Here is a 57,671-nt window from a genome sequence, read left to right as displayed (position 1 = left end):
CCTCGCGATGCCAGGGCTTGCCCCGAGACATTCTGACCAGCCGAGTCGAACATCCACTCCCCATTCCGCATCCGATGATTGACGTTCATGGTGGCATGCGCGCACCACTTGGTCCCACATTCGGCGAACGTGAAGGGAATGTTCGATTCTCGGCTACAACCAAAGGACTAGTTCGGGGTGAAAGGCCTAGTACTTATGTCCAGTACTTATGTCTCAGCTGAACTGCTCGACCAACCGGTTCACCATGTTGGTTGCGCTGTAGTAGTCGAGACGGAAGGTATCGAGCCCCACGGCATAGACATGGTGATCACGAATTGCCGGATGCTGCGCCAGCAGGGGAAGTGCCTCGACCGCTTTCACCGCACCGTCGTCGGCGCTGACCAAGATCAGGGTGTTGCCCGCGATACCGTCGTAGAGGTTCTCGGCCGAGACCTGAATGATGTCCTTGCGCTTACCCATGGATTCACTGCTCTTCGCAGACTCGGGAATGTCGGCGACCGTGAAACCCATCGCCGTGAGCAACTTCGCCTGCCCGGACTCGTGCGTCCAGATATTGGCGCCGCTGCCGTCCTCGTAGTAGACGAGCGCGGTGGTCGGCTGCGGGGGAAGTGTGACCTTGGCCTTCGCTGCCTCTACTGCGCTGTCGAATTTCGCGACCGTGGCCGCTGCGTTGTCTTCGAGACCTGTCGCTTCACCCAGCACGGCGGCCACTTCCTGCCAACTACTTCCGCCGTAGTCCACCACGATTGTCGGAGCGATGGCCGTGAACTGTTCGTACAGATCGACGACGGAGTCACCTCCGGTCGCCGAGACGACGATGAGGTCCGGGTTCTGGGCCAGAACGGATTCTGCGTTCGCTCCGCCCATCGGCAGCACTGCGAGTCCACGTTCTCGAGCTATGTCGCCCCACTGTGTGAACAACCCCTGCGCATCCGATACGTCGGTGTTCGGTCCCGTCGATGCGGTAGCCACCACCGGAGCGTCGATCGACAACAGCGTGCCCGTCAGCGTCACACTGGTCGAGACGATCCTCTCCGGCTTCGACGTGATCTCCACCGGCCCCTTCGGCGTTTCCACCGTGCGGGGCCAATTACCCTGCGATGCAGCCGAATCAGCACCGGAATCGGCATCCGCAGAACTACATCCGGCGAGAGCGAACCCTGCCACCAAGACTGCGGAGAGCACCTTCAAGGCGCGCGATTTTTTCATTGTGACGCCCACTGGCGGACCACTCCTCGAATTCAAAAGCCCATGAAATTAGGTTAGGCTGTGCTCATGCTAACTCAGGCGGTGACAGAATTGTCCGCTTCCCTCGCGGCCTCGCCCGACATCGACACCTTCTGGAACCGGATAGTGCAACAAGGCACGCCGATCATCGAAAGTGTTGATACACATACAGTTCGAGTAACTTTCCTCTGGCGACAGCCCGAGGAGACGGAAGTCGAGCGCGTCTACCTCGACGCAAACTCGTTGACCGACCATCACACGGAACAACTCAGCGTGATGCAACGGATCGGTGAGAGTCCGGTGTGGTTCTACGCCGCCGAAGTCTCGAACACCTGGCGCAGCAGTTACAGCATCATCCCGGCGCCGAAGTCCGTAGTCGACGAATTCGACTATCCGGGAGCAGGCAAGGAAGACACGACCCGCCGCACCCGCTGGTTGGGGTTGCTCGAACACCGAATTGCCGACCCACTCAATCCGCTTTCCGCAGGCGTGGACACAAGGCGTTCCGTCGCTGAGATGCCCTCGGCGCCGGTCCAGTTCGGTTGGGATGCTCCAGTTTTCAGGAAGTCGATACAGCTCACCTGGGCCAGTTCGACGTTGGACGTCGAGCGGCCGGTGTGGATCTACGAGACCGTGGACGACGGATTGACACCGCTCGAAGAACGGCCGCTCGTGATACTTCTCGACGGGCGCCACTGGGCCGAGGTCATGCCAGCAGGTGCCGCCTTCGATCGTGCAGTCCAGACCGGCAAACTGAAGTCCTGCGTTCTGCTGGCCATTGATTCCGTTGACAATCAACGTCGTTCGAAGGAATTGCCGTGCAACCGCGACTACTGGAGTGCAGTCGTCGACGAACTACTTCCGCAGGTGCGCGCCGTCGCACCCTTCTCGTCTGATCGAACGCGAACGGTGGTGTCAGGGCAGAGTTTCGGCGGCCTGGCCTCGATGTTCGCAGCACTCGAATTCCCCGAACACTTCGCGCTGGTCGCCAGCGGGTCCGGTTCATTCTGGTGGCCGACAGGCTTGAAGCGCGGCGAGGACGGTCCGCCGGGTGGAGACATCGCCGCACGCATCGAGCGCGATGGCGTGCCGGACGGTTTACGCGTTGTCCTCGAAGTAGGTAGGCACGAGTCCGACATGGTCGGGCACAGCGCAGCGGTCGCACAGGCGTTGGAAGCTGCCGGAGCGCAAGTGTCGTATCGGATCTTCGACGGCGGCCACGACTGGTTGTGCTGGCGCAGTGTCCTTCTGGACTCCGTTGTCGAACTGATCGGCAGTCCCTGAAACTGGCCGGTACCGCTAGTTCAGTGCACCGCGAATGACGGCAGCCGTGCTGTCGAGAACTGCCCGATTGGGCGTGCGAGGTAGTGCACGCAGGCCGAAGCCGTCGCCGCGATTTCGCGGAATGACGTGCAGATGAACATGGAAGACTTCCTGCCCCGCAACAGCTCCGTCGGAGAGATGCAGATTCACTCCGTCGACCGGGAGAGGTCCGGTACGCATCGCTGCGGCGATCTTCTGTGCGACGGCAAAGATCCTGGCACCGTCGTCGGAATCGAGCGTGGACAATCCACTGGCGTGGCGCTTCGGCACGACCAGGAGATGGCCGGATGTGAACGGCCGAATATCCATGAAGGCAAGGACATTCGCGTCGTCGTAGACGACGCTGGCCTCGGCCTCACCGGCGATGATGGAACAGAAGATGCAGTTCATGCTCTTCGACCCTGTGCGCCTTTTCGGTAGTGGTGACTACCGAAAAGGCGCACGGGGGCGTAGCCCTTACAGAATCGGCGACGGCGCATACGCCGCAGCTTCGGGGTTGGCGTCGACAAGCTTCTGCACCTCGGCGACAACGGCGTCGACCTGAGCAGACGCGGCGCCGACAAAGGCCGCCTTGTCGGCAAGAGCCTCGTCGAGTGCGGCGCGGTCGAGCGGCAAACGGTCGTCGGCGGCAAGGCGATCGAGCAGGTCGGGCTCCTTGCCTTCCTCACGCATCGCCAGCGCAACTGCGACGGCGTTCTCCTTGATCGCCTCGTGGGCGGTCTCGCGTCCGACGCCCGCGCGCACCGCTGCCATGAGAACGCGGGTCGTGGCGAGGAACGGCAGGTAGCGCGTCAGTTCCTTCTCGATGACGGCCGGGTACGCGCCCATCTCGATCAGCACGGTCAGGAAGGTCTCGAACATGCCGTCGATCGCGAAGAACGCATCCGGGAGAGCGACGCGGCGCACGACGGAGCAGAAGACGTCGCCTTCGTTCCACTGTGCACCCGCGAGCTCGGCTGCCATGGAGCCGTAGCCGCGCAGGATCACCTGAAGTCCGTTGACTCGCTCGCACGAGCGGGTGTTCATCTTGTGCGGCATCGCCGAGCTGCCGACCTGGCCGGGCTGGAAGCCTTCGGTGACCAGCTCATGGCCGGCCATCAGGCGGATCGTGTGTGCAAACGACGACGGGCCCGCGCCGACCTGGACGAGCGCGGAGATGACGTCGTGGTCGAGCGAACGCGGGTACACCTGGCCGACGCTGGTCAGTACGTGGGCGAATCCGAGGTGCTCCGCGACCTTCGCTTCGAGCTGCTCGAGCTTGGCCGCATCGCCGTCGAGGAGGTCGAGCATGTCCTGAGCGGTACCCATCGGGCCCTTGATCCCACGCAGCGGGTAGCGGTCGATCAGCTGACGCAGACGTGTCAGTGCAACGAGAAGCTCGTCGGCCGCGGAAGCGAAACGCTTGCCCAAGGTGGTGGCCTGAGCTGCGACGTTGTGCGAGCGGCCGGCCATCACGATGGACGAGTACTCGGCAGCGCGCTCACCCAGACGGGCGGCGACGGCGATGCCGTGGTTGTAGACGTGTTCGAGAGAACGCACGATCTGCAGCTGCTCGACGTTCTCGGTGAGGTCACGGCTGGTCATGCCCTTGTGGACCTGCTCGTGTCCGGCGAGTGCATTGAATTCCTCGATGCGTGCCTTCACGTCGTGGCGGGTGACCCGCTCGCGGTCCGCGATGGACGCCAGGTCGACGTTGTCGATGACGCGCTCGTAGTCGTCGATGGCGTCGGCCGGAATGTCGATGCCCAGCTCTGCCTGCGCACGCAACACCGCCACCCACAATTGACGCTCGAGCACGATCTTGTACTCGGGAGACCACAGAGCAACAAGCTCCGGGCTGGCGTATCGGTTGGCAAGGACATTCGGGATGCGGCTCACGAGGCCTCAGTCTAACGGTGGCCGAGCAGTGCTGTTACCCCCGAGCTAGAGCAGCTGTCGCCCCCGAGCTAGACCGGCGGCGCCATCACGTCGATCGATTCCAAGAGCATTCCTCTGGCCAACCCGCGTGGATCCGGGTCGTACTCCCCGAGCGCCGTGATCATCGCGCCGTCGACCATCGCGACAAGACGGCGCAATTGCCCCTCGGGAGCCGTTCGGCCCGAGCGTCGAAGCGCATCGGTCAACAGGTCGTCGAGCTGGGCGCGTAGGCGCAACTGCACGTCACGAAGCGCGGGATGACGGGCACACGCCACAAATCGTTCGTAGCGCGAGATCAATCGTTCGCGGCTCTCCGGCCGCTTCTCTTCGTCTCCGAGCAGCAGCTCGACCAAAAGTTCGACGGTTGATTCCGCGCCCCGCCGACGTTGGGTCACCGCAGCCACTCTGGCGCGCATCGCTTCCATGTCGGCGTTGCCGTTGAGCTCGACGGCACACGCGATCAGATCGTCGAGTGAGTCGAAGTAATAGGTCGTCGAAGCCAGAGGAAGGTCGGCCCTGGTTGCCACCGCTCGGTGACGAACGGCGTCGAACCCGCCCTCCAGCAAAAGTTCAGCAGCGGACGCCACCAGAGCTTGGCGACGTCGTTCACCCTTGGGCGTAGCTGCAGAAGACACCACGACATCGTGCCAGCAGAGGGCACCTCCGCATGGCGAAACAGCTCGAAGACCCTGCTGTTTGTTACCCGAGCCACTTCTCGAGGCGGGTCAGCGCCTCCTGAATGTCGGCTGTCGCGCCCGCGAACGAAAGTCTGACCATCCGGTTTCCGTGGACGGTGTCGAAATCGATTCCGGGTGCCAACGCGACCCCGGTATCTGTCAGCAACCGGGCACACCACGCGGTAGCGCCCTCGTCGCCACACAGATGGCCGATATCCGCGTAGACGTAGAACGCACCGTCGGCGGGAGCCAGCTCGGTGATGCCCAGTTTCGGCAACCCGGTCAACAGCAGTTCACGATTGACGGCGTACCGCTGAACGTGCCCGTCCAACTCGACCTTCGCCTCGTCCGAGAACGCCTCGATGGCGGCGTACTGAGAGATCGCGGGCGGACACACCGTCATGTTCGACGCGAGTCGCTGCAGCGGGCGCCGCAAGTACGTCGGCACCAACATCCACCCGAGCCGCCAACCCGTCATCGAGAAGTACTTGGACACCGAGCCGATCACAACGGATTCGCGTGAGGTCTCCCAGGCGCTCGACGTGTGCTGATCGCCGTATCCGATGCCGTGGTAGATCTCGTCCGAGATCAGGAGGGTGCCGTGCTGCTCGCACCACGTCGCCAACGCAGCGAGCTCCTCGGGCGAGATCACCGTGCCCGTCGGATTTGCCGGGCTGGCGACGATCAGACCGGCAGGCGGCGACGGCAAGGCCTCGAGCATGTCCACCGTCGGCTGGTATCGGGTTGCCGGCCCGCAGTCGAGTTCGACGACGTTGCAGCCGAGAGCGGCAAGGGTGTTGCGGTAGGCGGGATATCCGGGGCGAGCGACCACCACGGTGTCGCCCTCGTCGAACGCGGCCAGGAAAAGCAAGGTGAACGCCCCGGACGAACCTGTCGTCACCACCACGTCTTCGGCGTCGACGGCTATTCCCGATCGCTCGCTGTGGTAGCGCGCAATAGCTTCGCGTAGCGGCAGGATCCCGAAAGTCTCGGTATACCCGAGTAGTTCGGTGCCGAGGATCTCGCGCGTCGCACGTAGCACCGGTGCCGGCGCGGGGGTCGACGGTTGACCGGCAGCCAACGTCAGAACGTCACCGTGCGTCCGCTGACGTTCGGTCGCGGCCTTCCATACATCCATGACATGGAAGGTCTGGATATCTGATCGACGAGATTCTGAGCGCACACCCCGACGGTAGCCGAACCACACTTCCGTGAGAAACGACGACCATCCTTTGTGACGATCCGACAGATTCAGGTGCTCAGCATGAGTCGATTCAACGAGACCTGGGCCACGTCCCTCGCGCAGCATTGATCAACGACATCCTTCGATCAAAAGGTGCATCAGATGAAAGCTCGCTCAGTGCCCACCGCGGCTCTGGTCACGATCGGCGTTCTCACGGTTGCCTCGTGCGGAAGCACCTCTGATCCTGGCGGCGGGACCTCCGGGGACTACGCCAAGGACGGGAGTTTCACGACGATCGTGAACACCGACCCCGGCAACCTTCATCCCCTGATCACCAACCTGACTGCCACGCAGGCAATCAACAGCTATACCAACGACTCGTTGTTGGCCATCGACCCCAAAACCCGTGCAGCGGGCTCGTATCTGGCCGAAAAATGGAGCGAGAACGGAACTTCGCTGAACTTCACCCTCAAAAAAGGGATCACGTGTGAAGACGGCACGACGTTCACTGCCCAGACAGCCGCGAACAACATCAACTGGGTCGTCGACAAGACGAACGGCTCGCCGTGGCTGGGAGCGTCGGTACCCGAAACTGCAGTAGCAACCGCCGATGGCGACGAGCTCACGATCAAGACGGCGGAACCTGCGCCCTTCCTGCTCGAGCGCATCGGTGCTCTCAAACTGGCATGCCAGGCAGCACTCGACGACCCCGCCAGTGTTCGCAGCAGCAGCAACGGAACCGGCCTGTTCAAGATCACCGAAGTAGTGGCAAACGATCACGTGACGCTCGAACGCCGCGACGGATACAACTGGGGACCGAACGGCGAAACCACATCGGACACCCTCGGAGTACCCAAGGCCGTCACGATCAAGATCGTGACCGACGCGGCGACGACGGCGAACCTGGTCCTCACCGGAACGGTGAACGCAGCACCGGTGGCCGGTGCGGATATCGAACGTGTGGAAGCGTCCGGCCTGGAATCGATGACGTCGAACACCTTGAGCGGGCAGTTCATCTTCAACCACAATGCTGCTCTTCCCACCAAGGACGAAGCGGTGCGCAGCGCGCTCGTGCAGGCAATCGATCTCGACGACTACACGGACATCAACACCGGTGGCAAGGGTTCGCGCGCTACGGCATTGGCCGTTGTCGATCCGCGGGCATGTGACTACGACAGTGTCACCGGTGTAGTTCCGAAGTTCGACATGGCTGCGGCGAAGAAGACCCTCGCCGACGCCGGCTGGAAGCCCGGATCCGACGGCGTTCTGACCAAGGACGGTCAATCGCTGCAATTGACGGTCATCTTTGCCAACTACCGCGATACCACTTCTGCAGCAGCAGAATACGCGATGAAGCAGTGGCAGGAACTCGGCGCGAAGGTAGAGCTTCGCGGTGGTGACAACAATTTCATCATCTCCAATACGTTCGCGGCAAAGGACCTGACATCCTGGTCGATCTCGATCGGTCTGACCGTCCAGAGTGACACTCCCAGCATCTTCGTTCCGTACTTCTCCGGCCCGACCCCTCCGGCGGGCGTCAACTTCGCATCGATCGACAATCCCGAGTACACCGAACTGGCTGCGAAGGCATCTGTTCTGCCCGGCCAGGAATCCTGCTCGGTGTGGAAGGAAGCGGAACAGGCGCTGTTCACCTCTTCTGACGTCGTTCCGGTATCCACATCGCCGAACTTCATGTTCTTCAACGGTGCGACGTCCCTGTACGCGCCGATTGGTGGAACCCTGGCGGGCCCAGGCATCCGAGTTCTGAAATAAGCCGGAAGACAAAGCTTTACGTCTGCATCTATTTCTCCGATTCGAAGGATCTACATGACTGACCGTCCATTTGTTCTCGACGACCTCCACCGCGTGGTCACACCCACTGAAACCGCAATCTCGCCCGACGGCACCGTGGTCGTCTTCGTTCGCTCGGAAATTGTTGCCGGAAAGGCAACTACATCGCTCTGGGCAGTGTCCCGCGATTCCCAGGCTCGCCGCCTCACTGCGGGGCCCGCCGATTCGGCACCTCGGTTCTCTCCGGACGGAACCTCGATTGCCTTCCTCCGCAAGGTCGGCGACTCCGCGCAGCTGCACCTGATCCCGCTCGCCGGCGGCGAGGCCGAAACCCTCACCACAGCAGCATCACTCCCCCTCGGTGCCGGCGCACCGGTCTGGAGCCCGGACGGAAATGCCATTGCATTCGCCGCTGTGATCTCACGTTCGGACTCCACCGATCCGAATGCGCCCATCGTCACCGACCGACTCGGATACAAGGTGGACGGCGCCGGTTGGCTCGGCACCTTCCGTCGCCACCTGCACACCGTCGATCTGGAGACGAAGGCAGTACGACGCCTCACCGACGGTGATTGGAATGCGGACGTACCGTCCTGGTCGCCCGACGGCACGGCTCTTGCCTTCACCGCGAATCTCGAACCGGACAGCGATCTGAACCTCACGTTCAGCGCTTACCGAATCCTCGTCGACGATCTGTCAGTTCCGCCGCAGCGACTCGGTCACGCCACCGGGGTGCAGGGCTCCACACTGTGGCACCCGCAAGGAGATTCGGTCGTCGCCATCGGCACCCCCGAGGTCCGTGTCGGAACTGCCGACCTGATCCGTCTGTCCGTCCCCGGCCCAACTGAGACACCGGTCGACGTCACCCTCACAGCTCATCTCGATCGCAACGTGATGCCCGGCGCGCCCGGTTACCCCGGTGGCACACCGGCACTGTCGAATACTCGCGACGAAATCGTGTTCTGCCTCCGCGATCGCGGATGGACGCATCTGTATGCAGCCGACATCGAAACCGGAACCTCTCGCTCCCTCGTCGCCAATCCCAACGAGGTCGTCTCGGCGCTCTCCGTTGCCCGTGACGCCCGCGTCGCCTCCGTCATCGTCACCACACAGCAGTCCTTCGGCGAGGTCGCACTCGTCGATCTCGACAGCGGCGCTGTCACCACGCTGACAAAATTCACCGCAGAAGCACTCCCCGAGGTGACCCTGTTTGCCGCCGAGGAGCGCGAATTCACCATCTCCGACGGCCGTACCGTGCATGGCTGGTTGCTGTCCGCTCCCGAAACTGATGGCGCTGCACCCCTTCTGCTCGACATTCACGGCGGACCGCACAACGCGTGGACCGGCGTTGCCGATACCTATCACCCCGCCCACCAGGTTCTCGCAGCGCAGGGCTGGCGCATCCTGACCCTCAATCCACGTGGATCGGACGGGTACGGCGCAGACTTCATGTACGCCGTCAACGGCGCCTGGGGTACCTCGGACCAAGCCGACTTCCTCGAGCCGATCGACGCACTTGTCGCCGAGGGACTTGTCGACGGGGACCGCCTGGCGATCACCGGGTACAGCTACGGCGGATACAGCACCTGCCACCTCACCTCGCAGACCGATCGCTTTGCCGCGGCGGTGGCCGGTGGGCTGATCTGCGATTTCAACGCCATGGCCGGAGTCTGCGATTTCGGTCCGCACCTCGCGTCGCTCGCCACGGGCACCACTGTTCCCGAGAACTCCGCGGGGCTCCTGGCAGCCTCACCGCTCGCCGCCGTGAAGAACGTGGTGACTCCGACGCTGATCCTGCACGGAAAGTCGGACGAGCGGTGCCCGCTGGGTCAGGCCGAGGCCTGGTTCGCCGCACTTCGCCAGCTGCATGTACCCACCCGACTGGTGGCGTATCCCGGTGCAAGCCACGGTTTCCTCGTCAACGGCTCGATCTCGCACCGAATCGACTACAGCACACGGCTCATCGAGTGGGTCAAGCGATACACCTCCGCGAAGCTGCCCAAGACCGGCCTGGCCAACGCATCTGCCGGCGCCGACGCGTGGAAGCGCTCACTGGACGTACTGTGTGAGCGTTACGGCGTCACCGGTGCTCAATTCGGTATTCTCACACTCGATTCCAGCGGCAAGGAAATCACCCGTACGACGGTGGCTTCCGGCGTGATCAATGCAGACACCGGGGTCGAGGTATCCACCGACTCCCTGTTCCAGATCGGATCCATCACCAAGGTATGGACCGCGATGCTGGTCATGCAGCTGGTCGACGAAGGCTTGCTCGACCTGGACGCGACCGTCCGGTCGATCCTGCCCGACTTCGCACTGCAGGACGAGGAAACAGCCGCCCGCATCACGGTTCGCGCACTTCTGAACCATCGCAACGGAATCGACGGTGACCTCTTCATCGACAAGGGTCGCGGAGACGACGTCGTCGAACGCTACGTCGAGGGCCTGCGTGACTTCCGTCAGGTTCATCCACTCGAGGACGGCTTCGCGTACTCGAATTCCGCGTACGTCCTTGCAGCTCGTATCGTCGAGGTTCTTCGCGGCGGTATCTGGGACGACATCCTCAAGGAGCGGATCATCGATCCACTCGGCCTCGCGCACACACTCACGTTGACCGGAGATACTCCGAGATACTCTGTGGCAGCGGGCCATACAGGGAACTCCGTCGTGATGCCCGTCTGGCCGATCACGCGCTCGATGGGGCCGGCCGGCTGCATCACTGCCAGCATCGGAGATCTGCTCACGTTCGCGGAACTCGGCCTTCTCGAAGGTCAGAGCGTCGACGGTGTGCGGATCGTGTCGGAAAAATCAGCCGCCGCGATGCGTACACCCGAAATCGATATCAGCGAACTGTTCCCGGACAAGTCGGGCTGGGGTCTGGGTTGGTTCCACGAAACCTGGTCGGGCGAAGAAATTTTCGGCCACGACGGCAGCACCATCGGGCAGCACGCATATCTGCGCATCTTCCCCCGCCACAATGTCGCGATCGCGCTGCTGACCAGCGGCGGCAAAGCAGACGGCCTCTATCGTGATCTCTTCACCGAAGCCGCGGCCGCATTGGTCGGACTCGAACCTCCGCAAGCCCTCGCCCCGAACCCCGCGAGTGTGGAGTCGATTCCGGATTCGGTTCTGGGTAAGTACAGCTCGGGCGGAATAGCAATCGAGTTCCGTCGTGGAGAGTCCGCTGACGAGGCTGTGATCACCGTCATCGGTGACGTCATCCCGAATCCCGAGGAAGACGAAACAGCTCCGAAGAAGCCTGCAGCGGTGGCCACTCTCGTACCGTCGCAGATCCCGGGGACCTGGACCACCCGTCAACCCGGGGCTGCCGGTTGGACGACGGTACGGCCGCACCGCGACGGCGTGTACGTCGGATTCCGCTTCCTACCACGGGTTAACGCGTGACGACGACCGATACACATACGATGACGGAAACACCGAACGCCGAAACACAGAACGCCAGCGAACTCGAGGAATCAAAGATGCAAGAACAGCTTCAGGAACTCGTCGACCAGTGGAGGGTCGAGGCAAACATCCCCGGCGTCTCGGTCGGTATCGTGCACGGCGACAAGGACATCGTCGTCACCAGCGGCATCGAGAGCGTCGAAACCCAGCTCCCGGTCACCGACAAGACGATGTTCATGATCGGTTCCACCACAAAGGTTTTTGCTGCAACAGCCGCGATGGCACTCGTCGAGGACGGCCTACTCGATCTCGACACCCCACTGGTCGAGTACGTCCCCGAACTGATCCTCGCCGACGACGAAGCCACCCGCACAGTCACGATGCGTCATCTTCTGACGCACACCGGCGGATTCACCGGCGACGCCAGCCTCTCGGCAGGCTGGGGTGAAGACGCGCTGGGTCGATCGATTTCACGGCTGAAGGAACTACGACAGGAATTTCCCGTCGGAGAGGTCTTCTCCTACAGCAACTCCGGATTCGTTCTCGCCGGATACGTCGTAGCCAAGATCAGTGGACTGACCTTCGAAGAGCTGGTCAAGCAGCGCGTTCTGGACCCACTCGAGATGAAGAACTCGGCGTTCCTGCCCTGGGACGTGATGACCCACCGGTTTGCACTCGGCCACTACATCCGCGAGGGTGAGCCGTTCGTGTCCAACGAGACCGGACTGGACCGCGGTATGACGCCCTGCGGTGGAATGTGGTCCTCGGTGCGCGATCAGCTCGTCTGGGCACGCTACGCACTGTCGGGCGAACACCCGGGTGAGGGACAGCCGCTCGACGAGTCCACCCGGTTGCTGATGCAGAAGCCGCAACGTCCCGCCGCGATGATGTTCGAGGAAGTCGGCATCGGCTGGCTGCTGACTCGATACGGAACCACCCAGGTAGTGCGGCACGGCGGAAACGTCAGCAACCTCCAGGTCTCCGAGTTCTTGACCGTGCCTGAGAAGAACTTCGCCGTCACCGTGCTGACCAACGCACTCGGCGGCGGAATCGGCAAGAAGATCGTCGACTGGTGCATGGCCAACCTCGCAGAGTTGCCCGCGCCGGCATCTCTCGACGTGGTCGAGCCCGAACCCTCTGCCGTCGACGCCGTCCTGGGCAAGTACCAGGCCGGCAACCTGACCATGACCGTCGCCCCCGGTGACGAGGGAATCGGCGTCCGCATGGGCAGCGCGCAGGACCTCGGCGAATACGAGGACATCGTCTGGCCACCGGCGATCCCGATCGCCTTCGTCAACGATCTCGACTTCGCTGCTCGCGCCGACACCACGCGGACGCTGGGGCGCTTCGTCACCGATGACACCGGACGCGCCGTGATGCTCGAATTCGGCGGCCGAACCGCCAAGCGAGTGGCTTGATCCTCTAGACGGGTGACGCGGTCCGATTACGAGGCCGCGTCGCCCGTCTTTGTATACGCACAGCCGCGAAGGTACAGACTGGACGCCATGAACGTCATCGGCGAGTCGATTCTGCACCCGTCCCGGTGGAGCGTGCGCGCCCGGACGACCGTGGCATCTACCCTCGTGATCGCCTTCTGCTTGGTGATCGCCGGGCTTGCACTGGTTTTCGTACTGGCGAACTCCCTGCACCTGTCCGCACTGAACAGCTCCGAGGCCCGTGCCACACAGTTGGTCCAGCAACTCACCGGGAAGAGCCCAGCCGATCTCGACCCTTCGCTTCTGTCCACCGACAGCCAGATCGGAATCGTGCAGATCGTCGACGCCGATCACCGAATAGTCGCCCAATCGCCTGGAACTGACAGCGACCTACTGTCCGAACGCATTCTCGGCCCTGACGAATCGGACACCTATGGAAGGGTCAAGAAGTCCGACGACGAGGACTACTGGCTGATCGGACAAGGCGCTCAGACGCCGGCCGGACCGGTCACCGTCTTCGTCGGCGCCGACCGTGAACCGGTTGAAACCGTGGTGACCACCGTTGCCGTTCTGCTCGCCATCGCCGGGCCCCTGGTTCTTGGACTGGCCGCGTTTGCCACTTACCGCCTGGTGGGTTCGGCTCTCGCTCCCGTGGAACGCATCCGCGCTCGGGTTGCCTCGATTTCGAGTGGCCGTCAAGGTGAACGAGTGCCCGTCCCGTCCGGGAACGACGAGATAGCCCGACTGGCAACAACAATGAACGACATGCTGGCGCGCCTCGACGAAGGCGCACTTGCTCAACAACGATTCGTCAGCGACGCCTCCCACGAATTACGTAGTCCACTGTCCACGATCACGACGGCTCTCGAACTGGCACACCGACGCCCGGATCTCCTCGACGACGCACTGATCGAAGACGCGCTACTTCCCGAGGCGCGACGGATGCGGCAGTTGATCGAGGATCTGTTGATTCTCGCGCGCTCGGACGAAAGCGAACTCGAATCCATCGGTACCGTCGTCGACGTCGACCTCGACGACATTCTGTTCGCCGAGCAGAAGCGGATCGACGGTATCTCCGAGATCGCGGTCACCGCCACCGTTGCTCCGGTTCGCGTGTCCGGAGACCCGAGGGCGTTGGCGCGCATGGTGCGAAACCTGGTCGACAACGCAGTACGGCACGCCGAGACCCTCGTGCATCTCGAGTGTTCCGAAGCCGGCCACGAAGCCCATATCGTGATCGAGGACGACGGGCCCGGAATCCCTGCAGCAGAACGCGAACGAATCTTCGGACGCTTCGTCCGCCTAGACCAGCCGCGGTCGAGGCAGGGAGGTGGCTCCGGACTCGGACTCGCCATCGCGTCGGAAATCGTTGCGGCGCATCACGGAACCATTTCCGTCAGCGAGAGGGTAGGCGGTGGAAGTCGATTCGAGGTGACAATTCCGCTACCGACCGATTGAAGATCAGGCAGTGCCGACAAAGCGGTACCCGATGCCTCGAATGGTTTCGATGCTGTGGGTTCCGAACGGGAGGTCGACCTTCTTACGTAGGTAACCGATGTAGACCTCGACGATGTTCTCGTCACCTTCGTAGTTGGTGTCCCAGACCGAGCGAACGATCTCGGTCTTCGTGACCACAACTCCGTTGTTGCGCATCAGGAACTCGAGAACGCTGTACTCACGTGGCGTCAGCGTCAATTCGATTCCCGCTCTGATCACCTGATGTTTGGCGGGGTCGAGGGACAGGTCTCCCACGGTGAGTATCGATGGACGCTGGGGAGCGCCCCGCCGCACCAGTGCGCGAAGCCGCGCGAGGAATACTACAAACGAGAAGGGCTTGACCAGGTAGTCGTCGGCACCGAGATCGAAAGCATCAGCGAGGTCGTATTCGCCGTCCTTCGCCGAGAGCATGAGGATCGGCGTCCACACCTCCCGGGCGCGTAGGTCCCGCACGATGTCGTATCCGTGTTTGCCCGGCAACATGATGTCGAGAACGATCACGTCGAATTCGTCGCTGCAGGCAGTCGCGAATCCGTCGTCCCCGTTGAGTTCCACGGCGGTCACGAATCCCTCGGCTACCAATCCCCGCCGGATCGTCTCGGCCAGGCGTACTTCGTCTTCGACAACCAGTACTCGCACCACCGGCCCCGTTTCGTCGACACGCAGTTGTTCGGATGCACCCAGTAGAGCAGACGGTGGGCCCATGACCGAGTTACGTTCAGCGTTTCTTCAGCTTCTGATCGTCACACTGCATTCATGCCAGCAACTGTGTCGACCGTGCGAAACGTGGTCACCGAAGTCTTGACCGAGAGCACCACCGCAGAAATTGCGGTTGCCGCAATCGTGGTGGCAGCCGCGCTGTTCGCATTCGGTTCGATCTACCGGGCCTCCAGCGTTCGGTCAACAGCGCTCCGCGCGTCCGGGCTCGCCCTCGCCCTGGTGACGCTCTCGATCCAGGTATATCGAAACGGGTGGTTGACGAGCTTCGACGGGCCGGTGACCGACTGGATGGTCGATCATCGGAGCGGCGCCCTCAACCAGATCGCGGTCGCCGTCACAGATCTCGGTAGCCCGGTCGCCACCGCGCTGCTCGGGATCACCTGCGGAGTGCTCATATCGTGGCGAGCGCGTTCGGTTGTTCCGGGCTTGATCGTGATCGGAACCGTTGGCGGTGCGGCAGTCGCCAGTACGGTAATCAAAGCGCTCGTCGGTCGCGAACGTCCGCCGACCAACATCCAGGTTCTTCTCGAGACCGGCCACTCGTTCCCGTCCGGTCACGTCACCGGCACAGCAGCGCTGTTCGGCATTGCGGTTCTCGTTGTGAGCGTCGACCGAACACCGTCCGTCAAACGCCTTCTGATGCTGCTCGCCGTGACGGTCACCGTTGTCGTCGCGCTCACTCGCCTCTACTTGGGAGCTCACTGGCTCACCGACGTCGTTGCCGGAGCTGTTCTCGCAACGCTTGCCGTCACTGTGGGTGGCGCTGTCTTCCGGTTCGTCGGCACGCACAACCAGTCCGAATCAACTACTGCTGCAGTGCGCTCTGCAGAACCTTCAGCACTTCACGAGCCGCAGTCGGCCCGGTATTGAGGTAGAAGACGTCGTCGTCGACAGCAACGGCATGGTTGGCAATCACTCCACGTAACTGCGCCCACAACGGCGCGTTGGTCAACGTCGCCGGGTCCCCGCCTTGCACTCCGTAGAAGATCCAATCAGCGTCCGCCACGTTCAGCTCTTCCTCACTGATGTCTCGGGAGGTGTCGTCGAATTGCTGCGACTCCGGACGCGTCAGGCCGGCATCCTGGGCGATACTTCCGGTGAACGAAGGAATACCGAAGATGCGCAAGCGATTTCCGTTCTGGCGGGTGAACGACACTGTCGTCGGCGACGAAAGGGACGAACCCAAGGCCGCGGCGTCGGCGTTGAACGTATCCAGCAGTGCCGTCGCCTGCTGCGTCTTACCTACCCCGTCGGCAACCAGCAGGAAGTCCTGCTTCCAGTTGACGCCGGTCCCCTGCGTTGCCACGGTGGGCGCAATTGCCGAAAGCTGGTCGTACAGCGAATCAGCATCCTTCCCTGCAACATTCATCAAGATCAGGTCAGGATCGAGCTTGACGATCGCTTCGAAGTTCGGTGTGAAGCGCCCACCTGCGTCGACGACATCACCTAGCTGGGCGCGGAATTCGGGGTATGCGGCCAACAGGTACGGCGGCACCAGGTCCGCACCGTCACCACGAGTCGAAGCCGCAGGAACGACACCGAGAGATAAAAGCGCATCTGCTTGCCCGGTCGAAATGACGACAACCTTTTCGGGCTGCGATTCGATCGTGGTGTCCCCTTTGAAGTGTGAAACGGTACGAGGGAATTCGCCGTCCGACTTTCCGCTCCCCATTCCAGACGGGACTTCTCGCGGAGCGACAAACGCAGAGTCCGCCGGAGTCGACGCACTGATGTCAGTGTCTGTGGGCGAGGCGTCGCTCGAGCAGCCACTGAGAGCTGCCACCAATGTCAGTGCGCCGATCAGCATTACACTGCGTGACTTCTGTCCAAAATTCATGATCGTGTCCCGTACGTCGTGAAGCATGACAGCTTCATCTACCGTCATGGTTAGGTGACCCTACCCTTTGAAGAACTGTAAACTATATCTGTGTCAGATACAGTTTTGGGACGTGGATCACACGGGATCGATCGCTACTCTGATCGCGTGCCCACTGCGGAAGAAGCATCGAGATCACTCATCGCTGCGGCGTTCGAATTGCGTCGAGCGCTGCGTGAATACATGTATACGTCGGGTACCGACGCGACTTTGCCAGAGGCACAATCCGAGGTACTTCACGATGTCGCGCACCATCCCGGCACTCGCATCGGGGCCGTGGCCGATCGCCTCTCCAGACGCCCGAACACCGTCAGCACGCTGGTGCGCATCCTCTCCGACAAGGACCTGATCGAGCGGCGACCCGATCCCACAGACGGCCGGGTGAGCACGCTTTTCGTGAAGGACGAGCGAAGCGCGCGCCGGGACCGTCGGTCCGAACTACGCATCGGCGTCCTGGCCCAAGAACTGACAGCCCTCGACGAAGGTGACCTCGACACATTGACCACTGCCATCGGCATCCTCGACCGAGTCAATCGATCACTGCGAGTTCACGCACCGCGATGATGCCACTCAGGTGACTTTCCCACTCTTCTCGTAGACGTCGGCAAAACGCCTCATCTGCTCCGTGATGCCCGTCAGGCTGTACCCCGTACGCAGTTCTACCGAGGCAACCTGGCCCGAAACCACAGCCGGAAGCCTGGTGAACGTCGGCGAATTGAGCTCCGGCGCGTCAGACCACGTCGGCGGAATCAGGAGGAGATCGGCCGGAAAGACGCCCGGCTCTTCCCAACTCGCTGATGCCCAGAAACCGTCCTCGCTGTCCAGCTTCGCGAATTCGACGCCCATCGTTTCGAGAATACTTCCGAGCGGAGTCCATCCCGGCACCGCGTAGTCAAGGCTCGACTCCAACGGAATCGCGTATGCAACAGAGATATTCGTTCGCGATGTGGCCAATTCACGCACCCGGTCACCGAGCGCACTCAACTCTTCCCGTTTTGCCGCGTAGACCGGCGAGGTGTCGGTGCCGCCGATACCCTGAACCAACGAACTGAAGCTGTCCAACGCCGCTTGCGCCCCGTCGGTGATCTTGACACCTGCAATGGGAGCAACCTCTTCGACGCGAGCGATATCGTCGCCCCAGATGCTGCCGAAGTTTCCGCCGTTGTACGAACTCCAGATGTCGATGACCAGATCCGGGTCCACTGCCAGGAGTTTCTCGGCACTGATATCTGTGTCGGTCTCGCTGACATGGGCAATTCCACTGAAGTCGAATGCACTCAACGTTGATTCGTCCAGCCTGGAAAAGCCGATGATGCCGACCGGCACGACGCCGTATTCGAGTAGCACCGGCGCGGTGTCCGCCGTCGCCACAATGCGTTCGGGGATCTTGTCGAGCGAAATCTGCTGACCACGCGCATCGACATACGTCCACACATCACCGTCGGACTTCGCGTCGGTCGTCGAGGTGCCACATGCTGCCAGCACCGTCGAAAGTGCCACTGCCACAGCCATGAAGATGGCCCTGCTACCGCGTTTCGAACGCGGCGCAACAAAATCGATCACTTCTGCCCCATGCTGTCGAGCGGGTTTCGGGCGAACCCCGAACCCGGAAAGTAAAGTAAGCCTCGCCTACATGGCTAACGGTAGAGCGGATCAGGGGATGACGTAATCGCGGAGTTTTGTCAAAGAATGTCGAAATCGGATCAACGATCCGCGTTCTTTCGAAATGCCATCGGCGTGACACCGGTGGACTGTTTGAAAGCGGCGACGAAACTACTGGGCGTCGAGTATCCGATCTGCTCTGCCACGTCGGCGACCGCAACACCTTGGCCGAGTAGGGACATCGCCACGTTCATCCGAAGCAGTACTCGCCACTGACCGAAACTCACGCCGGTGTCCACCTTGAATCGACGAGCCAAAGTGCTGGTGCTGACGCCGATCTCGTTCGCCCAGTCTCCGAAACTGCGTGGGTCCTCCGGATGGGACAACAGGTCGCGTGCAATCCGCCCGACCGGGCCCGAATCGGGGATCTTCATCGCTCCGCGCTCGTCGCCGGGAACAACGAGGTCGAAGAACACTCGCTCGGCGCGGCGCCTCGCGTCGTCCGACATCTCGCGAGCACTCAGATGCAGAAACAACTCGTAGAGTAGCGGCGTGCCGTGTACCGCAACCGGGCGATCACCGAGCGAAGGCCCCTGCCCTACAGCGCAATACACCGTCAGGAACTGCGCACCCGCAGCAACGCGCACCGAGTGTCGATGCAGTGCCGGTATCCACAGCCCTCGTCCCGGCAACAATGTCCACATCTGGGCGCCCGAGCGAACAACCACGATGCCGGAACGCGGGAACAGAATCTCGTTCGATCGGTGCGCGTGGGTTTCCCATGTCACCGGTTGATCAGCACTCGACGCACCACCCCACAGAACCAAATCTTCGGGCTCGTCGTCTAATTCGTGTTCGGATACCACCAGCTCGTCGCTCGACGGCACGCCCCACCGGAGCCAATCACCGTCGACCTCGGATTTTGTCCGCCTCACGTCTACATCCCTGGATCGACCGTCGTCTGTCCAGGTGACTGTAACCGCTACCCACGCCGAGCAGGTGCGGCAGGAAGTTGATCCCACCGCACCTGGCCCCGAGTCGCCGCTCTAGTTCATGTCGTTGGCAATGATGTTCTCGATATTCCGTTCGGCCAGAGCGGTGATGGTGACAAACGGATTGACTCCGACATTGCCCGGAACGAGGGATCCGTCCATGACATACAGTCCCGGGTACTCCGGCAGACGACCGTAGCCGTCGGTCGCCTTGCCAAGCACACAACCGCCGAGGGGGTGGTACGTCAACTGGTCGCCCCACGTCTGCACCGGACCGAAGAGGTCGGTCCGGTAGATCGTGCCTTCCTTCTTGTTGATCTTGTCGAAGAGTTTCTTCGCCATGTCGATCGACGGCTGGTTCTGCGAGCGCTGCCAATTCAAACCGACTTTTCCTGTTGCCGAGTTGAATTGGAACTGAGCACGTTGCGGATTCTTGGCAATCGCCAAGTACAGGCTGACCCACAGTTCGGTACCGGCTGGGAAGGGCGCGATTTCCGCGAACACAGGAGCAGATGCGTCGGCCCAGTTGTCGATACCCATCACGGGGATCGCCGACTGCTTCGCGCCGGTGGCGTCCCACATGTGATTAGCGCGACCCACCATCACGTTGCCGTTGTGCCCCCATTCCTGCCCAACCGCACCCGGCAAATTCGCCAGCTGCCCTTGTGCTTTCATCGCGACCAGGAGCTTACTGGTACCGATACTGCCGGCCGCGAAGAAGACCTTGTCCGCCGTCACCGTCTTGGTGCCGACGGTGTTGCCCTGCTCGTTGATCTGGTTCATCACCACTTGATATCCACCACCGGTCGCGGCCGGCGCAACCGAGGTCACGACGTGCAGCGCCGAGATCGTGAGCTTGCCGGTGGCGGATGCCGCAGCGAGGTACGTCTTGTCCAGAGACTTCTTTCCCGCGTTGTTGCCGTAGATGACCTCACTCACCAGGGCAGACTTGGTGACCTGACCAGCAGCTTCCTGCTTCATGTAGTTGAAGTCGTAGACATTCGGCACGAATGTTGTTGTGTAACCGGATCTCTCAGCGGTCTTTCGCCCGGTTCGTGCGAACTTGTAATACTCGGTCGACTCGAACCAGGCCGGGTCGATGTTGTTGACTCCGAGCGCAGCGTTGGCCCGCGGGAAGTACGTCGAGTACATCTCGTTGGAATCGACCCCGGGCAGGATCTCTTCGAAGTAGTTGCGCTTGGGTGTGACGGCCATGCCGCCGTTGACCAGCGACCCGCCGCCGACCCCTCGGCCTTGGTAGACCTTGATCCCGCCGAAGTCCTCGGCGTCGAGAACGCCGACGTAGCGGCTGATGTTCTTGTCCACCGAGCCGCCGGAGAAGTGTGAAACCGGTTGAACTGTACGGTCTCTGAGCCAGAAGGAACGTCCGTCCGGTGAGAGCATCGGGCAGAAGACCTTGCCGTCGGACCCCGGTGTGGTCCACGACTTCCCCATCTCGACCATGTGTGTGTCGATGCCGGCCTGCGTCAGCCGAAGAGCCGCAACGGCTCCGCCGTACCCGCTGCCGATCACGAGCGCAGGGACACGGTCTCCGTCGCTCAATGCTCGCCTGGGCGCAGCGGCGGCCGTAGTCCACGAGGACGAGAGCGCAGCGGCGCCCACAGCTAATCCTGTTGCTGCCAAGAAGTTTCTACGCGAGAGCGTGGAATTGGTACGTGCGTGCCGTTCGTTGGATCCAGCGCGAATGCTCAAGTGTGCCCTTCTCTTTCCGTGACCCCCGCGCTGAGATATACCGGGAGAAACCGAACGAGAAGTCCATACTCGTGGGTAACTTCGAGGAACCGTTGATTTTCCATGAAAAGGGCCGATGAACAGAAAGTTCACCGGCCCTCCGAAAGAACGAGTCAGGGAAGAGAGATGCGCCCTTCGACGGCGCCGAGTCCGATGTCCGTGCGGAAATGACCGCCGGGAAGCTTGACGTCGGCGATCTTTGCGTAGGCGTCGTCACGCGCTTCGGTCAGATCCTTGCCCACTCCGACAACACTCAGCACACGCCCGCCGGCCGAGACGACGGCTCCGTCTTCACGCTTTTTGGTACCGGCATGCAGGACTCCGTCGGCGTCGGCTCCGGTGATCACGTCGCCGGTGCGGGGGGTCGCCGGGTAGTTCTCGGCAGCAATCACGACCGTGACAGCGGAACCGTCGCGCCACTGCAACGGACCGACCGAATCGAGTGTTCCAGTCGATGCCGCATTGAGTAGACCGCCCAGCGGCGTTTCGAGGAGAGCAAGCACGGCCTGAGTTTCGGGGTCACCGAATCGGCAGTTGAATTCGACGACGGCCGGGCCGTCGACACCGATCGCGAGACCCGCATAGAGAAGGCCGGAGAAACTGCTACCGCGTGCGACCAACTCGGCAGCGACGGGCTTGACGACGTCGTCGACGATCTGCGTGACCATCTCGTCGGGCAGCCACGGCAAGGGGGTGTACGCGCCCATGCCGCCGGTGTTGGGTCCGGAGTCTCCGTCGCCGACGCGCTTGTGGTCCTGAGCCGGGAGCAGTGGGATCACGGTTTCACCGTCGACGAGACAGAAGAGCGAAACTTCCGGACCGTCGAGGAAGGATTCGAGAAGAACCGGGTGCCCGGTCTCGAGCAGTTCAGCGGCATGATCGCGCGCGGCGAGACGATCCGTCGTGACGACTACGCCCTTGCCCGCGGCCAGCCCGTCATCCTTGACCACCCAGTTGGGACCGAAGCGGTCGAGTGCTTCGTCGAGCTTGGCCGGATTGTCGACGATCTCGCTGTGAGCGGTCTTGACGCCGGCGACAGCCATCACGTCCTTGGCGAAAGCCTTCGAACCCTCGATGCGGGCGGCGTCGGCCGAAGGCCCGAAGCAGGCGATACCTGCTGCGCGCACCGCGTCTGCGACGCCGAGGACCAGCGGAACCTCGGGTCCGATGACGACGAGGTCGGCTTCGACCTTCTGGGCCAGCGCGGTAACCGCGTCACCAGAGGCGACGTCGACGGGGTGCTGCTCGGCGATTTTTGCGATCCCGGCATTGCCAGGCGCGCAGATCAGGGCCGTGACACCTGGATCGCGAGCAAGAGAGAGAAGGAGGGCATGTTCACGGGCTCCGGAGCCGATTACTAGTACGCGCACGGGGAACAGACTACGGCCTGCGATAACAGCGCTCTCGGAGTGCCACTGACGGGGCCAAGGTCCCAGCGTTCGACCTTTGTGCGAAATATCCGTTTCGAGATGAGATCATATGAATACCTGAATAGGTGAACAGATGTTTTCGGACACCTGTCCACCAAGGAAAGGACACCCGTGAAACTCCATAAACCAGGCGTTCTGACGCTCACCGCAACCGCCGCAATCGGCGCACTTCTGATCACGTCGTGCAGTAGCCCGACTGGCACCGACTCCTCGGGCAACAACGACGGCCTGGTCTTGGCCGACGGCTACGAACTGGGCGGCTACAACCCGGTCGCAGTCTTCGGCGCTGCCGGTGAGGCCAAGATGTACGACGGTCTCGTCCGGCTCACTGGAGGCACCGGCATGCCGGGATTCGAGCCGTCTCTGGCCGCGGAGATGCCCACGGCCAACGCCGACGCGACAGTCTGGACGGTCAAACTCCGCGACGCGGTCACCTTCTCCGACGGATCGACCTTCGACGCCGCCGACGTGGTTGCCACGTACAAGGCGATCCTCGATCCAGCTTCCGCCTCCGAAGCGCGGTCGTCGTACGACATGATCAGCGACGTCGTGGCCGTCGACGACAGCACAGTCGAGTTCCGCCTCGCCTACTCGTATGCCCCACTGCTGACGAAGATGCTGATCGGCATGGTTCCGTCGGAGTCCCTCGCGACACCCGGACTTGCCGCCGAATCGCCGTTGAACACCGCACCGGTCGGTACGGGTCCGTACACACTCGTCGACCTCTCACCGGATCGAGCGGTCTTCGAGGCGAACGAGAACTACTGGGACGGTGCGCCGGAGATCAAGAAGCTCACTCTCCTCTATGTTCCTGACGACAACACCCGCGCCCAACGTATGGCGTCCGGCGAGATCGACGGAACCAATCTCCCTCCACTGCTTGCCAATACGTTCTCAGGCAAGGACAACATGTCCGTGACGGCCCATCAGTCAGCAGACTGGCGCGGGCTCTCACTCCCGACGAACAATCCCGTGGCAGGCGACAAAGCCGTGCGGATGGCGCTCAACCTCGCCGCCAATCGCCAGTCGATGATCGACAACGTCCTGGGCGGACACGGGCGCGTCGCCGCCACTCCGATCCCCGAGGTCTACGGCGATTCGTACAACCCGAACGCAACCTTCGCCTACGACCCGACCCAGGCCGAGCGAATACTCACCGAAGCGGGCTGGATCGAAGGTGCCGACGGAATCCGTTCGAAAGACGGTCAGCGGGCGCAGTTCACGATCATGTACAACTCCGTCGACACCGTTCGACGCGATCTCGCTCAGGCATTTGCCTCCGACGCTCTCGCTGTCGGCATCGAAGTGGACCTCGAAGCACTCTCCTGGGACCGCATAGACCCTCGCATCAACCAGGATTCGACGCTTCTCGGTGGCGGCGACGAACCTTTCGACCCCGACACACAGGCGTACGACGCGCTGAACTCGAAGTACATCGCGCCCGGGGTCGGCAGCATCTACGACAACGCCAGTGACTACTCCAATCCAGCAGTCGACGCAGGCTTGGAAGTAGGACGCCGCAGCCTGGATCAGGCAACGCGTGATGCCGCGTATCGCGACGTACAGCAGGCGTACGTCGAAGATCCCGGATTTGTCATCCTCGTGTTCCTCGACCATACGTACGTGTCGAAGGATTCCGACTGGCAGATGTCCGGACCGGTACTCGAACCACACTCACACGGTGTGACCTGGGGTCCGTGGTGGTCACTGCAGACGTGGGCCCGAGGGCAATGACAGCGGTCGACGTTCGGCCAGACGCGGGGCCGACACGGGGCCACCGTGACAACTCCCGCCGAAAGGCCATCCTCACGATGGTCGGTCGGCGGGTGTTGTTCATCGTGCCGGTCATCGCCGTGGTGTCCGCGGGACTCTTTGCAGCCGCCGCGATCTCACCGTTCGATCCACTGGTCGGCTACCTCGGCACGCGATACATGACGACAAGCGATGCGGACAAAGCGTTGATCGCCGACCAGATGGGTTTCGACAACCCCTGGTACAGCACGTACTGGAATTGGCTCCAGGGTGTGTTCACCGGTGATCTCGGGATCTCCAGATCGTTCAATCAGCCTGTTTCCCAAGTCATCTTCGAACGTCTGCCATGGACCTTGCTGCTGGTCGGGATCTCACTCCTCATCGCGATTCTCGCCTCGCTGACACTCGGTGTTCTCGCCGGAATCCGCAGTGGAGGATTCCTGGACAAGACCGTGTCCGGGCTGAGCGTCGTGGTCCAAGGACTTCCGCCGTTTGTCTTGTCGCTGGGTGCCATCGCGCTCTTCGCGCTGACTATCGGCTGGCTCCCGGTCGCCGGACTGACCGACGGGGGCGCCGATCCCACACCGGGACAGGTCATCCGGCACTTGGTCCTACCGGTGACGGTGCTCGCCATTTCGCAAATGCCGTGGCTCCTACTTGCCGTCCGAGAGTCCGTCGTGGGTTCGAAAAGTGAGGGATTTGTCGCCGGCGCGGTAGCACGCGGTATCCCGACGCCGACCATCACGAAGCGCCACATACTGCCCACATCACTGGCACCTTTCGTCAACATCGTCGGCGTGCGGTTGCCCGAGCTGATAGTCGGGGCAGTGCTGGTGGAAGAGGTGTTCAGTTGGCCGGGGATCGCCGGCGCCATCGTCTCGTCTGCGCGAGACCTAGACATGGCACTGCTCGCGTTCCTCACCGTCGGTACGACATTGACGGTCATGCTCGGCTCACTGCTTGCCGACGTGCTGGTTGCAGTGCTCGACCCGAGAGTAGGTACCGATGGCTGAACGACGCTTCAAGATCGCCCTCGGCGTGCTGATCCTCGTTGCGCTGTACGCGGCATTGGTCCCATGGTTGGCCGACGTCGACGACCGAGTCACAGACTTCTCGGCGGCTCGCCTGGCTCCGTCGTTCGATCACCCGTTCGGAACTGACTCGGCGGGCCGAGATCTATTCGTGCGCATAGCTGCAGGCATCAGAACCTCACTTCTGATCGCACTCGCCTGCGCGCTGCTCGCCACGGTGATCGGCGTCGCCGTCGGCACTACCGCCGGACTGGTCGGCGGCTGGGTGGACAGGTTCGTCATGCGCGGCACCGATGCCGTCAACGCACTCCCCCACCTGTTGCTCGGCATCGTCATCGTCGCGATGTTCCGTGGAAGCATTGCCGCCATCGTGCTTTCGATCGCACTGACCCACTGGACCCAAGTGGCCCGGATCATCCGCTCAGAGATCTTGAGTCTGCGCGAGCGTCCCTACATCGACGCCGCCATTCTCGCGGGAGCAAGTCGACGTCACGTGATCATGCGCCACCTCGTGCCGGCGACCGCGCCACAGGCCTTGATCGCAGTCGTTCTCCTGCTGCCCCATGCCGTCTGGCACGAATCAACATTGTCCTTCCTGGGTTTCGGTCTTCCCCCGCACAAACCCAGTCTCGGGACGCTCCTCGAAGAGGCACGCAGTTCTCTACTCCTCGGCGGTTGGTGGACGCTTGCATTCCCCGCCGCAGTCCTCGTGATCGCCACCGTCGCTGTTGCAGTTGCCGGTTCGGCCCTGCGGTCGATGCTCACGCCCCCTCGACCTTCGGAGCTACGACTGTGAAACGCGGCCTACGCATCAAATCCCTCACCGTCAGGATCCCTTTGCCCGGAGGATCCGTAGTCCACGCTGCGAGCGACATCGACCTCGACGTTCCAGCCGGCACGGTGACCGCACTTGTCGGGGAATCCGGGTGTGGCAAGTCGATCATCGCCACCTCGGTCATGAACATGTTGCCGCCGAATGCTTCTCGAACCGGAACGGTCACCGTCGGTACAGCGGACCTCGAGATCGACGTCTTCTCCGGCACCGCGTTCCGTGGGCGGCACGTGGCTCTCGTTCCACAATCCGCCGCAACACATCTCACCCCCGTCCGGACTGCGCGATCGCAGCTACAGGAGACGATCGACGCACTCGGCAGCGACCACACTTGCGACGCCTTGGCACTTCGCGTCGGACTCGAACCGTCGGCCCTGGACTGTTACCCGCACGAACTGTCGGGCGGCATGGCGCAACGCGTTGCCATTGCCGGTGCGCTGGCCGGGGATCCATCGGTGATCGTCGCAGACGAACCCACCGCCAACCTCGACCGCGAACTCACCGACCACGTCATGGGATTACTTCGAGAGTGCGCTGACTCCGGGGCGGCTGTCCTGCTCATCACCCATGACCTTGCATCACTCACCCGCAGCGATGTCGCGGATCGACTTGCCGTCATGTACGCATCACGCATCATGGAAACCGGTCCGGCGGCTCTGGTGTTCCACGATCCGCTTCACGACTACACCCGAGACCTGCTCGGCGCCTTGCCATCCCGAGGCTTGACTCCCATGCCCGGATCACCACCGCAACTCACCGATCTCCCCGACGACTGCGTCTACCACTTACGACGCCCGGAGTCGAAACAATCCGGTGGCCCGACCGAACTGGTCACACTGGGTGACCGCACGTACCGAACGCTGCGGAAGGTGGGCTGACATGAGTTTGCAAGCTCTGGGAATTACCAGCGGTTACCACCGGAACCGACCGGTGCTCGAGAACGTCTCGCTCGAAATTCCGCCGGGAAGGCTGATCGGCCTGACTGGGCCTTCTGGCACCGGAAAATCAACACTTGCAAGGATTCTCGCCTCGTTGGATGCACCGTGGTCAGGCGAGGTGCGAATCGACGGATCACCCGTCGTGGGTACCAAATTCTCGGTATCCGCGGCACTGCGCGGGACGGTGTCCATGCTGTTTCAGTCACCTCGCGCATCAACCGACCCTCGGCAGACGCTCGCCTCGATCATCGGTCAACCCGGCGATATTGCCGGTAGGACAATCGATGTGGTCGCACTGGCAGCAGAAGTGGGCCTCACTCCCGATCTCTTGTCCCGTAGACCCCACCAGGTGAGCGACGGCCAACTGCAGCGCGCCTGTCTAGCGAGATCGCTGGCGCAACAACCGAAATACCTCATCTGTGACGAGGCGACGGCGATGCTCGACGCCGCCACGACGGCCGCGCTCATTCGGTTGATCGAGAGTCGCGCCACCGAAACCGGCGTCGGCGTATTACTCATCAGCCATGATCGCGAATTGCTCGGCGCCTGCTGCGACGTGGTCCACGACCTCGACAGTATTAGCGCTTAGCCCCTGCGAAATCCACCCTTGACTCGAACGGATGTTCGAGTATAATTTGGGGAGGGGATCGGGGGATTCAATGAGTGTTCTGTTGTCGGATGTGGTGTCGGGTTCTGCGGTGGGGTTGCGCGGACGCCTGTGGCGGTTGACGGCTGCGGAGTTGCGTGCTGCTGCTATCGAGGCGAGTGCGGAGATTCTGCGTCTCGAGGCTGTTCGGGTGGCGGTGGTGGACGAGTTGTCGATGCGTCCCGATGATCAGGTGATCGCCAGCCGCGGGGTGGGGTGCTGGTTGGCGGCGAACACGATGCTGCAGGTTCGGGACGGAAAGAAGATCGCCGCGTTGGGTGCAGCTTTGCGGCCTTTTCCGGCGGTGGCTGCCCGGTTCGATGTCGGGGATTGCTCCTTCGATCATGCCGTGTTGATCGTGGCGTTCTGCGAATCACCACCGAAGGGCATGCCGGAGGAGGCGCTCCCTCGCTGTATCGATTTGTTGCTCGCTGCCGCTTCCGGAGTGGAGACGACGACCACGAAAGTGCGGAGCGTGATCGCGACCTTGGAGCGAATCTTCGAATCCGACGAGATTCCACCCGCGGAAGATGACGACCGGAACGAACTCCGCATCGCGTCGACGTTGAACGGTCGGGTGGTGGTGCGCGGAGATTTCGACGCTCTCACCGGGGAAATGTTGTTGTCGGCGTTGTCGAATCTGACGATGCCCACCCCGGCACCCGATGGAACCCCCGATGCCCGGTCGGCAGCGAAGCGGACCGCGGACGGGTTCACCGAACTGATCCGCCGCTACCTGGACTGCGCGAAGACCGGTACGGATGGTGGTCAGCGTCCGCACGTGAACGTGCACATCAACGCCCGCGATCTGGCGGAGCACCGGAACTGCGCCGCAACACCAACTGATGGTGGAGCGACTGTGTCGGATCTCGATGTCGGGCACATGCCCTGGCTCGGACCACTGTCCGTCTCGCAGACCAGACTCCTCGGCTGCGACTGTTTCCTCTCGACTGTCCTGCTCGACGGTCACGGGGCTCCGCTCGATGCGAAACCCGGGAAACGGTTTGTGTCCGCCGAACAGCGCGTGGCGTTGATCGCGAGAGACAAGGGCTGCGCCTTCCCGGGCTGCACATGCGTGCCCGCCTGGACGGATGCACACCACATTCGGCACTGGGCTAACGGCGGGCCGACGGTGATGAACAACCTTGTCCTGCTGTGCCGTTCGCATCACCGGTTGATGCACCGCAAAGCCGGGTTCGTCGGGAAATGGGTGATCCGGATCGGGGTCGACAACAAACCGTGGTTCATCCCGCCGCCCTCGATCGATCCGCAGCAGCACCCGCGGCCGGCGAACACCACCTTCAAAACCTGAGGACGAACCTCAGACATACAACTTCACGCCAGGTCCGCATCGGGGGAGCACCTCCGATGCGGACCTGGCGTGCGTTCATGTTGGTCAGCCCCCAACCGTCAAGTCGTAGAGGGTTACTCCGTCCACCGTTGTGGCGGTGAAGTTTTCGGTCACCCACGTCGAGATGGCGGTAGCGGTGCCTTCGGCGTTCATACCGCCACCCATCCCACCGCCGGCGATGAAGAAGTGAATCTTGCCCTCGGACACGTACTGCTGGAACTGCGCGAGCGTCGGGGACGGATCGCTCCCGTTGAACCCTCCGATAGCCATGACCGGTGACTGCGTCGCAAGCTGATAGCCCGAGGCGCTGTTGGACCCGATTGCCGCGGCTACCCACGTGAACTGGTCGGAGTTCTCTTCGAGTGTGGACACGACCGCGGCTCCCGGTGTACTGCCCTGAAGCAAACCACCGGCTGTGCCGCCGCCCATTGCACCCCGCGTTCCGTCGGTGGTCGATGTGGTGGTACCCGGAGCTGTTGCACCACCGGGCATCTGACCCATTCCGGCAGGGGGCGTTCCCGGCGTTCCGGTCCCTGCCCCGTCAGTCCGACGGTTCCCGCCGTCAGCCGTCCCGCCGAATCCGCCGAATCCTCCGCGGCCACCGCCCGGCCCGCCCATTCCACCTTCGACGCTCGGTCCGGCCGAAACTATGGAACCGGTATGCGGAGTGTTGATCGTGTCGATCGCGTACGCAGTCGGACCCGCCAGACCGGTGAAGATCGCCGCGAGGATCACTGCCACAGCCAATCGACCTCGCGTCACTGCAGGAATCAGCACTGCCACGGCAGTGACGATGCCGACGACCAGAATCGCCCAGCGAAGCCACGGTACGAACGAAGGCGAGCGTCCGAGCAGTACCCACGCCATCGCGACGGTTGCGGCCAACGACACTGCCAGAACGAGGCGAACCCAGAGGACGTCACGATGACGCCAAGCGAATACGGATCCTGAACCGATCAGTGCGGCGATCGCCGGCGCCAGCGCAACGGTGTAGTAAGCGTGGAAGATTCCCGCCATGAAACTGAAGGTCAATCCGGTCACCAACAGCCACAGTCCCCAGACGATGAATGACGCGCGCTGTGTGTCAGCGCGGGGAGCCCTGCCTCGCAGCACGATTCCAGCCACCAGAAGTATCAGTGCAGCAGGAATCAACCAGGCGATCTGTCCGCCCTGGGCAGATTCGAACAGTCGGGTAATGCCGGTACTCCCCCACATACCGCCACCGGCGCCACCACCTGGTGCCATGCCTCCCGCTGCCATACCGCCTGCGGCCTCGCCCATTCCGGGGAAGCCTCCCGCAGCAGCACCGGCCGCAGCATCACCAGCACCGCGCATTCCGCCGCCGCCGACGCTTCCGGTCTCGTTGCCGCTCAAGCGTCCGAGCCCGTTGTAGCCGAGTGTCAGTTCGAGAATCGAATTGTTCTGCGAACCACCGATCCACGGACGTGAGTCGGCCGGCCACAGTTCGACGATTGCCAACCACCATCCGGCGGAGACGATCAGTCCGCCCAGTGCCGCGAACAGTTGGAGTACGCGCTTACCCAGTTTCGGCGGTCCGGCGATCAGATAGGTGAGCGCCAGCGGTGGAACTACCAACATGACCTGTAATTGCTTTGTCAGGAAACCGAATCCGCAGAAGATACCGACCAACACCAGCCAGCGGGTGCGACCGTCCTGCACGGCGCGCATCATCGCCCACACTGCTGCGATCATCAGGAGCACCAGCAGGGCATCCGGGTTGTTGAACCGGAACATCAGCGCCGCTACGGGTGTGAGCGCAAGTACCAAGCCGGCGAGGAGGCCGGCGGCCGCACCGAAATACCGTCGAACCGTTCCCCACAACAGCGCAACCGATCCGACCCCGAGGAGTGCCTGCGGCACCAACATCGCCCAGGAATTGAGTCCGAAGATGCGAACCGACAGCGACATCAACCACAGGGACATCGGTGGCTTGTCGACGGTGATCGAGTTGGCAGCATCCGAGGAACCGAAGAAGAAGGCCTTCCACGACACCGAACCTGCTTGGACCGCAGCAGCATAGAACGAGTTGGCCCATCCGGACGCGCCCAGGCCCCAGATGTAGGCGACTCCGGTGCCCACCAACAACACTCCGAGCGCCCACGGTTCCCAGCGCACCTGACGCTGCGGTTCCGGCGCCGGCAGCGGCGCGGCGAGTGTCTCTGCAGTGGCGGTCATCGATTGGCTCCTACGGATTGTGCAGTGCGAAAAACCCAGCGCAGCGCGATGAATCGGCTCACTGTGGCAACAAGATTGGCAATGACGAGCACGGCAAGCTCCACGTGCTTGGACGCGTCGGGCGCCATGACGTCGAGAACGAACAACGATCCGCTGGTGAGCAGTAGACCGAACCCGAACACGAGCAGGCCCTGCATCTGGTGACGGGCGGATCCTTCCGACCCGCGGATCCCGAAGGTGAAGGCTCGATTGGCGGCGGTATTGAATACCGCGGTCACCAGCAATGCGACGGCGTTGGCCCACTGCGCCCCCATTACCGAGTGCAGTGCGAGGTAGAGCAGTGCGTACGCGAGTGTCGAAATGACTCCCACCACGGCAAAGCGCGAGAGCTGCCCGACCATTCCTCGAGGGACTCCGGGAACCAGTGGTTCACGTCCGAAACTCGCCCTGAGCTCAGCCAAGGGAAGGGAACCGGTCGACAGTGCTCGCCCGACTCGGACCACACCTTTGAGGTCGGCAACTGCGGTGGCAATGATGTCAACCCGACTGTCCGGATCGTCCACCCAGTCGACGGGGACCTCGTGAATCCGCATGCCCGCTCGCTCGGCCAGCACAAGCAATTCGGTGTCGAAGAACCACCCGGTGTCCTCCACCAGCGGAAGTAGTTGCCGCGCAACATCGACTCGCATGGCTTTGAATCCGCACTGAGCGTCGGAGAAGCGAGCATGCAGTGCGCTTCGGAGGATGAGGTTGTAGCTACGTGAGATGAACTCACGCTTGGGGCCGCGTACCACGCGCGACGAACGTGCCAACCGGGAACCGATGGCGATGTCCGAGTGGCCGGAGAGCAGCGGAGCAATCAACGGCATCAGGGCATTGAGATCGGTGGAGAGGTCGACGTCCATGTACGCGACCACGTCGGCATCGGAGTCGCTCCACACCTGCCGCAGTGCTCGACCACGGCCCTTCGCATCCAGGTGGACGACCCGGACGTCGTCGAATTCTTCGGCGAGGGAACGCGCGAGCGCCAACGTGCCGTCGACACTGGCGTTGTCCGCGATGGTAATTCGTGCAGAGAATGGCACCTGTGTGCGTAAATGCCGGCGCAGGCGCCGCACGCACGTCTCGAGGCCGGCCTCTTCGTTGTATACCGGGACGACCACGTCCAGCACTACAGTCGTCGCGGAAAGCTCCCCTGCGTCCGTGCTGCCCGCGGTCTGCATGGCTTCTGTCGTCATGCGTCCTAGATTTGTCGGGCCGGCTCCGACGAACCTGCGTCCAGCCTGGGAGTTTCCTGGCAACCGGACGCGGGCTAATCTCGGGGTATGCCTTCAGTCTTCAGCGCCATCATCAACGGAGATCTACCAGGACGTTTCGTGTGGGAGGACGACGACGTTGTCGCGTTCCTGACCATCGCGCCGGTAACGCAGGGCCACGTACTCGTGGTACCGCGAGCCGAGGTCGATCAGTGGCAGGACGTGGATCCTGAACTCTTCGCCAAGGTCACCGCGGTTGCCCGCACCCTGGGTCAGGCTGTGCGGAAGGCGTTCGACGCGCCTCGGGCGGGTCTCCTCGTCGCAGGTCTGGAAGTTCCGCATCTTCACGTTCACGTCTTCCCCGCATACGACATGGGGAACTTCGACATCAGTGGCGCCGATACTTCGCCGTCACCCGAATCTCTCGACGAGGCGCAGACCAAACTCAAGTCGGCGCTACGCGACCTCGGCTTCGAGGCAACTGTCTCGACTCGTTGATCGCGTACCTTCGACCGAATTTCGCTGGCCGATAGCTGGACTCCCCGCCGCAGCCTCCAACGGAGGTTGCGGCGGTCGCATCTGTCGCTCCTACCGACCGTGACCTGCGATTGCACACCGAACAGTCCGTTTCGCGCTGTCGCGCGAGCACGAGATTCGCTGCTACCGTGGGGCGCTGGTCCGGGACCTAGGGCCCTAAAACTGGTTCACGTGTTAACAGTCGGAGGACAAGGGAGCAATGCAGGAACGTGCCAAGATCAGTCGCCGACAGATTCTTCAAGGCGCTGCTGATCGGTTCGAAGTCACGGGGTACGGCAGCACGAGCATGAATGACATCGTGTCCGCGGCGCAGATGACCAAGGGCGCGGTCTATTTCCACTTCTCGTCCAAAGACGAATTGGCTCAGGCGGTCATCGAAGAACAGCACCAGATGTCGATCACTGCCTTCACCGCAGTTGCAGCCACGGGCGCACCGGCACTGGAGCAGCTCGTCATGGTGTGCCACGAGATGGGCCGCCAACTCGTCGCGGACCCGATTGTTCGTGCGGGAGTCCGACTTACCCTCGAATTGGCCTCTGCCGACGGTTCGCAAGGCCCGTACGTCGTGTGGATCCGCGAGCTTCGAAAACTGGCCGAGGCCGCGAAGCTCGAAGGCGACATCCGCGACGACGTGGAGCCGGAATCGGTGGGTCGCGTGGCGATCTCGGCATTCACCGGCGTTCAACTGGTTTCGAACGTGCTCACCAGACGAAGCGATTTGAACGACCGTATCGACGAATTGTTCACCATCCTGTTGGCAGGCGTGGTCTCGGACAAGCGTCGGACCGACGTCGCCGAACTGGTCGGACGTCGCCTCGAAAATTATGCGTCCTGACCCCCGCAAACACCCTGACCCCCGGAACACCCTGACAATCGGTTGATTCGGCGTATCAGCACCGAACCGTGCGCCAACCTTCGTCGATTCGTACAAGACCCCCCGGCGTCGACTCACTATCGTCAGATCCACGAATAACCCAGATATACGGATACCGACGAAAGGGCTTCTCGAATGACCGAAACCGCCACGTACGTTGAGAGCGCACAGCAGGAGATCGCTGCTGTACTCGCCGAAGCGAAGACCGATGCGTTCGTCCACGCACGCGACATCGATTCCGGCGAAGAGTTCGGCTACGGCGCTGACGAAGGTGTCATCCTCGCCTCCGTTTTCAAGATTCCTGTTGTACTCCAGTACGCCCGTGAAGTTGCGGCCGGCACCCTTGATCCGACCGAGCACGCCACGGTGACCGCCGAGTTCCGCTCCGGCGGCATCGGTATCGGCGGCTGCGCCGACGACGTCACCGCAAGCTGGCGAGATCTCGCTCTGCTCATGATGAGCTTCAGCGACAACGCCGCCACCGACTTCTTGTACGAACGCCTCGGACTCGACAACATCGTCGCAACGCTGCGCGGGCTCGGTTTGGAGAAGACCAACTTGGTCCGTGACTGCCGTGGTCTGTTCAAATCGGTCTACGACGACCTCGGTGTCGACAAGGGCACCTTGCTGGAAATGCCGCCCATCGAAATTCTTCGGACAATTTCCGTCATGGATCCGGCCCGCTCCAACTCCAGCGCTCCTCGTGAGATCACAATGTTGCTGGCTGCAATCTGGAGGGACGAAGCCGGCCCCGCATCGGCCTGTGAAGAAGTCCGAACCATCATGAGCAAGCAGGTCTGGCCGCACCGCCTTTCGTCCGGGTTCCCCGACGAGGTCACTGTCGCCGCCAAGACCGGAACGCTGGGATTGGTACGAAACGAAGCCGGCGTCGTGGCGTACCCGGACGGCAAGCGTTACGCCGTCGGTGTCTTCACCAAATCCCACGAGCTCACCCACCGCGCCCCGAAGATCGACGCCTCCATCGGAACCGTCGGCCGCATCGCTGTCGAAGCACTTCGCAACAACAGCTGATCTGAACCCACTGACAAAGAATGCGGGTCACGCTGAGAAATCAGTGCGACCCGCATTTTTCGGATTTCGAGCTAGCGTGGACCGCGCAGACGAAGATGCACCATCAACCGGAAGCGGACGTTGGGATCGTCCAGGTCCAACGCGGCCATACCCTTCAACTTGCTGAGACGATACCGAAAGGTGTTGGGGTGTACGTGCAATGACGCCGCGGCGTCACCGACGTCACCGAAGGCGTTGAGCCACGCATCGAGGGTGTCGACGAACGAGGTCGCATGAGCTGCGTCGTGGCTGGCGATCGCCTCGATGGGGCCGAGGTCCGAGAACCCTTCGGCTGCAGCTTCCGACGCGATCTCCAACAGGATGGCATCGACGTGGACGCTACTGAAGGTGGCGACGCTGCCCGACGCTCGTCCCGCCAACAACACTTCGAGGGCATGTTCGGCGTCGCGCTTCGATCGGCTCAGCTGCGCCGGTCTGGTCACGACCCGGCCGATCCCGATGATCGTGTCGCCGGACGCTCCGGTTCGGTCCAGGAAGTCCGAGGCCACACGGAACGCCTGTAGCTCGGCTTCTGCCGGGGAATGCCCTCGCACCGACAGCACCGCGTAGCCGGTTCCGTTGACCAGAGCCGCAGCCGACTGCGAATGGACCGCGCCCAGGTGCATGGCCAGAGCGTCGGTCAGCCGCACCACATGGGCTGCGTCGTCCGGCTTCGACGATCCTTCGAAAGACCTGCGGCCCAATGCCATCACGAGTGCGGGACCGGTCCCGAGGCCGAGGCGATTCATCGCGTCGACCGCACCGGATCCACCGTCGAGAAGGGTTGCGATCAGGTCTGCGCGCAGTCGACGCTCGGCGTCGGCGCCGCCGCGCAACCGCAACATCTGCAGTGCAATCAACCCGGCCGAATCGCGCAGTGCACGCATCCGGTCCTCGGACATCGGCTCACCGGTTGCCACCCACATGGAGCCGAGGAACTCGTCGCCGGCTCTGATGGACACGGCGATACGACCCATTTTTGTGCCGAGGGTCTCGGCCGAAACCCACACCGGATCATCGCTGCGATAGAGCCGGTCGAAGACTCCCGCTTCTTCGAGCACTCGAATGTACTGGTCAGGAACTTGGCGCTCCAGAACGGTCGCGATACGTGGACCGTCACCTTCTTCCTGACGTCCGGAGAAAGCGATGACCCGTGAGCTTCGGTCCTCGATCGTGATCGGCGCATCCAGAAGTGCGCTGACGGCGTTGGCGAAAGCGAACAGATCGCCGGCCGGTCCACCTCCGCGCGAGTGGATGTGCCCGACTTCGTTCCGTGCCGAGAGCACCGAATGAAGCAGGCTTGTGAGCTGAACCCACGAAACTCCACGCGCCAAGGTCAATACGACAACGCCGGAGGAGATGATGGATTCACGGTCGGCATCGCTGACCTCGGTGGTCACTCGCGCGACCACCACGCGTACTCCGCGCTCGGCCAGGCCGGCCACGGACTCCGCGATACGTTCGCCTCCGGTAATGCCGACGAGCAGCACCATCGAGTCCGGCGTCGAGGGTGAGTCGTCGTCGGGGTCGTGAATGACCACCGAGGCGATCTCCTGGACCGCCTCCGGGTCGCCGACAACCGGATTCAGCACCGTAGTTCCCACGTCTTCGAGAAGCCGCACCAAACTGATGCGAGGTCGTACGGTGCCCACGTCTATCACTCCTTCGTCCTGTGAACGAAGTGTGTCATAGTGATTCGTCAAAGCCGATCCATGCCGATCCATTCGACCGACGTGGTGATTGCTTCGAGCAGGTCAGGGATCGGTTCGACGCCGATGCCCGGCCCTTCCGGAACCTTCACGTAACCGCTGTCGAGTACGAACGGCTCGGTGATGTCTTCGGCGAAGTACCGGTCGGAAGCCGACGTATCGCCTGGTAGGACAAATCCGGGGAGCGCGGCAAGGGCGACGTTGGCAGCCCTGCCGATTCCGGTCTCGAGCATTCCGCCGCACCACACGGCAATTCCGTTGGCCTTGCAGACGTCGTGGATACGACGCGATTCCAGATAACCGCCCACACGTCCCGGTTTGATGTTCACCACGCTGCACGCACCGATTGCCAGAGCGTCGGCAGTGACCTTCGCGGAGGTGATCGACTCGTCGAGGCAGACCGGCGTCCGCATCATCTCGGCCAGCCTGGCGTGGCCACGCAGTTCCTCTTCGGGAAGCGGCTGCTCGATCAGCAGGAGGTCGAAGTCGTCGAGCCGCTGGAGATGGCGCGCGTCAGCCAGGGTGTACGCCGTGTTCGCGTCGACCTGGAGGAGTACGTCGTCGCCGAACCTCTCGCGGACTGCGCGAACCGGCTCGATGTCCCAGCCCGGTTCGATCTTCAGTTTGATGCGCAGGTATCCGGCGTCGAGGAACCCGCCTACCTCTTCGAGCAGTTCGTCGATCGAATTCTTGATACCCACCGAAACACCCGCGGGTACGCGATCGACTACTGCACCCAGGTACGAAGACATGCTCGTCCCGGCGGCCCGTAACTCGGCGTCGAGAAATGCGGTTTCCAGTGCCGCTTTGGCCATGGGGTGTCCGGCGAACTGTTCCATCGCCGCGCTCAGGGCATGCACGTCGGGATCGGTGAGTTCGCCCAGAGACGGAATCAGGAACTTACGAAGGACTTCGGCGGCGCCGTCCGTGTATTCGGAGCAGTAGCGAGGCTCGGACATCGCAACGCACTCGCCCCAGCCCGCCGACTCCGAGGTGACCACCTTGACGAACAACACGTCCTTGGTGGTCTCCGTGCCGAACGAGGTTCGGAACGGCGCCTTCAACGGCATTGCTGCCCGGCGTAATTCAACTCCGTCGATCTTCACGATGTAACCTCCGCTGTTGTCCTGCCTGCCTGTGTTCCCGGCGCACGGTCCAGTACATATTTTCCGGTCCTGGTGACTGCGAGAACCACTCCGTTCTCGGCGAGCACACCCCCGAGAGTCTCGCGGACTGCCAGGCGCCAGTCGTTCGCTGCCGCCGGGTCCGACTTACGCAGTGTGTACACGTCATTCGGTGTAGCCACCGTGACGAAACGATTCTTGGTCGACTTCAACACGGGCAGGCCGGCTTCGGAGATCGACAACAGTTCGCTCGCTCCCAACGACTCGGGAGTCGGGACCTCTCCCGAACCGGCGACGACGTCGGAAACCTTGCTGCTACCGATTTCCCAGTCGATCAGCAATCGGTCGCTGTCTGCGCCGCCGTTGAGACTGTCGTTCATCGGCGCGTAGAAACGCGGCAGATACTGGATCGGGAACGCACCGAGTTTCGAGACGTTGAAGTAGGCATTGCGAGCGACGAGCGGGTCGAAAGTCCACCGCACGTGGAGAATTCCTCGTTCCAGTGCCCACGCTCGCTGGAACAGTTTCAACGCGAGGCCGATGTGCCCGTTCTGCACGTTCGGCAGGATCCCCGTGATGTGTGAATGCAACGAACGATGTTGCGGTTCCTCGAAGAATGCAACCGAGCCGCCGATCAGATCTCCGCCACGAAAAGCGCCGGCGACGTAGTTACCGGAGTGCGCGAGCGCTTTCATCATGTCCCGATGGACGGGAGGGTTACCGCTCTCCGGCTGCCATACCTTCTCGAACAGACCGAATACCTGTTCCAACTCGGCATGCCCGGCGACGGTTTCGATAGTCACACATGCAAGCAGGGCGGCTTGCTCGGCCTGGCTGATTGCTTGCCGCATCCGTGAAGGCGATACACCTCCGAATGGTTGAACGGTCTTGCGTTGGACATTGTTCGGCGACGTCATCGTCACAGTCCTCCCTCCAGGATTCGAGTCACCAGACCGGCCAACAAGGTGGCGCGCGGGATCATCTGATCTATCTCTACGTGTTCTGTCGCTGCGTGGGCACCACCGCCGACGGCACCGAGGCCGTCCAACGTGGGAGTTCCGACTGCGGCAGTGAAATTTCCGTCCGACGCACCGCCGACTGCGCAGTCGCGAAGCATTCCCAACCCGCTCTCACTGCTGACCTGGTGAGCGAGAAAGTACAGCTTCTCCGAAGACACTGATTCCAGTGGTCCGCGGTTGGGTCCTCCGGACACCGAGATTCGGCTTTCGGCCAGCGCCGGTGTCAGCGCACGGATCGAACGGTCGATGCGTTCCTGTTCCTTCGCGGACCACATGCGAACGTCACACCACAGTTGCGCTTGCGCTGCAACGGTATTGGTCGTGGTTCCGCCACTGATCACGGACGGCACCACCGACGTTCCCGCCGCCGGGTCCGCGAGCTCCACCACGGCCTGAATCTGATGTGCGAGCTCAACTACGGCGTTCACACCTCGCTCCGGTTCCAGTCCGGCGTGTGCAGCGCGTCCCTCGATGTCGACGCAGTACAGCGACATACCCTTGCGCGCGGTCTTCACCGCGCCGTCGGCGGCGGCCTCGAGTACCAGCACAGCGTCGACCTGACGGGCTTGCTCCTCGATCAGTGCGCGCGAAGTCGGGGAGCCGATTTCCTCGTCGGAATTGAGGAGCACGACCACCCCGTCGAGCGACGGAAGCGATGCGAGCGCATGGAAGAGCTGGACGATGCCGGCCTTCATGTCGAAGACTCCGGGTCCGGTGGCGATGTTGTCGGTGACCGACCAGGGCAACTCCGCGAGCGTTCCGAGCGGCCAGACGGTGTCGAAATGGCCCAGGAGCATCACCTTCGGCTCCGCGCCGAACGACCAACGCAAGTGCTGGCGTCCGTCGATACGGATACGTTCGGGGGCGCTTCCGAGATGGCGTTCGCCGATGTCGGCCACCACGTCCGCACATGCATCGACTGCGCCGAGGTCGGAACTGGGCGACTCGGCGGTTACCAGCGCCGCCAGGTCCGCCACCATTGATTTCTTGTCCACTCCGACGCTCTCCTGTCACCGACTTGCAACTTCGCAGTCAAGCTTGGTCGAAGCGACCCTGTCGGATCTTGTCCAAGACTCCTGTCCTTCGGGCTCGGATTCGTCGTGTGTCACGAACAGCTGGGTGTGACAAGCAACTGTGTGTCATCAAGCAGGTGTGTCAGGTACCGATCTCTGTTCGGGCGGCAAACAGCTCGGGGAAGAAGCTCAACTCCAGCGCACGTTGCAGGAACCCGGCACCACCACTCGAACCGCCGGTCCCCTTCTTCATGCCGATCACCCGCAGCACAGTCCGAAGATGCCGGAACCGCCACAGCTGAAAGCTCTCCTCGAGGTCGACCAACTCCTCGAATGCCTCGTACGCCGTCCAGTGCTGTTCGACGTTCTCGTAGATTGCCTTGACCAGCGGAATCAGCTCGTCGTTTCGCACGTAGGGCGCGCTGACGTCTCGTTCGAGAGCCGACGCCGGAACGTCGTAACCCTGCCTGGACAGGTACCGCCAGAACTCGTCGTACAGCGTCGGCTCTCCGAGCAGGGTCTCCAACAATCGATGGGCGGACGGATCCGATTCGAACACCTTCAGCATGCCGGCGTTCTTGTTTCCGAGCACGAATTCCACGGCGCGGTACTGGTACGACTGGAACCCCGACGAGTTGCCGAGAACGCCCCTGAACTCCGCATACTCCGCCGGCGTCAGTGTCGCCAACACGGACCACTGTTCGGTCAGAGTGGCCTGGATGTGTTTGACGCGTGCGATCCGCTTGAATGCGACCCGAATGTCGTCGGCAGCGATCGCTGCTCTGGCCGCCCGTATCTCGTGGAGAAACAGCTTGAGCCACAACTCGCTGGTCTGGTGCTGAATGATGAACAAGAGTTCGTCGTGGTGTTCCGGCTCACTCACCGGATGCTGCGAATCCAGGAGGGTATCGAGTCCGAGGTAGGCCCCGTAACTCATCTTCTCGGAAAAATCGGTGACGACGTCGTCTTCGATCTTCCGTGTGCCGTCCGTTGCCGACATCTTCAGTCTCCTTCTCAGAATTTCGCCGGGGTCTGCGGAACGATCATGGCCACCAATGCGGCAGCGCTCGTCGCTCCGACCAGGACTCCGAATGCAGCCATGTACGAGAACTGGTCCACCATCCATCCCATCACGAGCGGGGTGATGAAACCGGCGAACTGACCACAACCGTTGATCAAACCCATTCCGGAACCGAGGAATTCGGAAGGAAGTGCCCGCAACGGCATCGCGAAGATCGACATCGAACACAGACCGCTGATGCCTAGAGCCAACGTCTCGTAGAACGTGAACATCGCGACGGTGTCAGCGGTGGTCATCAGGAACAACAGGACTGCCGACGTGGCCATACACGGAACCAGAAGAATCCGAGCCCGGTCGTGGAAGTACTTGTCCACCAACCGCCCGCCCACAATCGTGGCCAGCGCCGTGACGATGAAAGGGATCGCGGCAAAGATTCCCGTGTCGATCAGCGAGAGTCCCTTGTCGTTGAGCAGATAACTCGGCACCCAGGTCATCAGACCGTACGCGGACATGTTGGCCAGGCAGAACAGAATTGCGAACTTCCACACCGACGCGGACTTGAACACCGCGGCGCGAGAGTGCTCGCTCGCCAGAGGTTGCAGCGCAGCCTCAGGATCTTCCGAGATGTCCGTGTCCAACGGTGCCGGCAGCACCAACCACACCACCGTGCCGATCACAGCGCCGACGATGGCCACCAGCCAGAACGCGTCACGCCACCCCACGGCCATGAGGACCGGCGCGATGATCAGCGGTGCGACGCCGGGGCCGAGGTTGTTGGCGCCGAGCATGAAACCCATCGCGGTCGCTCTGGTTTTCGGACGCGTCCGCTCAGCCAAAGCCTTGAACGACGCCGCCGGAAAGAGCCCCTGGCTGATACCGAACATCGCACGCATGACCATCAGCGAGATGAGACCCCACGCGAACCCGGTCAACGCGGTGAACACCGACCACAGGATCAAAGCGACGATCAACAGTGGCCTGGGTCCGAAGCGGTCGGCCAACATTCCGCCGGGAACCTGCCCGAGCATGTAGAAGATCGCGAAGACCGAAACCACACCACCCAACTGCGTACTGCTGAGCGAGAATTCGTCGCCGATCATCGGAAGCGCAAGCCCGATCATGACGCGATCCACCATGTCGATCAACCAGATAGTACTGAGCAGCCCCACCGTAACGGTGGTTGTGCGACGAATCGACTTGTTGTCCACCATGTTTCGAACCGAACCGCCGGTCCCCCGCGATGATTCTTCCACCGTGACGCGTTCCGCCTTCATCAAGCCTCCCGAATTATCTTGTGCCGCATGGACTAGAACATTGAAAAGACTGATGAAGTGTGACAGCGAACATGTCTACCGCATTGGTCCGTTTCACCAATACCTGAAGCAACGTTTGGTCGGTCGGAACATGTTCTGCCCCAGTAGATGACAAATGCCGCCGACGCACACGGCGTCGGCGGCATTTCGCGATGGAGTCGCTACTTCATCACGTGCGATTGGCGACTGCCACGATCGTCGAGACGCCTGCGGCTGCAAGCCGAGCATTGACAGTGATCAGGCCGAGAATGTCGTCGACGCTGCCGAGTGTGTGCGAAATCGTACGATCCGAAATCCGTCGTGAGCCGGGAACAGCCTCGGCGAGTTCAGCTCCCGTAGTGGTGGGGTGAACGATCTCGAGGGTCCATTCGTCACGCAGCTCGACCGGCTTCAGCGTGTCGGCCTTGCGCACTGCGCGCTCGGCGCCTGCTCGGATCTGCTCGCACGCCAGCGACGGCGGCAGCGAATTGGTTGCCGACCATCCGTGTGCCTTCTTGACCTCGACGGTCTCGGTTGTCGGCGAGGCCGCGTCCACCAAGCCACAGATGATGTCGTCACCCGTCACGAGACCGACGGGAACGCCCTGGGTGGCAGCGTAGAGGGTGTTGACGTCGGTCTCGGAGACGGACTTGCCGTCGAGGCGGACGTCGGCGAACAAACTCGAGAACGTGTGCGCCAAGACACCGGGTCCACCAGCTGGTGCGTGATAGCCGACAAACAGGGCGACGTCGTGATCCGACGTCATTCCTTCAGCCATGCACTGCATCTTCGGTGATCCGAAGATCAGGCGCGCCCGTGGATCCAGATCGGCGTGAAGCAGGTTGTCCATCGTTCCGTGGCTGTCGTTGACCAGGACACTCGTCGCACCGGCGTCGAACGCACCGGCGATCGCAGCATTGGTCTCGGCGGTCATGAGCATCTGCGCACGGTGGTAGCCGCCACCGCCGCGGATCGTCTGATCGAGCGTCGCGATACCCGCGATACCCTCCATGTCCACCGAAATATAGACGTGCATTCCTGTCCTCCATCGATCTCAATCGGCTGAATTGATAACTTCGCTTTCACCTTCACACTCGACTGCATTCGTTTCTTGTCCGGTCGAACGGTGAGTCGGCCTCCATTTGGGACGTTCACACCAGAATCCGATACCCGAGCCGTGAAACCATCGGGACATTCGCCGGGCCAGGCGGTTCGACCAACGACAGGAGTGCAGCGCTGATGCAGGTCCACGACATCGTGTTCACCGGCGGCCGCGTCGTCGATCCCGCATCGGGGACCGACGAGGTTCGGGGCATCGCGATCACCGACGGCAAGGTCTCGGCGTGGGGTCACGACGCGATCGAGGCTCGGCAGACGATCGACGTGACCGGTCAGGTGATCTGCCCCGGATTCATCGACCTGCACAGCCACGGACAGGAAATCGCCGAGCAGCGACTTCAGGCGTTGGACGGAGTGACGACGGCCCTCGAACTGGAGGCAGGCGTCATTCCTGTTGCGAAGGCATATGCGCGTGCCGGTGCCGAGGGGCGCCCGATCAACTACGGCTACGCGACGTCGTGGGCGCACGCACGCATGATCGAACTCTCGGGCGCCGATCCCGATGGCGACATCAGGACTCTCTTGCACCATGTCGGTTCCCCGAGCTGGCAGGGCGAACCCACTGCCTCCCAGCGCGCCCACATTCTCGAACTCCTCGAAAACGATCTCGCTGCAGGCGCTCTCGGCATCGGCGTGGTGGTCGGATACGCCCCGAAATCCGATCCGGCCGAGTACCTGCAGGTGGCGGATCTCGCGGCCCGAGCCGGAGTTCCCACTTACACCCATGCGCGCCCACTCATCTCGGCCGATCCGTCGAGCCCGGTGGACGGCGCCGTCGAAATCGCCCGTGCAGCAGCCGAAACCGGCGCGCACATGCACTACTGCCACGTCAACAGCACCTCGGGAATGCACGTCGACCATGCACTGTCCGTGGTGGCTCAGGTCCAGGCAGCCGGATCTCGCGTCACGACAGAGGCGTATCCGTACGGGTCAGGCTCGACGGCCGTCGGAGCTGCGTTTCTCGATCCAGACAAGCTGCATCTGATGAATCTGACACCACGATCGCTGACTTTCGTGCCCACCGGTGAACGTATCGCGGACCGCAAGCAGCTGGAACATCTTCGGGCAACCGACCCCGGCGGACTGGTGTTGGTGGAGTTCCTCGACGAGAACGACACCGTGCAGCGCGAATTCCTCGAACGCGCGATGACTTTCGACCGTGCCGCCATCGCGAGCGACGCGATGCCACTGACCTGGCCCGGTCGTACCGCAGCGGACGCGTTGCAGTGGCCACTGCCGGAGAAGGCGCTCGGCCACCCACGCGGCGCCGGCACCTATGCGCGAGCGATTCGTACGCTGTACCGCGAGCGTCAACTGCTGTCGCTGTCGGAGATCATCGCGCGCTGCTCGTTGATCCCCGCGCAGATTCTGGAGGAGTCGGTTCCCTCGATGGCGACGAAAGGTCGGATCAGCCCCGGTAGCGACGCGGACATCCTCGTTTTCGACCCCGAGCGAATCACCGACAACGCCACCTACATCGACGGCACCCGTCCCTCCACCGGAATCAGCCGCGTGCTGGTCGGCGGCGTACCCGTCGTCGAAGGCGGTGCCGTGGTCCAGGACGCGTTGCCCGGTCGCCCGGTACGCCGCTCATAGCCGGATCTCGTTCTGACCTGCATAGTTCTGACAGAAAGTCACCACACATGAACACATCGTCTGCAATCAACGGCACAATCGATGCCATGACGGATTTCGCGAACCCCCCGATCGGTTGGCAGCACAAGGCATTCGGCACCGACCTCGAAGGTCGCGACGGCTCCGACCTGGAGCCACTGGGGATCTCTGCGCTCGACGGCAACCTCCTGCTACCCGTGATGACACTCGATCGTGCAGCGATCGCGCACAATGTCGACCTCATGGCGCAGTTCTGCTCCGATCACGATGTGGATCTGGCGCCCCACGCGAAGACCACGATGAGCCCCGAACTGGTTCGTCGGCAACTCGACGCCGGGGCTTGGGCGATGACGGCGGCAACCGTTGCGCAGGCACGCATTCTGCGTGAGTTCGGTGTGGACACCATCATCATCGCCAGCCAGGTTCTCGATCCCGCCGGCATTCGGTGGATCTGCGACGCACAGGCCACCGACCCCGATTTCTTCGTCACCACCCTCGTGGACTCGGTCGAGAGCGTCCGCCTGATGGAACAGTTGATCGCGAAAGTCTCACCGGCCAGCCGTATCCGGGTTCTCGTCGAACTCGGCTACGACAGCGGACGCGCGGGCGCTCGCACTGTCGAGCAAGCACTCGACGTCGCACGCGCAGCATCGCAGGCACCTTCGTTGATTCTCACCGGAGTCGAGGGGTTCGAGGGCATGATGCCCGGAGCCTCGGTAGCAGCCCGCCGTATCTCCGTCGATTCGTATCTCAAATCCGCGCGGGTTTTCACGGAAATCTGTGTTGCCGAGAACCTGTTCGAGAACAACTCCGCGAAGGCTCCCCGGCCACTGGTCACTTTCGGCGGCAGTGCGTTTCACGATCTGGTTGTACGCGAGCTGGCCGGCCGGTGGGCACTCGACAACGGTGTACGCGTCGTGCTGCGCAGCGGTTGCTACATCACTCACGATCACGGTCTCTATGCCGAGACTTCGCCATGGGCAGACGGACCACGAACTCTGCAGGGAGCCGCAGAGGTCTGGGGCGTAGTGCTCTCAATACCTGAACCCGGACGGGTGATCCTGGGCTTCGGCCGCCGCGATGTCGGTTCCGACGCAGGCTTTCCCATAGTCCTGTGGCGCCGACGCGACGGATCCAACCGACCAGCGCGAGAACTGACCATCACCGCGCTCAACGACCAGCACGCGTACGTCGACGTTCCGGCTGACTTCGACGTGAAGGTCGGCGATCTGCTCGGGTGCGGAATCTCGCATCCCTGCACCACGTTCGACAAGTGGTCACTGATTCCCGAGGTCGATTCGGATTACCGCGTCGTCGGCACGGTGCACACCTACTTCTGAGGGGCCGGTTGCGGTAATCCGGCGTCAGTCGTCCTTCGGGTCACGCGGCAATTCGACGCGGAACGTCGTCCCCTGCCCGAGGGAGGTCTCGACGCTGACGGTTCCGTCGTGCGCTGCAACCAAAGCCGAAACGATGGACAGGCCGAGACCGGCGCCCCCGGTCTCACGGGTGCGAGAGGTGTCGGCGCGGTAGAAACGCTCGAAGATCCGCGCGGCATCCTCGTCACTCAAACCCTGACCGGTATCCGAAACCTCGACCACCGCGGAGTTCTCGGTCGTACCGACACGAACGGTGACCTGCGCATCCGGCGGAGTGTGTTTGATCGCGTTGCCCACCAGATTGGCGACTACCTGACGCAGCCTGGCCTCGTCACCCTGCACTTCGGGCAGGCCCGGGCCGCCGGTCATCTGAAGTTCGACAGTTCGATCCGGTGCGATCGCTCGTGCCGCCTGTACCGAATCCGCCGCAACTGCAAGCAGATCCACCGGCTTGTTCTCGAGTGGACGCTGTTCGTCGAGTCTTGCCAGCATGAGCAGATCTTCGACCAGAAGTCCCATCCTCGACGCCTCGCCCTCGATCCGGTTCATCAGCGTTTCCGTATCCGTCATGGCGCCTTGGCGATACAACTCGGCGAACCCACGAATAGTCGTCAAGGGTGTGCGCAACTCGTGGCTCGCGTCGCCGACAAACCTACGCATCTTCTCCTCGGAACGCCGTGCTGATTCCTCCGAAGCCTCGGTCGCGGCAAATGCGTGTTGAATCTGCGCGAGCATTCCGTTGAGCGCCACCGACAATCGGCCGACCTCGGTGCGGTCGTCACGCTCCGGGACCCGTCGATGAAGGTCGCCGGCGGCAATGGCAGCGGCAGTTTCCTCAACCTCGACCAGCGGACGAAGGCTCCGACGAACCACGAAATACGCTCCGCCGCCGAGGATCAGCAGGACAACCAGGCCGATGCCGAGTTGCAGGCCGACCAGGTCGTCGACGGTCTGTTCGATATCCGTCAGTCGCACACCGATAGTCGTGGTCGTGTCGTCGCGAACCGTCGTGAGAACTCGCCAGTTCACGTCCGAACCGTCGCTCGATCCGACGGTGATCGGGCCGTTGGTGGAATCTTTCGACAGGTCGGGTTCGGTTGTCGTCGACTTGTCGTTGAGAGTGAACACCTTCCCGTCCGGGGTCACCGTCCGAACGAAGAAGGGACTGGGCGGACGAGTTTGCGGACCGACATCGCTGGGTGGCTGCAAATCTCTGGTGTGCGGCTTTGCCCAGCCGTCGACCGCCTCGTACAGCGTTTTGTCGGTTCGCTGGGTCAGTGAATTCTCGAGAGCTGAAGTGACCGCGACGCCAGACGCCAACAGACCCAGCGCCGCCAACACCAGCAAGGCCGCAACCAGGGTGAAACGCAGCGGCAGTGAATGGAGACGGAAACGACCCCGCTTCGGAAGCTGATCGTTTTCCGCGGCGGCGATCATTGCCGCGGTTCACGCATCACGTAGCCGACCCCACGCAATGTGTGAATCAGCGGTGTCTCCCCCGTATCCACCTTGCGCCGCAGGTAGGACACGTAGGACTCGACAACTCCGACCTCCCCGCCGAAGTCGTAGTTCCAGACGTGGTCGAGAATTCGAGGCTTACTGAGAACCGTCCCGGCATTGACCATGAAGTATCGGAGCAGTGTGAACTCGGTGGGTGAGAGTGCAACCAATTCGCCCTTCTTCCAGACCTCGCGGGTGTCGTCGTCGAGTTCGATGTCGGCGAACTTCACCCGCGGCGACTGCTCCGGTGCGACACCGCGGCCGGCGCGGCGCAGGATGACCCGCAACCTCGTCACGACCTCTTCGAGGCTGAACGGCTTGGTCACGTAGTCGTCCGCGCCGAGGGTCAGGCCGCTGATCTTGTCGTCGAGCGAATCCTTCGCCGTCAGAAACAGGACCGGTGCGTCCACACCGTCGGCACGGAGGCGTCGAAGCAGACCGAAGCCGTCCATCCCGGGCATCATGACGTCGAGAACAATCGCGTCGGGACGGAATGTCCGCGCGACGTCCAGGCCTTGGGCTCCGCTCGAAGCAGTCGCCACCTCGAAACCCTGGAATCGGAGGCTCACGGAGAGCAACTCCACGATGGTGGGTTCGTCGTCGACGACGAGGATGCGGGCTTCGGGGGTCTTGTCGGTCACGAGAACCATCTTCTCCCCTGCCACTGGATTCTCGCTGTATGTTCCCTGGGAGCTTCCTGTGAACGGCTGAGTGCAGGTGAAAAGCTGGGGTACAGGCCCACGAACCGGAAGGATGCGGCATGTCACTACCTCCACTGTGGAACATGGAATGACTGTGGAACATGGAATGCTTGACCTGGCGTATTCCTCTGTTCACCAACAACTCCGATCCCGGCGAGGATCCCGGCTTCGCGCCACCGGAGTCTTGGGCACAAGCCCTCGCGGCTGTAGCCCAAGATCTGCGTTGCCTGCGATTCGGACCTGAAGTTGTTGTCGATCGTCTGATCTGGGAATTTTCGATCAACAGCGACTACAACGTCACGATCGGCTGGCAAGGCGCACGTGACATCGGCAGATTCAGCCACTTCAACGCACTGTCGATGGATACTGCATTCGCGGACGCTGCGGTGTGGGTCGCCGATATCGTTCAGACCAAATTGGCCGGGTACGACTTCGTTCAGTGGCCGAGCCGAGGGCGCCATCTGCTTGTTCCTCGACTTCGAGACGGGGAACCAGTGTGGATGGATCCGCACGGCGATGCGACGATCAGTCGTATCGGCGAGTTGTGCAAAAATTCGACGAATTATGCAGCAACGTAGCCCAGTTCAAATCGCACAGCTCTACGGTTCGGTGGCGTCCGCGCTGGTCGGCGGTGTGGTGGCCGCGTACGCAGTGGCCGAGTCTCGAGTTGACGACTTCTCGTTCTCCGACGACGGCCTCACCTCGGTGGTGATCACGCCGCAGTGGGCGGGAGCAACTGCCGCTGTGGTTGCGGTGGTCGGTGTTGCGCTACTACATCGCTGGGGACGTGACGGACTCGCGAGTGTCTTCGCTGCCGTTGGCGCCCTCGTCATCGCGCTACCAGCATTCGTCACTGTCTCCGCCTCGATATCGGTGACCCTGAACGCAATGGGAGCCGGCACTTTCCTCGCGGCGGCGGCATATCCGACGAAGAGTCACCGCGCAGCACAAATTGCTCTCGCACTCGGGGTGACCGCGACGACCCTGTACTTCGGCGCCGCAGACTTGTGGCGCGATCGCGTCGCAAGGTGGTCGCTCACACTTCCGGGCGATACCTACCCCGTGCCGTCCACGGTTCCCGTCTGGATACTGCTCGCTGCAACCCTTCTGGTAGCCGGAGTCGCCTTGGTCGCACGATCAGGTCAAGAGACGGACGACGTCGACACACGCCTGGTGACTTTGGGAGTTGTTCTGCCCCTGGCATTCACGGCCCTGTATGCGTGGTTGGGCTCGACGTCGACATCGCATGGGTCCTGGGTGACGGCGGTGGTGATCGCAGTTGCCGTTACCGTCGCACTGGCTTGGCGTTTGCCGCAACACGACGCCCGCTTCATACTCGCCGGACTCGCAATCGGCGCGGTTTCGATCAGCTCGATTTCCTTTTCATCCGACTGGACTTGGGCGGTGCCCGCGGTGGGTGCTGCGCTGGCGCTGGGCGTCGCCGTCGGCTGGAAAAGACCAATGCCCCAACTCGGGCTGGGACTGTTTGCCGTGACCGCACTCTCGGGATTGCTGGATGCCGCCCTGACCACGGTTGCCTACGTCTTCGTCCTCCCACTTGCGCTGGGACTGGCCGTCGCGTCATGCATGCCTGTTGCCGTCGGAGCAGTCGCGAGCGGGTCCGTACTTCCCTTCACTCTTACCTTGTTCTCGGTTTCAGCGACCTTCCTGGACCCTGTCTCGCAGGAATTCGGGTGGTCGACCGCTCCGCTCGAGGAACACGGTCCGGCCGCCGTGACCACGCCGATTCCTTTGACTGTTCTCGCTGCGACGGCGACGATCGTGGTGGCCATGTCGACCATCCATCTGAAGAGAGTTCGAACGGCTGTGGTGACCTAAATCGCCAGCTGATCGGGTCGGAACACAGAATTCTGTTGCTATGGTTGGGTGGTCAACGACGACATCCGGACGAGCGCACCGTACCCGGCCAGCGAAAAGACGGTGCCTTGGGAGCTGTTCACCATGGCATGGATCGTGCTCGTCATTTCCGGACTTTTCGAAGCTGTCTGGGCTACCGCGCTAGGTAAGTCCGACGGATTCAGCAAGATGTCACCCACCGTTGTCTTCATCCTCGGCCTGATCGTCAGTATGGCCGGCCTCGCGTATGCAATGCGCACCCTTCCCATCGGAACTGCGTACGCGGTCTGGGTCGGCATCGGCGCCGCCCTGACCGTCGGATACGCGATGATCACCGGTGCGGAGTCCACGTCGGTCGTCAAGATTCTGCTGATCCTCGGCATCGTCGGTTGTGTGGTCGGTCTGAAGGTCCTTCACTGACCGGCGATCCTGGTGAGTGTTTGTGTGTTACCGGTTACAGTTAACGCATGAAACTGCTGGAGATGCTCACGCTTCCCCTACGCGCGGGCATTGCAGCCGCAGAGATCAGTTTGGGTATCGCCGAGCTGACGGTCACGACAGTTCGTATCGCCGTCGGTAATACCGGTGCCGTGACGGCGGGTGCAGCAGGCTTGGCCAGCCCTCGCGGACCCATGCAGATGATCCAGCAGTTGTCATCGCTTACTGCAGACGATCGGCCCATCGGGCAGGCCTTGGCCCCCGGTGGGCCGCTCGATCGCCTTCTCTCACCCGGCGGCCCGGTCGACAAACTGACTGCACCCGACGGCACTCTCGAACGACTTCTCGCTCCCGGCGGACCACTCGAAAGACTTCTTGCTCCCGGCGGACCGTTGGATCGGGTGCTCGCCGAGAACGGCGCCTTGGAACGGTTGCTCGCCCCGGACGGTCTCCTCGACCGAATGATGGCGGAGGACGGTCCGCTGGAACGACTGACCGCACAGGACGGTGCCGTCGAACGCCTGACTGCCAAGGACGGTGTCATCGATCGCGCACTGGCCGAGAACGGCATCCTCGAAACGCTCTTGGCGGAGAACGGCGCCTTCGAACGGCTCATCGCCGAAGGCGGCCCGCTTGACCAGATCGTTGCACTGTCCGATACGTTGACTTCGCTCGCTCCCAACCTCGAGAGAATGAGCGCCAGCATCGAGGTACTGCAGGAAACAGTCGGAATCCTCAGTGCTGCAGTCGGTCCACTCGGAGAACTGGCCGGCAAGCTTCCCAATCGCTGGCTCAAGAGCAAGGGCGAACGCCCAGGGCCGGACCTTCCGATCGAATCGGCATAACAAACGGTTACTCGCCGATTACGTGGTCAGTTGTTGATCACGATGTTGAGATTGATGATGATTCCGCCGAAAGTCAGAATCGTGTTGGCCAAGCCAACGGTCATTCCACTGTTCAGAGCCGCGATCAGTCCGTTCATCGTCGTATCCCCTTCACTGTCTGCGGGTTACGCGTACAAGATTGTGCGCTGGCGCTGACAATAGGCCAAGTTCGCGACCTGCGCGCCATTGCGGAGAAAACTTGTACCGCGGTCGCAGTTTCCGCGTTAACTGTTGCAGGACAACGCAATTCCATTCTCGGCGCACTACCCGCAAATGACTGAACCAAACATCACGATTAGGCATACGTATCCCACCCGCATAACCGTCTGCCCCACCAGACACTTGTCCACCCAAACAGAGTGCACAACAGTTAGTCCGGTGCAACAATAAGACGAATCGGACATGCCTGCGACGTGATGGGGAAGGTGGTTGAGACAATGACGGCGCCGCGCATTGCCAGAGAACACCGCGGCCCTACCGGGGGCCGAAATTCTGCGTCGCAGGACAGCCTGGACGCCGCCTCGGACGCCCTGCAATCGCTGTACGCGCACCTCGATCCACATGCCCAGGCCGAGCAATTTCTCGAACAGGTCTGCAAACACGCCGTCGATCTCATCGCCGACGCCGACATGGCCGGAATTACCATCGGCGGTTCGGATTCGACATTCCGAACCGTAGCCGCCACCCATCAACTCGTTCGCACCGTCGACTCAATCCAATTCCGACTGGACTACGGACCGAGTGTGACGTCGTCACGCACGGGCACGGTTGTACGTGCGCATGCCAGCGAAGCCCACAGCCGGTGGCCTCAATTCGCAAGCGCGGCAAAAGCAGTCGGCGCCGTCAGCTTTCTGTCGATGCCATTGCCCGGTAGAGATCGCCCACTGGGAACCCTCAATCTCTACAGCCATGACCTCCGAGGCTTCACCGGCGCCGACGTGGCATTGCTCCAACTGTTCGCCGTCACCTCGTCCTACGCGCTGCACAGCTCGCAGCGCCTCGACATCGCCAGAAAGCACGCGATGGACCTCGAGCGTGCACTCGAATCGAGAGGCGTCATCGAACAAGCCAAGGGCATCATCATGGGCACCCACCGCGTCGACGCCGACCGCGCCTTCCGCATCCTCATCCAGGACTCACAGCGCAGCAACGTCAAACTGCGAGTGATCGCCCAGCAGTACATCGACGGCGCGATCGATCCGCGCCAGGTCACGAACAAGCCTGAGACCAACTGAACCCGGCAAACACTGCATCTCGGCAAACACAGTGCTTCGGCAAACACAGTGCGTCGGCAAACACAGAGGCACCCACCAGAATCTTGGTGAGTGCCTCTACTTTCGGAGCCTCCTGTCGGGATTGAACCGACGACCTTTCGCTTACAAGGCGAGTGCTCTACCACTGAGCTAAGGAGGCGAAGACCGACGCGTTGCCGCGACTGACTTTGCGGAGCCATCATATCCAAGCCGTCACGGTGGCCGCGCCCGGGTCACGTTAGATAGCGTGGGCCCCATGCGCAACTCCCACTCCGCCCCCTGATGGCGAAATTCACCGAAGCACTCACACGCCTGACGGGAAACCGCCAAGCCACCGTCGACACGGTCACGTCGGCTCCCGCGCCGCTACAACCGATCGACCTCACAGACGACGCCGTCGTCGCAGAAGTTCTGGACCTGGCGGTTCGGGTCGGCGAAGTCCTCCTCGCCTCTGGGACCGCGGCCATGGACACGGCGGAGCAGGTGCAGTTCATCGCCGCCACCTACGGCCTTGCTCAGTGTGACGTCGACGTCACTTACAACTCGATTGTGCTCTCTGCCTATCGCGGCCCGACGCGTCCGCCGGCGAGCACGATGCGCATCGTCCACTACCGCTCGATGGACTTCACGCGGCTGGCGGCTGTCGACCGTCTGACGCGTCGTATCCGCCGTGAGGCGATCACACCGGACCAAGCACACGACGCACTCACAGCCATCACGACGGCGCCGCACCCGTACAACCGATGGACCGCAACCATGGCCTGGGCAGCGATGGCGGCTTCGGTCTCCGTCCTGCTCGGCGGCGGGTTCCTCGTTGCCACAGTCGCGTTTCTGACGACGATGGTGATCGATCGGGTCAACCGCGTACTGAACCGGTTCGGATTACCGTTCTTCTTCCAGCAGGTTGTCGGTGGTCTCATCGCGGCTGCGCCCGCCGCGACGCTCTATACCTTTCAAGATCAGCTGGGGATCAGTATCCGGCCGTCGCTGGTGATCGCGGCCGGAGTGGTCGTTCTGCTGTCCGGGCTGTCGCTGGTGGGCTCGGTCCAGGACGCGATCATGGGTGCGCCCATCACGGCCGTCGCGCGATTCTTCGAAGTGGTGATGATGACGGGCGGCATCATCGCGGGTGTCGCGATCTCACTGCGAATGACCGGAATGTTGGGTTCGACGCTTCCACCGATCAACGTGGAAGTATCGACCATCACCCAGTTGCCGATCCTCATGCTCTCCGGCGCGTGTGCGTCGGTCTTCTACGCTCTGGCCTGCTACGCCGAGCGGCGTGCACTCACCGCGGCATTCCTGGGCGGCGCGGCAGGCAGCGGTGTGTCGATCTTCGTGCAAACACTCGACGTCGGCCCCGTGATCGCCGCAGCGATCGCGGCGACCGTCGTCGGTCTTGCCGGTGGTCTGATGGCTCGCCGCGCCCTGACGCCTCCGCTGGTCGTCGCGGTCGCAGGCATCACTCCCCTACTCCCCGGTCTGTCGCTGTACCGAGGCCTGTACGCGCTGCTCAACGACCAGGTACTGATCGGTCTGACTGCCTTGCTGTCGGCATTCGGTATCGGCTGCGCCCTGGCTGCTGGCGTGACGCTCGGCGAATGGGGAGCGCGAACTCTGCGTCGTCCACGAATCCTGATGCGCGTGGACTCGCTACGCCGACCGATGGTCCGCAAGCGCAAACGCCGCGTTCCCGTCACCGAGAAGTAAGAGAGATTCAAGCAGAAAGAGCTGGGCACCTGACGGTGCCCAGCTCTTTCGGTTCACTCGGGGGTTTCCGAGCAGTGAGAGAATCAGCTCTCGACTGCGTGCTTTCCGCCGGCAGCCTGATCGGCTTCCATGGCCTCGCGCAGGCTCTTCGGACGCATGTCGGTCCAGTTCGCCTCGACGTATTCGAGGCACGCCTTGCGGCTGTCTTCACCGAACACCACGCGCCAGCCGGCGGGGACCTCGGAAAACGTGGGCCACAGCGAGTGCTGGTCCTCGTCGTTCACCAGCACGTAGAAGCGGCCGTCTTCGTCATCGAAAGGGTTAGTGCTCATCTCGCCTCACTCGTTACGTACGTGTCTTGTGCGCCCAGACTAGCAAGCGCACCAGTTCGGTTCTGGTGGCTCAGCACCGACGCCAGAATCTCCCCCGCCCGCACTGCCACGTTCGACAGCAGCGACGACGTCAATCCGTGAGTCTGTTCTGTCCCACCCTGCAGATAGATACCGCCTGTCACGTCCTCCGTTACAGCCAGTCGATAATCCCGACTGACGTTACGCGGAACGGACGAATCCGGCACGAGTTCACCCAACAAATTGTCCAGCGGTGCCGGGGTGAAACCCGTGGCCAGAATGAGTGCGTCGCACGACAGCGTGTCGGTCAAACCGTCGAGGTTGCTGCGGACGGCCAGTTCGATGCCGGATTCGGTCTCCACGGCACTCGTGATCTCCGAGGCCCGACGCATGAACAGTCGCCGCGGCCCGCGAACCATCTCCTGATACTCGGTGGCATAGAGCTTGTTGATCAGTTCGATGTCGACGACCGAGTAATTGGTACTGCGGTGCAGATCGAGAAGTCGACGTCGTTCCGCGGCGTCGGCGCCGTGCAGTTGATCGACGGCTTCGGGATCGAAGATGCGATTTGCGTACGGGCTGTCGTCTGCCGGGCTGTAGCCGTAGCGGGCAAAAACACTGTGGACTTCGGCGTTCGGGTAGTTCGCGTGCAGGTAGTCGACAATCTCCGCGGCACTCTGACCGGCGCCGAGAACAACGAACCGGTTGTGCACGGGCTCAGGCATTGCTTCGAGGTGGAAGAGGAACTGGTGGTTGTGGAAGCACCGGGACGACGGCGTTGCCCATTCCGGGATCCGCTCTTTCAGTCCGGCTCCGACGACGATGTTGCGCGCGATCACCGTTTCACCGTCGGCTGTGCGGACCGCAAAGCGATCGACAACACCGTCGGAGTTCTTGATGCCCTCGACCCCGTCGACGGTTGTACCGAACTGCACATCCGCGTCGACTCGTCGAGCTGCCCAGCACAGGTAGTCGTTGAACTCGTGGCGCGTGGGAAAGAAGGTCTGGTGGTTGACGAAGTCGACCAGCCGCCCCTGCTCGAACAGATACGAGAAGAAGCTGTATCCGCTCTGTGGGTTACGGAACGTCACCAGGTCCTTCGGAAACGCGATCTGCATCGTGGCACCGTCGAGCAGCATCCCGGGATGCCACGCGAACTGAGACTGCTTTTCGAAGAACCGCGCATTCACCCGATCAACGGCTGCACAATTTGCATTGTGTTCTTCGACAGCGATGGCCAACGCGAGGTTGGCCGGACCGAACCCGACGCCGACGATGTCGACCACGGCGGGTTCGGCGCTGGAGTCTCTCGGTGATTCACTCATTACAGGTAGTCCATCCCCGACGGGACGACCTGATAAGGTCGCCAATCGATGTCCCGAAGTAAGTAGCAAAGGCTACCCTTAATGAGGTGAGGGTATCAATACTGTGAGCCCCCGTATAGCGGTCGACCCCGCGGAGCGATGCGACGTATGTCATAGTTTCGCCCCTTCACTCACGTCATCCCCTTCGGCGATGGCCGCAGCCTCGATCACGTCGACCAGCTGACCTGCCCATTCACGGACCGCGCCCGCATCGACGCGGTCGGCGCGGTACCCGAGAGTTGCAAAAACAGGCCCTTCGCCCACCGGCTCGTAAAAACTCAACGTCAAATCCGCATCGGGCACTCCCACCGGAATCGGTACGAGAGAACCGAAGTCGCCGAGCCCGTCCAAATCCGCCTGTTGGTGATGGATCACCATCACCTGAGGTCTCATGGACGCCGGATTACCCAGAGCCTGCTCGACATACACATATGAGACGTCCTGATTGCTCAGCGCTTCCAGGTTGCCTTCCCTCACCCGACCGAGCAATTCTGCAAACGTCGGACTACCGGACGTATCCGTGCGCAGGAGAACAACATTGAAGAAGGATCCGATCATCGGTTCGAGACGGGGATCCGACCTGCCCGCAACCAATGAACCGATCGGAAGATCGGTACCCGCCCCGGCCTTCGTGAGAACGGCAGCCAGCGCAGCCTGAAGAACCATGAACATGCTCGTCCCGGTGCGCGCAGCCAGTGCGTCGATTCTGGCGTGCAGATCCGCGTCGATGGCGACAGAGACCACGTCCCCCCGAGGTTCCGAGTCATCTTCCGGCAACGGAAGATTCACACTGGTCGGTATTCCGTCGAGCGCATCCTGCCAGTACGCAAGCTGCTTCGAGGCACGGCTGTCGACGTCCAGGGGGTCTCCCAACAGCTCGTCCGACCACACGGTGTAGTCGGCGTACGTCAACGCAAGCTCGTCCCAGATCGGTTGATCTCCCTGCGACCTGGCTGCATAAGCAGAGACCAGATCTCCCAGCAGCGGCACTACGGACCACTCGTCGACGGCG

At 62.2% G+C, this 57,671-nt stretch carries 50 protein-coding genes, 1 tRNA gene and 1 riboswitch (2 of these 52 cut by a window edge); of the genes, 24 read left to right on the top strand and 27 right to left on the bottom strand.

Features of this window, described 5'->3' with window-relative positions:
• Positions 1–53 carry the start of a histidine kinase gene (locus FEZ59_RS04770; RefSeq protein WP_020906367.1) on the bottom strand. It extends 1,225 nt beyond the left edge of the window, so the window shows 53 of its 1,278 coding nt (coding positions 1–53); it begins with the start codon at positions 51–53; its stop codon lies off the left edge, out of view.
• Positions 54–213: 160 nt separating this feature from the next.
• On the bottom strand, positions 214–1,209 hold the full coding sequence (gene fepB / locus FEZ59_RS04765) for a Fe2+-enterobactin ABC transporter substrate-binding protein (protein WP_019747062.1): 996 nt from the start codon (positions 1,207–1,209) through the stop codon (positions 214–216).
• Between the two features lie 66 nt (positions 1,210–1,275).
• On the opposite strand from fepB, the gene fes reads away from it, so the two are divergent.
• Positions 1,276–2,511, top strand: coding sequence for an enterochelin esterase (fes, locus tag FEZ59_RS04760; RefSeq protein ID WP_172932301.1), 1,236 nt, complete (start codon positions 1,276–1,278; stop codon positions 2,509–2,511).
• A gap of 15 nt (positions 2,512–2,526) precedes the next feature.
• Here the strand turns inward: fes and FEZ59_RS04755 are convergent, their stop codons facing one another.
• The 4 genes from FEZ59_RS04755 to FEZ59_RS04740 all read right to left on the bottom strand — a co-directional run bounded on the left by FEZ59_RS04755 (position 2,527) and on the right by FEZ59_RS04740 (position 6,327).
• Complete coding sequence (locus FEZ59_RS04755) at positions 2,527–2,940, bottom strand: HIT family protein (protein ID WP_047889106.1); 414 nt, start codon at positions 2,938–2,940, stop codon at positions 2,527–2,529.
• A 66-nt stretch (positions 2,941–3,006) separates the two neighbouring features.
• Positions 3,007–4,428 (bottom strand): adenylosuccinate lyase, encoded by a 1,422-nt coding sequence (gene purB / locus FEZ59_RS04750; RefSeq protein WP_019747059.1) that lies wholly within the window; start codon positions 4,426–4,428, stop codon positions 3,007–3,009.
• 68 nt (positions 4,429–4,496) lie between these two features.
• Positions 4,497–5,102: a TetR family transcriptional regulator gene (locus tag FEZ59_RS04745; protein ID WP_046379784.1), complete on the bottom strand. Its 606-nt coding sequence runs from the start codon at positions 5,100–5,102 to the stop codon at positions 4,497–4,499.
• 64 nt (positions 5,103–5,166) lie between these two features.
• Positions 5,167–6,327: a pyridoxal phosphate-dependent aminotransferase gene (locus tag FEZ59_RS04740; RefSeq protein WP_024487530.1), complete on the bottom strand. Its 1,161-nt coding sequence runs from the start codon at positions 6,325–6,327 to the stop codon at positions 5,167–5,169.
• 162 nt (positions 6,328–6,489) lie between these two features.
• Between FEZ59_RS04740 and FEZ59_RS04735 the strand changes: the two genes are divergently transcribed.
• The 4 genes from FEZ59_RS04735 (at position 6,490) to FEZ59_RS04720 (ending at position 14,417) form a co-directional block, all read left to right on the top strand.
• Positions 6,490–8,100, top strand: a complete 1,611-nt coding sequence (locus FEZ59_RS04735; RefSeq protein ID WP_019747056.1) for an ABC transporter substrate-binding protein — start codon at positions 6,490–6,492, stop codon at positions 8,098–8,100.
• A 54-nt stretch (positions 8,101–8,154) separates the two neighbouring features.
• Positions 8,155–11,523, top strand: a complete 3,369-nt coding sequence (locus FEZ59_RS04730) for a serine hydrolase (RefSeq protein WP_020906362.1) — start codon at positions 8,155–8,157, stop codon at positions 11,521–11,523.
• A 20-nt stretch (positions 11,524–11,543) separates the two neighbouring features.
• The gene (locus FEZ59_RS04725; protein ID WP_021342978.1) at positions 11,544–12,941 is read left to right on the top strand and encodes a serine hydrolase domain-containing protein; all 1,398 of its coding nucleotides are present in this window, start codon (positions 11,544–11,546) and stop codon (positions 12,939–12,941) included.
• Positions 12,942–13,028: 87 nt separating this feature from the next.
• Positions 13,029–14,417, top strand: coding sequence for a HAMP domain-containing sensor histidine kinase (locus FEZ59_RS04720; RefSeq protein ID WP_030534674.1), 1,389 nt, complete (start codon positions 13,029–13,031; stop codon positions 14,415–14,417).
• Positions 14,418–14,420: 3 nt separating this feature from the next.
• On the opposite strand, the gene FEZ59_RS04715 is transcribed toward FEZ59_RS04720, so the two are convergent.
• Positions 14,421–15,095, bottom strand: coding sequence for a response regulator transcription factor (locus FEZ59_RS04715; protein WP_030534675.1), 675 nt, complete (start codon positions 15,093–15,095; stop codon positions 14,421–14,423).
• A 117-nt stretch (positions 15,096–15,212) separates the two neighbouring features.
• On the opposite strand from FEZ59_RS04715, the gene FEZ59_RS04710 reads away from it, so the two are divergent.
• Positions 15,213–16,046 (top strand): phosphatase PAP2 family protein, encoded by an 834-nt coding sequence (locus FEZ59_RS04710; protein ID WP_202022464.1) that lies wholly within the window; start codon positions 15,213–15,215, stop codon positions 16,044–16,046.
• On the opposite strand, the gene FEZ59_RS04705 is transcribed toward FEZ59_RS04710, so the two are convergent.
• Positions 15,982–17,061 (bottom strand): ABC transporter substrate-binding protein, encoded by a 1,080-nt coding sequence (locus FEZ59_RS04705; RefSeq protein ID WP_242459690.1) that lies wholly within the window; start codon positions 17,059–17,061, stop codon positions 15,982–15,984. The two genes, FEZ59_RS04710 and FEZ59_RS04705, sit on opposite strands and share 65 nt — an antisense overlap.
• A gap of 99 nt (positions 17,062–17,160) precedes the next feature.
• On the opposite strand from FEZ59_RS04705, the gene FEZ59_RS04700 reads away from it, so the two are divergent.
• Positions 17,161–17,616 carry a MarR family transcriptional regulator gene (locus tag FEZ59_RS04700; protein WP_172932300.1) on the top strand — a complete coding sequence of 152 codons (456 nt, stop codon included), beginning with the start codon at positions 17,161–17,163 and terminating at the stop codon, positions 17,614–17,616.
• 6 nt (positions 17,617–17,622) lie between these two features.
• Here the strand turns inward: FEZ59_RS04700 and FEZ59_RS04695 are convergent, their stop codons facing one another.
• From FEZ59_RS04695 to purD, 4 genes are all read right to left on the bottom strand, one after another.
• Positions 17,623–18,564 carry an ABC transporter substrate-binding protein gene (locus FEZ59_RS04695; protein WP_172932299.1) on the bottom strand — a complete coding sequence of 314 codons (942 nt, stop codon included), beginning with the start codon at positions 18,562–18,564 and terminating at the stop codon, positions 17,623–17,625.
• Positions 18,565–18,755: 191 nt separating this feature from the next.
• Positions 18,756–19,589, bottom strand: coding sequence for an AraC family transcriptional regulator (locus FEZ59_RS04690; protein ID WP_031332880.1), 834 nt, complete (start codon positions 19,587–19,589; stop codon positions 18,756–18,758).
• Positions 19,590–19,700: 111 nt separating this feature from the next.
• Positions 19,701–21,269 carry a GMC oxidoreductase gene (locus tag FEZ59_RS04685; protein ID WP_201026968.1) on the bottom strand — a complete coding sequence of 523 codons (1,569 nt, stop codon included), beginning with the start codon at positions 21,267–21,269 and terminating at the stop codon, positions 19,701–19,703.
• A 242-nt stretch (positions 21,270–21,511) separates the two neighbouring features.
• Positions 21,512–22,768, bottom strand: a complete 1,257-nt coding sequence (purD, locus tag FEZ59_RS04680) for a phosphoribosylamine--glycine ligase (RefSeq protein WP_021333105.1) — start codon at positions 22,766–22,768, stop codon at positions 21,512–21,514.
• A 171-nt stretch (positions 22,769–22,939) separates the two neighbouring features.
• On the opposite strand from purD, the gene FEZ59_RS04675 reads away from it, so the two are divergent.
• The 6 genes from FEZ59_RS04675 to FEZ59_RS04650 all read left to right on the top strand — a co-directional run bounded on the left by FEZ59_RS04675 (position 22,940) and on the right by FEZ59_RS04650 (position 29,339).
• Complete coding sequence (locus FEZ59_RS04675; protein WP_172932298.1) at positions 22,940–24,562, top strand: ABC transporter substrate-binding protein; 1,623 nt, start codon at positions 22,940–22,942, stop codon at positions 24,560–24,562.
• Positions 24,559–25,593 (top strand): ABC transporter permease, encoded by a 1,035-nt coding sequence (locus FEZ59_RS04670; RefSeq protein ID WP_172932297.1) that lies wholly within the window; start codon positions 24,559–24,561, stop codon positions 25,591–25,593. The genes FEZ59_RS04675 and FEZ59_RS04670 overlap by 4 nt, the downstream gene beginning before the upstream one ends.
• Positions 25,586–26,407 (top strand): ABC transporter permease, encoded by an 822-nt coding sequence (locus FEZ59_RS04665; protein WP_020906350.1) that lies wholly within the window; start codon positions 25,586–25,588, stop codon positions 26,405–26,407. The genes FEZ59_RS04670 and FEZ59_RS04665 overlap by 8 nt, the downstream gene beginning before the upstream one ends.
• Entirely contained in the window at positions 26,404–27,321 is a 918-nt protein-coding gene (locus FEZ59_RS04660) for an oligopeptide/dipeptide ABC transporter ATP-binding protein (RefSeq protein WP_172932296.1), read from the top strand. The genes FEZ59_RS04665 and FEZ59_RS04660 overlap by 4 nt, the downstream gene beginning before the upstream one ends.
• A 1-nt stretch (position 27,322) precedes the next feature.
• Positions 27,323–27,970, top strand: coding sequence for an ATP-binding cassette domain-containing protein (locus FEZ59_RS04655; protein ID WP_172932295.1), 648 nt, complete (start codon positions 27,323–27,325; stop codon positions 27,968–27,970).
• 70 nt (positions 27,971–28,040) lie between these two features.
• Entirely contained in the window at positions 28,041–29,339 is a 1,299-nt protein-coding gene (locus FEZ59_RS04650) for an HNH endonuclease signature motif containing protein (protein WP_172932294.1), read from the top strand.
• Between the two features lie 84 nt (positions 29,340–29,423).
• Here the strand turns inward: FEZ59_RS04650 and FEZ59_RS04645 are convergent, their stop codons facing one another.
• Positions 29,424–31,574: a glycosyltransferase family 39 protein gene (locus FEZ59_RS04645; protein ID WP_172932293.1), complete on the bottom strand. Its 2,151-nt coding sequence runs from the start codon at positions 31,572–31,574 to the stop codon at positions 29,424–29,426.
• Entirely contained in the window at positions 31,571–32,797 is a 1,227-nt protein-coding gene (locus FEZ59_RS04640; RefSeq protein ID WP_230544140.1) for a dolichyl-phosphate beta-glucosyltransferase, read from the bottom strand. The genes FEZ59_RS04645 and FEZ59_RS04640 overlap by 4 nt, the downstream gene beginning before the upstream one ends.
• 102 nt (positions 32,798–32,899) lie before the next feature.
• On the opposite strand from FEZ59_RS04640, the gene FEZ59_RS04635 reads away from it, so the two are divergent.
• The 3 genes from FEZ59_RS04635 (at position 32,900) to FEZ59_RS04625 (ending at position 35,273) form a co-directional block, all read left to right on the top strand.
• Positions 32,900–33,328, top strand: a complete 429-nt coding sequence (locus FEZ59_RS04635; RefSeq protein WP_172932292.1) for an HIT family protein — start codon at positions 32,900–32,902, stop codon at positions 33,326–33,328.
• 238 nt (positions 33,329–33,566) lie between these two features.
• Complete coding sequence (locus tag FEZ59_RS04630) at positions 33,567–34,202, top strand: ScbR family autoregulator-binding transcription factor (RefSeq protein WP_172932291.1); 636 nt, start codon at positions 33,567–33,569, stop codon at positions 34,200–34,202.
• Positions 34,203–34,376: 174 nt separating this feature from the next.
• Positions 34,377–35,273 carry a serine hydrolase gene (locus FEZ59_RS04625; RefSeq protein WP_172932290.1) on the top strand — a complete coding sequence of 299 codons (897 nt, stop codon included), beginning with the start codon at positions 34,377–34,379 and terminating at the stop codon, positions 35,271–35,273.
• Between the two features lie 71 nt (positions 35,274–35,344).
• Here FEZ59_RS04625 and FEZ59_RS04620 read toward each other — a convergent pair whose 3' ends face one another.
• The 7 genes from FEZ59_RS04620 to FEZ59_RS04590 form a co-directional block, all read right to left on the bottom strand.
• Positions 35,345–36,964 carry a helix-turn-helix domain-containing protein gene (locus FEZ59_RS04620; RefSeq protein WP_020968527.1) on the bottom strand — a complete coding sequence of 540 codons (1,620 nt, stop codon included), beginning with the start codon at positions 36,962–36,964 and terminating at the stop codon, positions 35,345–35,347.
• Between the two features lie 47 nt (positions 36,965–37,011).
• A complete protein-coding gene (gene menC, locus FEZ59_RS04615) occupies positions 37,012–38,127 on the bottom strand; it encodes an o-succinylbenzoate synthase (protein ID WP_133727659.1) in 1,116 nt (371 codons plus the stop codon).
• On the bottom strand, positions 38,124–39,062 hold the full coding sequence (locus FEZ59_RS04610) for a GNAT family N-acetyltransferase (RefSeq protein WP_202022460.1): 939 nt from the start codon (positions 39,060–39,062) through the stop codon (positions 38,124–38,126). The genes menC and FEZ59_RS04610 overlap by 4 nt, the downstream gene beginning before the upstream one ends.
• A gap of 2 nt (positions 39,063–39,064) precedes the next feature.
• On the bottom strand, positions 39,065–40,159 hold the full coding sequence (locus tag FEZ59_RS04605; protein ID WP_020968524.1) for a M20 family metallopeptidase: 1,095 nt from the start codon (positions 40,157–40,159) through the stop codon (positions 39,065–39,067).
• 160 nt (positions 40,160–40,319) lie between these two features.
• The gene (locus tag FEZ59_RS04600; RefSeq protein ID WP_019747028.1) at positions 40,320–41,177 is read right to left on the bottom strand and encodes a tryptophan 2,3-dioxygenase family protein; all 858 of its coding nucleotides are present in this window, start codon (positions 41,175–41,177) and stop codon (positions 40,320–40,322) included.
• A gap of 14 nt (positions 41,178–41,191) precedes the next feature.
• Entirely contained in the window at positions 41,192–42,472 is a 1,281-nt protein-coding gene (locus FEZ59_RS04595) for an MFS transporter (protein WP_097387835.1), read from the bottom strand.
• 208 nt (positions 42,473–42,680) lie between these two features.
• Entirely contained in the window at positions 42,681–43,526 is an 846-nt protein-coding gene (locus FEZ59_RS04590; RefSeq protein WP_019747026.1) for a M55 family metallopeptidase, read from the bottom strand.
• Between the two features lie 203 nt (positions 43,527–43,729).
• Between FEZ59_RS04590 and FEZ59_RS04585 the strand changes: the two genes are divergently transcribed.
• The gene (locus FEZ59_RS04585) at positions 43,730–45,205 is read left to right on the top strand and encodes an amidohydrolase family protein (RefSeq protein ID WP_020906335.1); all 1,476 of its coding nucleotides are present in this window, start codon (positions 43,730–43,732) and stop codon (positions 45,203–45,205) included.
• An 86-nt stretch (positions 45,206–45,291) separates the two neighbouring features.
• Positions 45,292–46,563, top strand: a complete 1,272-nt coding sequence (locus tag FEZ59_RS04580) for an alanine racemase (RefSeq protein WP_242459689.1) — start codon at positions 45,292–45,294, stop codon at positions 46,561–46,563.
• 24 nt (positions 46,564–46,587) lie between these two features.
• Here the strand turns inward: FEZ59_RS04580 and FEZ59_RS04575 are convergent, their stop codons facing one another.
• Positions 46,588–48,039 (bottom strand): HAMP domain-containing sensor histidine kinase, encoded by a 1,452-nt coding sequence (locus tag FEZ59_RS04575; RefSeq protein ID WP_021342957.1) that lies wholly within the window; start codon positions 48,037–48,039, stop codon positions 46,588–46,590.
• Positions 48,036–48,752, bottom strand: a complete 717-nt coding sequence (locus FEZ59_RS04570) for a response regulator transcription factor (RefSeq protein ID WP_007734368.1) — start codon at positions 48,750–48,752, stop codon at positions 48,036–48,038. The genes FEZ59_RS04575 and FEZ59_RS04570 overlap by 4 nt, the downstream gene beginning before the upstream one ends.
• Before the next feature lie 161 nt (positions 48,753–48,913).
• Here FEZ59_RS04570 and FEZ59_RS04565 point away from each other — a divergent pair, with 161 nt between their 5' ends.
• The 5 genes from FEZ59_RS04565 (at position 48,914) to FEZ59_RS04545 (ending at position 53,217) form a co-directional block, all read left to right on the top strand.
• Positions 48,914–49,381, top strand: coding sequence for a hypothetical protein (locus FEZ59_RS04565; protein ID WP_242459688.1), 468 nt, complete (start codon positions 48,914–48,916; stop codon positions 49,379–49,381).
• On the top strand, positions 49,368–50,642 hold the full coding sequence (locus FEZ59_RS04560) for a hypothetical protein (RefSeq protein WP_172932288.1): 1,275 nt from the start codon (positions 49,368–49,370) through the stop codon (positions 50,640–50,642). The genes FEZ59_RS04565 and FEZ59_RS04560 overlap by 14 nt, the downstream gene beginning before the upstream one ends.
• A gap of 43 nt (positions 50,643–50,685) precedes the next feature.
• Positions 50,686–50,751: riboswitch (guanidine-III (ykkC-III) riboswitch) on the top strand.
• A gap of 14 nt (positions 50,752–50,765) precedes the next feature.
• The gene (locus FEZ59_RS04555; protein ID WP_020906330.1) at positions 50,766–51,080 is read left to right on the top strand and encodes a multidrug efflux SMR transporter; all 315 of its coding nucleotides are present in this window, start codon (positions 50,766–50,768) and stop codon (positions 51,078–51,080) included.
• 47 nt (positions 51,081–51,127) lie between these two features.
• Complete coding sequence (locus tag FEZ59_RS04550; protein ID WP_019747018.1) at positions 51,128–51,943, top strand: hypothetical protein; 816 nt, start codon at positions 51,128–51,130, stop codon at positions 51,941–51,943.
• Positions 51,944–52,419: 476 nt separating this feature from the next.
• Positions 52,420–53,217: a GAF and ANTAR domain-containing protein gene (locus tag FEZ59_RS04545; protein WP_030534694.1), complete on the top strand. Its 798-nt coding sequence runs from the start codon at positions 52,420–52,422 to the stop codon at positions 53,215–53,217.
• Between the two features lie 106 nt (positions 53,218–53,323).
• Here FEZ59_RS04545 and FEZ59_RS04540 read toward each other — a convergent pair.
• A tRNA-Thr gene (locus tag FEZ59_RS04540) sits at positions 53,324–53,395 on the bottom strand.
• A 122-nt stretch (positions 53,396–53,517) separates the two neighbouring features.
• Between FEZ59_RS04540 and FEZ59_RS04535 the strand changes: the two genes are divergently transcribed.
• Positions 53,518–54,945, top strand: coding sequence for a threonine/serine exporter family protein (locus tag FEZ59_RS04535; RefSeq protein ID WP_019747016.1), 1,428 nt, complete (start codon positions 53,518–53,520; stop codon positions 54,943–54,945).
• 83 nt (positions 54,946–55,028) lie between these two features.
• Here FEZ59_RS04535 and FEZ59_RS04530 read toward each other — a convergent pair whose 3' ends face one another.
• From FEZ59_RS04530 to FEZ59_RS04520, 3 genes are all read right to left on the bottom strand, one after another.
• Positions 55,029–55,277: an MbtH family protein gene (locus FEZ59_RS04530; protein WP_003945538.1), complete on the bottom strand. Its 249-nt coding sequence runs from the start codon at positions 55,275–55,277 to the stop codon at positions 55,029–55,031.
• On the bottom strand, positions 55,274–56,620 hold the full coding sequence (locus tag FEZ59_RS04525) for a SidA/IucD/PvdA family monooxygenase (RefSeq protein WP_019747015.1): 1,347 nt from the start codon (positions 56,618–56,620) through the stop codon (positions 55,274–55,276). The genes FEZ59_RS04530 and FEZ59_RS04525 overlap by 4 nt, the downstream gene beginning before the upstream one ends.
• 150 nt (positions 56,621–56,770) lie before the next feature.
• A protein-coding gene (locus tag FEZ59_RS04520; RefSeq protein ID WP_172932287.1) for a non-ribosomal peptide synthetase crosses the window boundary here: on the bottom strand, positions 56,771–57,671 show its 3' end. The gene runs 15,794 nt beyond the window's last position; 901 of the gene's 16,695 nt are visible here — the last part of the coding sequence; its start codon lies off the right edge, out of view; the stop codon is at positions 56,771–56,773.

It is taken from the genome of Rhodococcus sp. MS13 (assembly GCF_013277835.1).
GTDB lineage: Bacteria > Actinomycetota > Actinomycetes > Mycobacteriales > Mycobacteriaceae > Rhodococcus_F > Rhodococcus_F erythropolis.
Note: the sequence above shows the minus strand (reverse complement) of the source record. Positions and strands in the feature narration are given on the sequence as shown.

Excerpts from the sequence above, each read along its gene's own strand:
- FEZ59_RS04735 (WP_019747056.1), top strand. The coding sequence starts at position 6,490 with ATGAAAGCTCGCTCAGTGCCCACCGCGGCTCTGGTCACGATCGGCGTT.
- FEZ59_RS04595 (WP_097387835.1), bottom strand. The coding sequence starts at position 42,472 with ATGAAGGCGGAACGCGTCACGGTGGAAGAATCATCGCGGGGGACCGGC.
- FEZ59_RS04625 (WP_172932290.1), top strand. The coding sequence starts at position 34,377 with ATGACCGAAACCGCCACGTACGTTGAGAGCGCACAGCAGGAGATCGCT.
- FEZ59_RS04610 (WP_202022460.1), bottom strand. The coding sequence starts at position 39,062 with ATGACGTCGCCGAACAATGTCCAACGCAAGACCGTTCAACCATTCGGA.
- FEZ59_RS04550 (WP_019747018.1), top strand. The coding sequence starts at position 51,128 with ATGAAACTGCTGGAGATGCTCACGCTTCCCCTACGCGCGGGCATTGCA.
- FEZ59_RS04655 (WP_172932295.1), top strand. The coding sequence starts at position 27,323 with ATGAGTTTGCAAGCTCTGGGAATTACCAGCGGTTACCACCGGAACCGA.
- FEZ59_RS04670 (WP_172932297.1), top strand. The coding sequence starts at position 24,559 with ATGACAGCGGTCGACGTTCGGCCAGACGCGGGGCCGACACGGGGCCAC.
- FEZ59_RS04725 (WP_021342978.1), top strand. The coding sequence starts at position 11,544 with ATGACGGAAACACCGAACGCCGAAACACAGAACGCCAGCGAACTCGAG.
- FEZ59_RS04575 (WP_021342957.1), bottom strand. The coding sequence starts at position 48,039 with ATGATCGCCGCCGCGGAAAACGATCAGCTTCCGAAGCGGGGTCGTTTC.
- FEZ59_RS04705 (WP_242459690.1), bottom strand. The coding sequence starts at position 17,061 with ATGACGGTAGATGAAGCTGTCATGCTTCACGACGTACGGGACACGATC.
- FEZ59_RS04650 (WP_172932294.1), top strand. The coding sequence starts at position 28,041 with ATGAGTGTTCTGTTGTCGGATGTGGTGTCGGGTTCTGCGGTGGGGTTG.
- FEZ59_RS04580 (WP_242459689.1), top strand. The coding sequence starts at position 45,292 with ATGACGGATTTCGCGAACCCCCCGATCGGTTGGCAGCACAAGGCATTC.
- FEZ59_RS04665 (WP_020906350.1), top strand. The coding sequence starts at position 25,586 with ATGGCTGAACGACGCTTCAAGATCGCCCTCGGCGTGCTGATCCTCGTT.
- FEZ59_RS04695 (WP_172932299.1), bottom strand. The coding sequence starts at position 18,564 with ATGGCTGTGGCAGTGGCACTTTCGACGGTGCTGGCAGCATGTGGCACC.
- FEZ59_RS04545 (WP_030534694.1), top strand. The coding sequence starts at position 52,420 with ATGACGGCGCCGCGCATTGCCAGAGAACACCGCGGCCCTACCGGGGGC.
- FEZ59_RS04560 (WP_172932288.1), top strand. The coding sequence starts at position 49,368 with ATGCAGCAACGTAGCCCAGTTCAAATCGCACAGCTCTACGGTTCGGTG.
- FEZ59_RS04525 (WP_019747015.1), bottom strand. The coding sequence starts at position 56,620 with ATGAGTGAATCACCGAGAGACTCCAGCGCCGAACCCGCCGTGGTCGAC.
- fes (WP_172932301.1), top strand. The coding sequence starts at position 1,276 with ATGCTAACTCAGGCGGTGACAGAATTGTCCGCTTCCCTCGCGGCCTCG.
- FEZ59_RS04755 (WP_047889106.1), bottom strand. The coding sequence starts at position 2,940 with ATGAACTGCATCTTCTGTTCCATCATCGCCGGTGAGGCCGAGGCCAGC.
- FEZ59_RS04645 (WP_172932293.1), bottom strand. The coding sequence starts at position 31,574 with ATGACCGCCACTGCAGAGACACTCGCCGCGCCGCTGCCGGCGCCGGAA.
- FEZ59_RS04710 (WP_202022464.1), top strand. The coding sequence starts at position 15,213 with ATGCCAGCAACTGTGTCGACCGTGCGAAACGTGGTCACCGAAGTCTTG.
- FEZ59_RS04555 (WP_020906330.1), top strand. The coding sequence starts at position 50,766 with ATGGCATGGATCGTGCTCGTCATTTCCGGACTTTTCGAAGCTGTCTGG.
- FEZ59_RS04530 (WP_003945538.1), bottom strand. The coding sequence starts at position 55,277 with ATGAGCACTAACCCTTTCGATGACGAAGACGGCCGCTTCTACGTGCTG.
- FEZ59_RS04535 (WP_019747016.1), top strand. The coding sequence starts at position 53,518 with ATGGCGAAATTCACCGAAGCACTCACACGCCTGACGGGAAACCGCCAA.
- FEZ59_RS04570 (WP_007734368.1), bottom strand. The coding sequence starts at position 48,752 with ATGGTTCTCGTGACCGACAAGACCCCCGAAGCCCGCATCCTCGTCGTC.
- FEZ59_RS04600 (WP_019747028.1), bottom strand. The coding sequence starts at position 41,177 with ATGTCGGCAACGGACGGCACACGGAAGATCGAAGACGACGTCGTCACC.
- fepB (WP_019747062.1), bottom strand. The coding sequence starts at position 1,209 with ATGAAAAAATCGCGCGCCTTGAAGGTGCTCTCCGCAGTCTTGGTGGCA.
- FEZ59_RS04590 (WP_019747026.1), bottom strand. The coding sequence starts at position 43,526 with ATGCACGTCTATATTTCGGTGGACATGGAGGGTATCGCGGGTATCGCG.
- FEZ59_RS04585 (WP_020906335.1), top strand. The coding sequence starts at position 43,730 with ATGCAGGTCCACGACATCGTGTTCACCGGCGGCCGCGTCGTCGATCCC.
- FEZ59_RS04640 (WP_230544140.1), bottom strand. The coding sequence starts at position 32,797 with ATGCAGACCGCGGGCAGCACGGACGCAGGGGAGCTTTCCGCGACGACT.
- FEZ59_RS04630 (WP_172932291.1), top strand. The coding sequence starts at position 33,567 with ATGCAGGAACGTGCCAAGATCAGTCGCCGACAGATTCTTCAAGGCGCT.
- FEZ59_RS04635 (WP_172932292.1), top strand. The coding sequence starts at position 32,900 with ATGCCTTCAGTCTTCAGCGCCATCATCAACGGAGATCTACCAGGACGT.
- FEZ59_RS04730 (WP_020906362.1), top strand. The coding sequence starts at position 8,155 with ATGACTGACCGTCCATTTGTTCTCGACGACCTCCACCGCGTGGTCACA.
- FEZ59_RS04720 (WP_030534674.1), top strand. The coding sequence starts at position 13,029 with ATGAACGTCATCGGCGAGTCGATTCTGCACCCGTCCCGGTGGAGCGTG.